The sequence below is a fragment of the Marinobacterium sp. xm-m-383 genome (genome assembly GCF_013283255.1).
Classification (GTDB): domain Bacteria; phylum Pseudomonadota; class Gammaproteobacteria; order Pseudomonadales; family Balneatricaceae; genus Marinobacterium_E.
Window position 1 is genome coordinate 1 of sequence record NZ_WBYT01000004.1, and the last position, 57,124, is coordinate 57,124.

The 57,124-nt window shown below is 49.3% G+C and carries 57 protein-coding genes (1 of these 57 cut by a window edge); 23 read left to right on the plus strand and 34 right to left on the minus strand.

Translation table 11 applies throughout. The annotated features are described in order from the left end of the window. Positions 1–279: 279 nt before the first annotated feature. Entirely contained in the window at positions 280–1,188 is a 909-nt protein-coding gene (locus tag XMM383_RS07470) for a dienelactone hydrolase family protein (RefSeq protein WP_173480022.1), read from the minus strand. 191 nt (positions 1,189–1,379) lie between these two features. Here XMM383_RS07470 and XMM383_RS07475 point away from each other — a divergent pair, with 191 nt between their 5' ends. Both XMM383_RS07475 and XMM383_RS07480 read left to right on the plus strand, forming a co-directional pair. Continuing rightward, positions 1,380–1,877: a hypothetical protein gene (locus XMM383_RS07475; protein ID WP_173488962.1), complete on the plus strand. Its 498-nt coding sequence runs from the start codon at positions 1,380–1,382 to the stop codon at positions 1,875–1,877. A gap of 35 nt (positions 1,878–1,912) precedes the next feature. Then, entirely contained in the window at positions 1,913–2,686 is a 774-nt protein-coding gene (locus XMM383_RS07480; RefSeq protein WP_173488963.1) for a sulfite exporter TauE/SafE family protein, read from the plus strand. On the opposite strand, the gene XMM383_RS07485 is transcribed toward XMM383_RS07480, so the two are convergent. From XMM383_RS07485 to ssb, 3 genes are all read right to left on the minus strand, one after another. Further along, a complete protein-coding gene (locus XMM383_RS07485; RefSeq protein WP_173480025.1) occupies positions 2,675–3,283 on the minus strand; it encodes a LysE family translocator in 609 nt (202 codons plus the stop codon). The genes XMM383_RS07480 and XMM383_RS07485 overlap by 12 nt on opposite strands. Positions 3,284–3,291: 8 nt before the next feature. After that, positions 3,292–3,918: a LysE/ArgO family amino acid transporter gene (locus XMM383_RS07490; RefSeq protein WP_173482818.1), complete on the minus strand. Its 627-nt coding sequence runs from the start codon at positions 3,916–3,918 to the stop codon at positions 3,292–3,294. A gap of 69 nt (positions 3,919–3,987) precedes the next feature. Beyond that, positions 3,988–4,503: a single-stranded DNA-binding protein gene (gene ssb, locus XMM383_RS07495; protein WP_173494929.1), complete on the minus strand. Its 516-nt coding sequence runs from the start codon at positions 4,501–4,503 to the stop codon at positions 3,988–3,990. Positions 4,504–4,644: 141 nt separating this feature from the next. Between ssb and uvrA the strand changes: the two genes are divergently transcribed. Beyond that, positions 4,645–7,467 carry an excinuclease ABC subunit UvrA gene (gene uvrA / locus XMM383_RS07500; RefSeq protein ID WP_173488964.1) on the plus strand — a complete coding sequence of 941 codons (2,823 nt, stop codon included), beginning with the start codon at positions 4,645–4,647 and terminating at the stop codon, positions 7,465–7,467. Positions 7,468–7,523: 56 nt separating this feature from the next. Here uvrA and ilvD read toward each other — a convergent pair whose 3' ends face one another. Further along, entirely contained in the window at positions 7,524–9,356 is a 1,833-nt protein-coding gene (gene ilvD, locus XMM383_RS07505; protein WP_173488965.1) for a dihydroxy-acid dehydratase, read from the minus strand. 188 nt (positions 9,357–9,544) lie between these two features. On the opposite strand from ilvD, the gene XMM383_RS07510 reads away from it, so the two are divergent. The 3 genes from XMM383_RS07510 to XMM383_RS07520 are packed head-to-tail and all read left to right on the plus strand — an operon-like array spanning position 9,545 to position 12,088. Then, complete coding sequence (locus XMM383_RS07510; protein ID WP_173480030.1) at positions 9,545–10,039, plus strand: PepSY domain-containing protein; 495 nt, start codon at positions 9,545–9,547, stop codon at positions 10,037–10,039. Continuing rightward, a complete protein-coding gene (locus XMM383_RS07515; RefSeq protein ID WP_173480031.1) occupies positions 10,036–10,716 on the plus strand; it encodes a response regulator transcription factor in 681 nt (226 codons plus the stop codon). Before XMM383_RS07510 ends, XMM383_RS07515 begins: the two co-directional genes overlap by 4 nt. After that, on the plus strand, positions 10,694–12,088 hold the full coding sequence (locus XMM383_RS07520) for an ATP-binding protein (RefSeq protein ID WP_254442888.1): 1,395 nt from the start codon (positions 10,694–10,696) through the stop codon (positions 12,086–12,088). Before XMM383_RS07515 ends, XMM383_RS07520 begins: the two co-directional genes overlap by 23 nt. Here XMM383_RS07520 and argA read toward each other — a convergent pair whose 3' ends face one another. Further along, the gene (gene argA, locus XMM383_RS07525; protein WP_173480032.1) at positions 12,089–13,426 is read right to left on the minus strand and encodes an amino-acid N-acetyltransferase; all 1,338 of its coding nucleotides are present in this window, start codon (positions 13,424–13,426) and stop codon (positions 12,089–12,091) included. Between the two features lie 2 nt (positions 13,427–13,428). After that, entirely contained in the window at positions 13,429–14,583 is a 1,155-nt protein-coding gene (gene argE, locus XMM383_RS07530; RefSeq protein WP_173480033.1) for an acetylornithine deacetylase, read from the minus strand. A gap of 119 nt (positions 14,584–14,702) precedes the next feature. Between argE and XMM383_RS07535 the strand changes: the two genes are divergently transcribed. Beyond that, positions 14,703–15,719, plus strand: a complete 1,017-nt coding sequence (locus tag XMM383_RS07535) for a CYTH domain-containing protein (protein WP_173480034.1) — start codon at positions 14,703–14,705, stop codon at positions 15,717–15,719. After that, positions 15,712–16,671, plus strand: a complete 960-nt coding sequence (locus tag XMM383_RS07540; RefSeq protein WP_173480035.1) for an asparaginase — start codon at positions 15,712–15,714, stop codon at positions 16,669–16,671. The genes XMM383_RS07535 and XMM383_RS07540 overlap by 8 nt, the downstream gene beginning before the upstream one ends. A gap of 39 nt (positions 16,672–16,710) precedes the next feature. Here XMM383_RS07540 and XMM383_RS07545 read toward each other — a convergent pair whose 3' ends face one another. From XMM383_RS07545 to XMM383_RS07560, 4 genes are all read right to left on the minus strand, one after another. Beyond that, positions 16,711–17,475: an amino acid ABC transporter ATP-binding protein gene (locus XMM383_RS07545; RefSeq protein ID WP_173480036.1), complete on the minus strand. Its 765-nt coding sequence runs from the start codon at positions 17,473–17,475 to the stop codon at positions 16,711–16,713. A 2-nt stretch (positions 17,476–17,477) separates the two neighbouring features. Continuing rightward, the gene (locus XMM383_RS07550) at positions 17,478–18,578 is read right to left on the minus strand and encodes an amino acid ABC transporter permease (RefSeq protein ID WP_173482814.1); all 1,101 of its coding nucleotides are present in this window, start codon (positions 18,576–18,578) and stop codon (positions 17,478–17,480) included. Positions 18,579–18,587: 9 nt separating this feature from the next. Continuing rightward, positions 18,588–19,808 carry an amino acid ABC transporter permease gene (locus XMM383_RS07555; protein WP_173480038.1) on the minus strand — a complete coding sequence of 407 codons (1,221 nt, stop codon included), beginning with the start codon at positions 19,806–19,808 and terminating at the stop codon, positions 18,588–18,590. 74 nt (positions 19,809–19,882) lie between these two features. Continuing rightward, the gene (locus XMM383_RS07560; RefSeq protein WP_173480039.1) at positions 19,883–20,899 is read right to left on the minus strand and encodes an amino acid ABC transporter substrate-binding protein; all 1,017 of its coding nucleotides are present in this window, start codon (positions 20,897–20,899) and stop codon (positions 19,883–19,885) included. A 335-nt stretch (positions 20,900–21,234) separates the two neighbouring features. Here XMM383_RS07560 and glnE point away from each other — a divergent pair, with 335 nt between their 5' ends. Further along, positions 21,235–24,090, plus strand: a complete 2,856-nt coding sequence (glnE, locus tag XMM383_RS07565; protein ID WP_173494930.1) for a bifunctional [glutamate--ammonia ligase]-adenylyl-L-tyrosine phosphorylase/[glutamate--ammonia-ligase] adenylyltransferase — start codon at positions 21,235–21,237, stop codon at positions 24,088–24,090. A gap of 36 nt (positions 24,091–24,126) precedes the next feature. On the opposite strand, the gene XMM383_RS07570 is transcribed toward glnE, so the two are convergent. Continuing rightward, positions 24,127–25,182 (minus strand): branched-chain amino acid aminotransferase, encoded by a 1,056-nt coding sequence (locus XMM383_RS07570; protein WP_371731502.1) that lies wholly within the window; start codon positions 25,180–25,182, stop codon positions 24,127–24,129. A gap of 111 nt (positions 25,183–25,293) precedes the next feature. On the opposite strand from XMM383_RS07570, the gene XMM383_RS07575 reads away from it, so the two are divergent. The 3 genes from XMM383_RS07575 to XMM383_RS07585 are packed head-to-tail and all read left to right on the plus strand — an operon-like array spanning position 25,294 to position 28,526. Next, positions 25,294–26,142, plus strand: coding sequence for an ELM1/GtrOC1 family putative glycosyltransferase (locus XMM383_RS07575; protein WP_173494931.1), 849 nt, complete (start codon positions 25,294–25,296; stop codon positions 26,140–26,142). Continuing rightward, on the plus strand, positions 26,133–27,422 hold the full coding sequence (gene tviB / locus XMM383_RS07580; RefSeq protein ID WP_305847190.1) for a Vi polysaccharide biosynthesis UDP-N-acetylglucosamine C-6 dehydrogenase TviB: 1,290 nt from the start codon (positions 26,133–26,135) through the stop codon (positions 27,420–27,422). The genes XMM383_RS07575 and tviB overlap by 10 nt, the downstream gene beginning before the upstream one ends. After that, positions 27,423–28,526 carry a glycosyltransferase family 4 protein gene (locus tag XMM383_RS07585; RefSeq protein ID WP_173494932.1) on the plus strand — a complete coding sequence of 368 codons (1,104 nt, stop codon included), beginning with the start codon at positions 27,423–27,425 and terminating at the stop codon, positions 28,524–28,526. Here XMM383_RS07585 and XMM383_RS07590 read toward each other — a convergent pair. Genes XMM383_RS07590 through lpxL form a run of 3 tightly spaced genes read right to left on the minus strand, consistent with a single transcriptional unit; the run spans position 28,505 to position 31,295 of the window. Then, positions 28,505–29,506 (minus strand): glycosyltransferase family 4 protein, encoded by a 1,002-nt coding sequence (locus XMM383_RS07590; protein WP_173494933.1) that lies wholly within the window; start codon positions 29,504–29,506, stop codon positions 28,505–28,507. The two genes, XMM383_RS07585 and XMM383_RS07590, sit on opposite strands and share 22 nt — an antisense overlap. A gap of 50 nt (positions 29,507–29,556) precedes the next feature. Next, positions 29,557–30,351 carry a glycosyltransferase family 2 protein gene (locus tag XMM383_RS07595; protein ID WP_173494934.1) on the minus strand — a complete coding sequence of 265 codons (795 nt, stop codon included), beginning with the start codon at positions 30,349–30,351 and terminating at the stop codon, positions 29,557–29,559. A 20-nt stretch (positions 30,352–30,371) separates the two neighbouring features. Next, complete coding sequence (gene lpxL / locus XMM383_RS07600; RefSeq protein ID WP_173494935.1) at positions 30,372–31,295, minus strand: LpxL/LpxP family Kdo(2)-lipid IV(A) lauroyl/palmitoleoyl acyltransferase; 924 nt, start codon at positions 31,293–31,295, stop codon at positions 30,372–30,374. A 123-nt stretch (positions 31,296–31,418) separates the two neighbouring features. Between lpxL and msbA the strand changes: the two genes are divergently transcribed. Together msbA and waaA are read left to right on the plus strand one after the other, a co-directional pair. Beyond that, on the plus strand, positions 31,419–33,170 hold the full coding sequence (gene msbA, locus XMM383_RS07605; protein ID WP_371740256.1) for a lipid A export permease/ATP-binding protein MsbA: 1,752 nt from the start codon (positions 31,419–31,421) through the stop codon (positions 33,168–33,170). Beyond that, positions 33,163–34,404, plus strand: a complete 1,242-nt coding sequence (gene waaA / locus XMM383_RS07610) for a lipid IV(A) 3-deoxy-D-manno-octulosonic acid transferase (protein WP_173494936.1) — start codon at positions 33,163–33,165, stop codon at positions 34,402–34,404. The genes msbA and waaA overlap by 8 nt, the downstream gene beginning before the upstream one ends. Here waaA and XMM383_RS07615 read toward each other — a convergent pair. Next, positions 34,401–35,405, minus strand: a complete 1,005-nt coding sequence (locus tag XMM383_RS07615; RefSeq protein WP_173494937.1) for an NAD-dependent epimerase — start codon at positions 35,403–35,405, stop codon at positions 34,401–34,403. The genes waaA and XMM383_RS07615 overlap by 4 nt on opposite strands. A gap of 3 nt (positions 35,406–35,408) precedes the next feature. Next, the gene (gene cyaY, locus XMM383_RS07620) at positions 35,409–35,735 is read right to left on the minus strand and encodes an iron donor protein CyaY (RefSeq protein WP_173494938.1); all 327 of its coding nucleotides are present in this window, start codon (positions 35,733–35,735) and stop codon (positions 35,409–35,411) included. A 170-nt stretch (positions 35,736–35,905) separates the two neighbouring features. On the opposite strand from cyaY, the gene XMM383_RS07625 reads away from it, so the two are divergent. From XMM383_RS07625 to XMM383_RS07650, 6 genes are read left to right on the plus strand one after another with little or no spacing between them, the layout of a single operon-like run. Next, positions 35,906–36,013: a lipoprotein gene (locus XMM383_RS07625; RefSeq protein WP_217361965.1), complete on the plus strand. Its 108-nt coding sequence runs from the start codon at positions 35,906–35,908 to the stop codon at positions 36,011–36,013. Positions 36,014–36,023: 10 nt separating this feature from the next. Continuing rightward, complete coding sequence (gene lysA, locus XMM383_RS07630) at positions 36,024–37,280, plus strand: diaminopimelate decarboxylase (protein ID WP_173494939.1); 1,257 nt, start codon at positions 36,024–36,026, stop codon at positions 37,278–37,280. Continuing rightward, a complete protein-coding gene (dapF, locus tag XMM383_RS07635; RefSeq protein ID WP_173480059.1) occupies positions 37,280–38,113 on the plus strand; it encodes a diaminopimelate epimerase in 834 nt (277 codons plus the stop codon). The genes lysA and dapF overlap by 1 nt, the downstream gene beginning before the upstream one ends. Further along, positions 38,110–38,781 carry a DUF484 family protein gene (locus tag XMM383_RS07640; protein WP_254443108.1) on the plus strand — a complete coding sequence of 224 codons (672 nt, stop codon included), beginning with the start codon at positions 38,110–38,112 and terminating at the stop codon, positions 38,779–38,781. Before dapF ends, XMM383_RS07640 begins: the two co-directional genes overlap by 4 nt. Before the next feature lies 1 nt (position 38,782). Next, positions 38,783–39,691, plus strand: a complete 909-nt coding sequence (xerC, locus tag XMM383_RS07645) for a tyrosine recombinase XerC (protein WP_173480061.1) — start codon at positions 38,783–38,785, stop codon at positions 39,689–39,691. Further along, positions 39,678–40,394, plus strand: coding sequence for an HAD family hydrolase (locus XMM383_RS07650; RefSeq protein ID WP_173494940.1), 717 nt, complete (start codon positions 39,678–39,680; stop codon positions 40,392–40,394). The genes xerC and XMM383_RS07650 overlap by 14 nt, the downstream gene beginning before the upstream one ends. Here XMM383_RS07650 and hemW read toward each other — a convergent pair. The 8 genes from hemW to XMM383_RS07690 all read right to left on the minus strand — a co-directional run bounded on the left by hemW (position 40,384) and on the right by XMM383_RS07690 (position 46,536). Then, the gene (gene hemW / locus XMM383_RS07655) at positions 40,384–41,529 is read right to left on the minus strand and encodes a radical SAM family heme chaperone HemW (RefSeq protein ID WP_173484402.1); all 1,146 of its coding nucleotides are present in this window, start codon (positions 41,527–41,529) and stop codon (positions 40,384–40,386) included. The two genes, XMM383_RS07650 and hemW, sit on opposite strands and share 11 nt — an antisense overlap. Continuing rightward, on the minus strand, positions 41,530–42,132 hold the full coding sequence (locus tag XMM383_RS07660) for an XTP/dITP diphosphatase (protein WP_173494941.1): 603 nt from the start codon (positions 42,130–42,132) through the stop codon (positions 41,530–41,532). 2 nt (positions 42,133–42,134) lie between these two features. Beyond that, positions 42,135–42,572 (minus strand): DUF4426 domain-containing protein, encoded by a 438-nt coding sequence (locus XMM383_RS07665; RefSeq protein WP_173494942.1) that lies wholly within the window; start codon positions 42,570–42,572, stop codon positions 42,135–42,137. Between the two features lie 12 nt (positions 42,573–42,584). Further along, positions 42,585–43,175, minus strand: a complete 591-nt coding sequence (metW, locus tag XMM383_RS07670; protein WP_173480066.1) for a methionine biosynthesis protein MetW — start codon at positions 43,173–43,175, stop codon at positions 42,585–42,587. Next, positions 43,165–44,331 (minus strand): homoserine O-acetyltransferase, encoded by a 1,167-nt coding sequence (locus XMM383_RS07675; RefSeq protein WP_173494943.1) that lies wholly within the window; start codon positions 44,329–44,331, stop codon positions 43,165–43,167. The genes metW and XMM383_RS07675 overlap by 11 nt, the downstream gene beginning before the upstream one ends. Positions 44,332–44,396: 65 nt before the next feature. Then, the gene (locus XMM383_RS07680; RefSeq protein ID WP_173480068.1) at positions 44,397–44,942 is read right to left on the minus strand and encodes a YggT family protein; all 546 of its coding nucleotides are present in this window, start codon (positions 44,940–44,942) and stop codon (positions 44,397–44,399) included. A gap of 60 nt (positions 44,943–45,002) precedes the next feature. After that, positions 45,003–45,827, minus strand: a complete 825-nt coding sequence (gene proC, locus XMM383_RS07685) for a pyrroline-5-carboxylate reductase (protein WP_371731489.1) — start codon at positions 45,825–45,827, stop codon at positions 45,003–45,005. A gap of 16 nt (positions 45,828–45,843) precedes the next feature. Next, positions 45,844–46,536 carry a YggS family pyridoxal phosphate-dependent enzyme gene (locus tag XMM383_RS07690; protein ID WP_173494944.1) on the minus strand — a complete coding sequence of 231 codons (693 nt, stop codon included), beginning with the start codon at positions 46,534–46,536 and terminating at the stop codon, positions 45,844–45,846. A gap of 55 nt (positions 46,537–46,591) precedes the next feature. On the opposite strand from XMM383_RS07690, the gene XMM383_RS07695 reads away from it, so the two are divergent. Continuing rightward, positions 46,592–47,626, plus strand: coding sequence for a type IV pilus twitching motility protein PilT (locus XMM383_RS07695; RefSeq protein WP_173495033.1), 1,035 nt, complete (start codon positions 46,592–46,594; stop codon positions 47,624–47,626). Positions 47,627–47,638: 12 nt separating this feature from the next. Then, a complete protein-coding gene (locus XMM383_RS07700; protein ID WP_173494945.1) occupies positions 47,639–48,772 on the plus strand; it encodes a PilT/PilU family type 4a pilus ATPase in 1,134 nt (377 codons plus the stop codon). Positions 48,773–48,834: 62 nt separating this feature from the next. Here the strand turns inward: XMM383_RS07700 and XMM383_RS07705 are convergent, their stop codons facing one another. The 9 genes from XMM383_RS07705 to metK all read right to left on the minus strand — a co-directional run bounded on the left by XMM383_RS07705 (position 48,835) and on the right by metK (position 56,695). Next, positions 48,835–50,112 carry a dihydroorotase gene (locus XMM383_RS07705; protein WP_173494946.1) on the minus strand — a complete coding sequence of 426 codons (1,278 nt, stop codon included), beginning with the start codon at positions 50,110–50,112 and terminating at the stop codon, positions 48,835–48,837. Between the two features lie 3 nt (positions 50,113–50,115). Next, the gene (locus XMM383_RS07710; RefSeq protein WP_173480073.1) at positions 50,116–51,120 is read right to left on the minus strand and encodes an aspartate carbamoyltransferase catalytic subunit; all 1,005 of its coding nucleotides are present in this window, start codon (positions 51,118–51,120) and stop codon (positions 50,116–50,118) included. A gap of 12 nt (positions 51,121–51,132) precedes the next feature. Beyond that, positions 51,133–51,645 (minus strand): bifunctional pyr operon transcriptional regulator/uracil phosphoribosyltransferase PyrR, encoded by a 513-nt coding sequence (pyrR, locus tag XMM383_RS07715; protein ID WP_173494947.1) that lies wholly within the window; start codon positions 51,643–51,645, stop codon positions 51,133–51,135. Continuing rightward, positions 51,635–52,102, minus strand: coding sequence for a Holliday junction resolvase RuvX (gene ruvX, locus XMM383_RS07720; protein WP_173484412.1), 468 nt, complete (start codon positions 52,100–52,102; stop codon positions 51,635–51,637). Before ruvX ends, pyrR begins: the two co-directional genes overlap by 11 nt. A 10-nt stretch (positions 52,103–52,112) precedes the next feature. Beyond that, on the minus strand, positions 52,113–52,676 hold the full coding sequence (locus XMM383_RS07725; protein WP_173484413.1) for a YqgE/AlgH family protein: 564 nt from the start codon (positions 52,674–52,676) through the stop codon (positions 52,113–52,115). Positions 52,677–52,741: 65 nt separating this feature from the next. Further along, positions 52,742–53,692, minus strand: coding sequence for an energy transducer TonB (locus XMM383_RS07730; protein WP_173484414.1), 951 nt, complete (start codon positions 53,690–53,692; stop codon positions 52,742–52,744). Then, on the minus strand, positions 53,689–54,642 hold the full coding sequence (gshB, locus tag XMM383_RS07735) for a glutathione synthase (RefSeq protein ID WP_173494948.1): 954 nt from the start codon (positions 54,640–54,642) through the stop codon (positions 53,689–53,691). Before gshB ends, XMM383_RS07730 begins: the two co-directional genes overlap by 4 nt. Before the next feature lie 12 nt (positions 54,643–54,654). Further along, the gene (locus XMM383_RS07740) at positions 54,655–55,386 is read right to left on the minus strand and encodes a 16S rRNA (uracil(1498)-N(3))-methyltransferase (RefSeq protein WP_173494949.1); all 732 of its coding nucleotides are present in this window, start codon (positions 55,384–55,386) and stop codon (positions 54,655–54,657) included. Between the two features lie 118 nt (positions 55,387–55,504). Next, on the minus strand, positions 55,505–56,695 hold the full coding sequence (gene metK, locus XMM383_RS07745) for a methionine adenosyltransferase (RefSeq protein WP_173484417.1): 1,191 nt from the start codon (positions 56,693–56,695) through the stop codon (positions 55,505–55,507). A 229-nt stretch (positions 56,696–56,924) separates the two neighbouring features. Between metK and tkt the strand changes: the two genes are divergently transcribed. After that, positions 56,925–57,124, plus strand: the beginning of a protein-coding gene (gene tkt / locus XMM383_RS07750; RefSeq protein ID WP_173484418.1) for a transketolase. 1,795 nt of this gene lie beyond the right edge of the window; the window shows 200 of its 1,995 coding nt (coding positions 1–200); the start codon lies at positions 56,925–56,927; its stop codon lies off the right edge, out of view.

Genomic DNA, 57,124 nt, shown 5'->3' on the forward strand with positions numbered 1-57,124 from the left:
AGGCGCTGCAAGCGTCGCGAAGCGATGACGAGCAACGCTCGGCACCTATTGTAGGTCATTGAGAGCTTCGTAAAGGATCTCTGCCAAATCCATCGCGGCCTTTGCAAGACCGCTCCAACGGTTTTAAAAAGTCTCTGCCGACGTCAATAGCGGATGACAGGCTGAAGGCCAGTCACCGTAGCTTCGTAGTGAGTTAAGCACACCAGTGACTGGCTTTAGCCTGTCATCTGCTGTCCAATTACGCGCCCAACCTTCCCGGCCTTCGCAAGACCGCTCCAACTACCCTCTCAAATGCTCTGCAAAGAACGCCAAGGTTCTCTCCCAAGCCAGCTCTGCTTCAGCTTCGCTGTAGCGTGCAGTCGAGTCGTTGTGGAAGCCGTGGTTCACTCCTGCGTAGGTGTGAGCGGTATAAGTTTTACCTAGCTTATCCAATATAGGCTGGTAGTCGACCCAGGTTCCATTCACGCGCTTATCCAGTTCTGCAAAGTGGAACTGTAATGGAGCAGTGATCTTCTCAAATCCGTCTTCAGCAGGCGTTCCATAGAAGGGAACACCGGCGTTCAAATCTGATCCTAGATCGATCGCTAGTTGATTGACTAGGTAGCCACCAAAGCAGAATCCAACCATACCCAGTTTGCCACTGCTGAACTCGTGATTCTTAATAAACTGAGCGGCTGCAATGAAGTCTGCAACGATTTTGCTTCGCTCTAACGTACGCTGCATTGCGCGGCCTTCGTCATCGTTGCCTGGGTAACCACCCAATGGATAGAGAGCATCGGGTGCAAAGGCGATATAGCCTGCTTTGGCCAGACGTCTAGCGACGTCCTCGATGTATGGATTCAAACCACGGTTCTCGTGGGCAACCAGTACGGTCGGCGCATCATTCATCTCATCGACCCCTGCTGGAACAACTAGGTATCCGCGCCCTTTTCCATGGCCTTCAGGCGACTCGAACTCTACATATCTCCCTTTGATTTCGGGATCATTGAATGAGACCTGTTCCGCCAGGGCGTAGTTTGGTGTCAGTGCTGTCGTCATTGCGCCAAGGGTTAATCCTGCAATGCCTAAAGTGCCTAAGCGCGCTAGGAAGGTGCGTCGGTCAATATCACCGTGTGCATATTCGTCGTACCAATCAAACGCGACCTGAGGAATGGTCAGCGGGGTTTGTTCTTTTTGTTGCATATCCATGGTTGCACTCCTGTGCTGATGATTTACAGATACTCTTTTGCCTATGCGTCGGTTTCTTACTACTGGAGCAAACTCTATAATGAGTCTCTTATTTATAGCTTAGGATTTTGAAATGCGCCTAATGATATTTTTATTAACGGCCCTGCTTGTGTCGGGCTGCGTGCCATTCGTTCCGTTTATCTAATTCTAATATGCCATCAGATTTCACGATTAACCGCTTCACCACCGAGTTTTCACCCTCTGAGGACAGAATTCGAATGGTGGTCGAAGAGAGTCAGCAGCAAACGATTGTCATTTGGCTAACGCGTCGTCTTTTGGTGCGCCTCATTGAGGCGATGGTTAAAGCGATTGAATCAGAGACAGTGGGGCGTCCTGAGTCGGATACTCTTCAATCATTTACTCAACACCGTGCTCAACAAGCTCAGGTCGAAGAGGCACCTGTTAAGGCGATAGAGGGCAGTTCTGAGTGGTTAATCAATCGTGTTGATCTGAATGTCTCGCATGAGCAACTGACGTTAAAGCTATTCTGTGATGAGGAGTGTGCCACTCTTGCCATGCCTCGTGTTAATGCTCGTCAGTGGCTAAATATTATGCACCGGCTATTTGAGGTCGCTGAGTGGCACTATGATAAATGGCCTAGTTGGCTTCAGCAGTCCCCCTCAGTGACTCAGCCGGCCCTGGTCCATTAAGACCGCGTCAAAATTCCATTAACAGTTTATTTACTATGCTCGCATCCATTAACGCCCTGCTACCCGATTTGCTGACCGTATCAGAATCTTGGTTTCTAATTGTGCTTTCAGGCTTTACCTCGCTGCTAACGGCAACGCTTGGCATTGGTGGCGGCGCGCTGTTGCTAGCGGTCTTGGCGCAGATAATGCCGCTTGCTGCACTGATTCCGGTGCATGGATTGGTCCAATTTGGCTCTAATTTTAATCGTGCACTGCTGACTTGGCGCCATATTGATCGTCCATTGATCGCTCAATTTATGGCGGGTGCCGTCATAGGAGCGGTGATTGCGTCGTTCATCGTCGTTCAGTTGCCCCTGACGTGGATTCAAATTGCGGTTGGCCTATTTATATTATGGATCGTTTGGGGGCCTAAACCGAAAGGGGGTGGTCTCTCTCCAAAAGGGGCAGTTGTAGCAGGTGGGTTAACCACGATTATCTCGATGTTTGTTGGAGCAACCGGCCCTTTAGTCGGAGGGCTTGTCTACCGCACTGGAGCGGATAAGCTATCGAAAGTAGCGACAATGGCCGCTGCATTGACGGGGCAACATCTATTAAAGGGTGTTGTGTTCGCGTTTGTTGGATTCTCATTTCTTGAGTGGCTGCCCCTCATCTCATTGATGATCCTATCGGGCGCAATAGGCACTTGGGTCGGACTCAACATTCTGCACAAGATCTCTTCTGATCTCTTTAATCAGCTGTTTCGACTGGTCATTACTCTGCTTGCGCTGCGATTACTGTGGCAGGGGATCGAATCGTTTTTATGGCATTAACACCAAACCAGCCGCGGCCGTTAATGCTGTTGCGGTGAAACGCGCCAACCACTTAGTGTTTGACTCATCAGCGAGTTTTTTCTGTAACCAGCGGCCACCCGATGCATAAGCAATTAACGCACCGATCTCTATCACAATAAACGTCCCGCCCATGACAGTAACCTGCTCGGCGATATTGGCTGTTGGATCCATAAATTGTGGAAAGAAGGCGGTGAAGATCAGGATCAACTTAGGGTTGGTTGAGGCGACGATCGCTTCTGATCGAGCCATCTCCCAGATTTTTGTCTCTTGTGCATCGACACTGTTCAGGTTGACCTGTGCACGGAGTGATTGCCAGGCCATGTAGAGCAAGTAAGCGGCACCGATTAGCTTCATAACAAAGAAAGCGTGTTCGCTCAGTGCAAGCAGCGCTTCTAGGCCATAAGCAAGCAGAACCAGCATCACCACCATGACGGGTAGACGCGCAAGACCGGCAACTGATGCAGCAAAGAGTGAAGTGCGTGTCCCATGTATCAGTGCTATCAGGTTATTGGGACCAGGGAAAAAGTTCATCCCGATACAGGCTGGAAGGAATATCCACCATTGAGCTTCGTTCATATCTCTCCCTATTTCCCTAAAGAGTCGGTTAACAGCAGGTAAGCTATTGTCCACATAGTAAGGGCTACGAGGCAATCTAATACGCGCCAAGCCAGTGGATTGGCAAACAGAGGTGTAAGCGCTCTCGCACCGTAGCTAATGGTTAAAAACCAGAGCAGAGAGAAACTGGATGCACCGGCTGCAAACCAATAAGTGTCTAGGCTGTCATAACGCCCTGCAATGCTGCCCAGTAGTACCACAGTATCTAGGTAGACATGGGGGTTAAGCAGGCTTAAGGCTGCGGTTGCCATCAATGCTGTAGAGAGGCTGCTAAAACCTGCGCTTTTATTAGCTTGTAGAGTGTTGCTTTTGAGTGCCGACAACCCTGCTTTGCATCCATAGAGTATCAAAAAGGCAGCACCGCCCCAGGTAACCAAGGTTAAAAATAGCTCGGAGCGATTGATTAAAGCACCCATGCCGGCGGCACCCGCAAAAATTAACAGGGTATCGATCAATGCGCAGGTGAGGGCAATCTGCCAAAAGTAGTGCTGCTTAACTCCTTGGGTTAATACAAAGGCATTTTGAGCACCAATCGCAGCGATTAAGCTCGCTCCGGTAATGGCACCTGTAATGTAAGCAGTCGGTAGCAATGTCATAGTCGGTCCAAACCAAAAGAAGCCACGGAGTTCGTGGCTTCTTGATGGCTATCCTATCTAAGCGATCGCTTAGAACGGGATGTCATCATCAAAGTCATCAAACGCAGGAGGCTGCTGTTGCGGGGCTTGTTGTTGCGGCGCCTGCTGAGGCGCTTGTTGACGCGGTGCACTTTGCTGAGGTTGTTGGTTGTAACCCATATCGCCGCCCTGCTGTTGGTAACCGCCGCCCATGTTTTCGCCACCGCCATTTCGGCCATCTAGCATCTGCATTTCGCTCGCTACGATTTCAGTAGTGTAGCGATCTTGGCCATCTTGACCCTGCCATTTACGGGTACGCAGTGCGCCTTCAACGTAGACTTTTGAACCTTTGCGAAGGTACTCACCAGCGATCTCAGCAAGGCGGTTAAAGAATACAATGCGGTGCCACTCGGTACGTTCGTTCATTTGCCCCGTGTTCTTGTCTTTCCAAGAGTCACTGGTTGCCAGTGTGATGTTGGTCACCGCACCACCGTTTGGCATGTAACGAGTCTCTGGGTCACCACCAATGTTACCCACTAGAATTACTTTATTAATACCGCGTGCCATTCTTATCTCCGCACAAAAACTTTAATCAATTTAGGTTACTTTAACAGATCAAAAGCGGCGATTCAGCCGTAATTGCAATCTACTTATCTGTCGTATTGAACTGCATGATATAGTACTCGTTTTTTCACGGCCGGAGCAGTAATGGACACAATTCTGGTACGCGGTGCGCGCACCCATAACCTTAAAGGGATCGATCTAGAGATACCCCGCGATAAGTTAGTCGTAGTCACCGGTCTATCGGGATCTGGTAAGTCCTCACTTGCCTTCGATACGCTCTATGCTGAGGGACAGCGACGTTATGTCGAGTCACTCTCTACCTACGCGCGTCAGTTCCTATCGATGATGGAAAAACCCGAGGTGGACCACATTGAAGGTCTCTCGCCGGCCATCTCTATTGAGCAGAAGTCGACCTCCCACAACCCGCGTTCAACGGTCGGTACCATTACTGAGATCTATGACTACCTGCGCCTTCTTTACGCTCGTGCGGGTGAACCGCGTTGTCCTGATCATGATCTACCTCTAAAGGCGCAAACTATCAGTCAGATGGTCGACCAAGTGTTGGCACTGCCAGAGGGGTCTAAACTGATGCTACTGGCACCTGTTGTGCAGGATCGTAAAGGCGAGCATCTGCACACTTTGAATGAGTTAAGAGCCCAAGGCTTTGTTCGAGCTCGTATTGATGGCACGGTTGTTGATTTAGATGATGTCCCGGCGCTCGATAAGAACAAGAAGCACCGTATTGATGTGGTCGTAGATCGTTTTAAAGTGCGATCTGACCTACAGCAACGTCTTGCTGAGTCGTTTGAAACCGCCATCAATCTTACCGACGGTCTGGCAACGGTTGATTGGATGGATGAGGGTGCGGGCGAAGAGATGATCTTCTCTGCGCGTTTTGCTTGTCCTAAGTGTGGGCACTCCATTCAAGAGCTAGAGCCGCGCCTCTTCTCTTTCAACAACCCACACGGCGCTTGCCCAAGCTGCGATGGTTTGGGGGTTAAGCAGTATTTTGATCCCAACAAGGTTGTTCAAGATAACACTCTGACGCTCTCTGAAGGGGCAATTCGTGGTTGGGATCGACGCACGCTTTACTATTTCCAACAGCTTAAAGCAGTTGCCGAACACTACGGCTTTGATATCGATACGCCGTTTAAGGATCTGTCTAAAAAGCATCAAGAGGTGATCCTCTATGGCAGCGGTACTGAGACAGTACCATTCCGCTACCTGAATGATCGTGGCGATATCGTCTCTAAATCACACGCTTTTGAAGGGGTTATTAATAACCTTGAGCGTCGTTATAAAGAGACTGAGTCAGACATGGTGCGTGATGACTTAGCGAAGTACATCAACATGCAGCCTTGTCCGAGTTGTTCTGGCAGTCGTCTGCGTCGTGAAGCGCGTCACGTATTCATCGATGACAAGACACTGCCAGAGCTTGTACGTTACCCCATTGGTTCAGCATTGGACTACTTCAATGGCTTGAAGCTAGAGGGAAAACAGGGCGAGATCGCAGAGAAAGTGCTGAAAGAGATCCGTGAACGACTCAGCTTCCTTGTCAATGTCGGACTTGATTACCTCTCTCTAGAGCGCAGTGCAGAGACTCTATCAGGCGGCGAAGCTCAGCGTATTCGTCTGGCCAGTCAGATTGGTGCCGGTCTAGTCGGTGTGATGTACATCCTAGATGAGCCCTCTATCGGTCTGCACCAACGCGATAATGAGCGTCTTTTGAAGACGCTTGAGCATCTACGCGACCTGGGTAATACCGTGATTGTCGTTGAGCACGACGAGGATGCGATCCGCCAAGCTGATCATATTATTGATATTGGTCCTGGTGCCGGTGTACACGGTGGCGAGGTTGTTGGTTCTGGAAGCTATGAGGATATCGTTAACAGTGAGCGCTCACTTACTGGTCAATACCTCTCCGGCAAGCGTGCCATTGAGGTGCCCAAGCAGCGCCATGAGCGTGATCCTAAGAAGTCGCTCAAACTGTTTGGGGCCTCTGGTAACAATCTGCAAAACGTCGACCTAGAGATTCCGGTTGGCCTGTTTACCTGTATCACCGGTGTATCGGGCTCTGGTAAGTCGACACTAATTAATAATACGCTCTACCCGATTGCGGCAACGGAACTGAATAACGCGACGACCTTAACGCCAGCTCCGTATAAGAAGGTGGTCGGTATGGACCACTTCGATAAGGTGATCGATATCGATCAGAGTCCAATCGGTCGTACCCCTCGTTCAAACCCTGCAACTTACACCGGTATCTTTACTCAAGTACGTGAGCTGTTTGCCGGTACCCAAGAGGCTCGTTCACGTGGCTACAAACCTGGCCGATTCAGCTTCAACGTTAAAGGCGGACGCTGTGAAGCCTGTCAAGGTGATGGTGTTATTAAGGTAGAGATGCACTTCCTACCGGATGTGTACGTGCCTTGTGATGTCTGTAAAGGGAAGCGTTACAACCGCGAAACTCTGGAAGTTCAGTACAAGGGTAAAAACATCCACGAAGTGTTGGATCAAACGGTTGAGGACGCACGAGAGTTCTTTGACGCTATCCCAGCCTTGGCTCGCCGACTACAGACTCTGATTGATGTCGGCTTGAGTTACATCCGATTAGGCCAAGCGGCAACGACCCTGTCCGGTGGTGAGGCGCAGCGCGTTAAGTTGGCCAAAGAGCTCTCTAAGCGTGATACGGGAAAAACACTCTACATTCTCGATGAGCCGACGACTGGTCTGCACTTCTATGATATTGAACAGTTGTTGACTGTTCTCAATCGTCTGCGCGATCACGGCAATACCATCGTTGTCATCGAGCACAACCTCGATGTGATTAAAACGGCGGATTGGATAGTCGACTTGGGGCCTGAAGGTGGCAGTGGCGGTGGTAGTATTGTCGCTGAAGGAACCCCTGAGCAGGTGGCTGATACTCAAGGGTCCGAGACAGGGCGTTTCCTGAAACCGATGCTCTAAAACCGACAGCTACAAAAAAGCCGGCACATCTGCCGGCTTTTTTATGTCGCTTGAGATCAGTCCAGCTGACTAAGATCGCGAACGGCACCCTTATCTGCTGCCGTAACGAGTTTCGCGTAGGCTTTTAGCGCTGCAGAGACTTTACGAGGACGCTCTTTAGCAGGCTTCCATCCCGCAGCATCTTGAGCTGCGCGACGAGTCGCTAGCTCTTCATCGCTGACAAGCACATCGATGGTGCGATTCGGAATGTCGATACGAATCATATCGCCATCTCGAACAAGACCGATGTTACCGCCACCAGCAGCTTCTGGTGAGACGTGACCGATCGATAGGCCTGAAGTACCACCCGAGAAACGACCATCAGTAAGTAGAGCACAGGCTTTACCTAGACCCTTAGACTTGATGTATGACGTTGGGTAGAGCATCTCTTGCATGCCTGGGCCACCCTTAGGGCCTTCGTAACGAACAATGACAACGTCACCCGCTTTGACCTGGTCGTTTAGGATGTGATCAACCGCTTCGTCTTGAGATTCGGTGATGTGTGCGGGTCCTTCAAACACAAGGATCGAGTCATCAACACCGGCTGTTTTCACAACACAACCATCTTGAGCTAGGTTGCCGAACAGTACCGCTAGGCCACCCTCTTGAGAGAAAGCGTGCTCTACTGAACGGATACAACCCTCGGCGCGATCCCCATCAAGAGATGGCCAGCGCGTCGATTGAGAGAAGGCTTGTTGAGTTGGAATGCCGGCAGGACCCGCTTTGTAGAACTCAACGACTTCCGGTGTTGGATTACGCATGATGTCCCATTTGTCGAGCACTTCAGCCATATCTTTACCAGCTACGCTTGGAACGTCGGTGTGTAATTTGCCGCCACGATCGAGCTCACCCAAAATGGCCATGATGCCACCCGCACGGTGTACATCTTCAATGTGGTATTTAGGTGTATTTGGCGCCACTTTACAGAGCTGTGGGACGACGCGTGAAAGACGATCGATGTCAGCCAATGTGAAGTCGATCTCTGCCTCTTGAGCAATCGCTAGAAGGTGAAGAATGGTATTGGTAGAACCGCCCATTGCGATATCCAGCGTGATCGCGTTTTCAAAGGCTTTGAATCCAACGCTACGAGGTAGAACGCGTTCGTTGTCATTCTCGTAGTAGTCCTTTGCCATCTCAACGATGCGGCGGCCTGCCTCTAGGAAGAGGTTTTCACGGTCAGCGTGGGTTGCCACGACCGTACCGTTACCTGGTAGAGCAAGACCTAAAGCTTCTGCCAAACAGTTCATCGAGTTGGCCGTAAACATACCAGAACAAGAACCACAGGTTGGACAGGCTGAGCGCTCAACGGCGTCTACTGTCTCATCGGAAGCCGTTGGATCGGCTGCCAGTACCATTGCATCGACTAGATCGAGTTTGTGCTCTGCTAGTTTTGTCTTGCCGGCTTCCATTGGGCCGCCGGTGACGAAGATAACAGGGATGTTCAGGCGCATAGAGGCCATCAACATTCCCGGTGTGATCTTGTCACAGTTAGAGATGCAGACAATGGCATCGGCACAGTGTGCGTTCACCATGTACTCCACTGAGTCGGCGATGATGTCACGGCTAGGTAGAGAGTAGAGCATACCGTCGTGGCCCATCGCGATGCCGTCATCGACGGCAATGGTGTTGAACTCTTTTGCAACACCGCCCGCACGTTCGATCTCACGTGCGACTAGCTGCCCCATGTCTTTTAGGTGAACGTGGCCGGGAACGAACTGAGTAAATGAGTTGGCTACGGCAATGATCGGTTTGTGAAAGTCATCATCTTTCATGCCAGTTGCACGCCAAAGCGCGCGGGCACCAGCCATATTGCGGCCAGCGGTGGATGTTTTTGAACGGTACTGTGGCATCGTCTTCTCTCTTTTGATTACGCCAAAAAATTATCCACTCAGTATATCAGATTGAACGAAATGATCAGCTTAAAGACTTGTTCGCAGGTTCCTTATTCTGAGTAGGGTTTTTTACCGATTCAGACTCAATTAATATGTGCTGAGTTATTCTAATAATCATTGTACTATCCTCGTGTTTGGAGGAGTGTTTGAAACACTTATTTTTGTTGATGTTGAGCCCCGTGTTTTTGGGGTTTTCTGTTGCTAGTGCCGCTGATAAAGAGGCCGTGGCCGATGCGGTTACTGCTGTTGTTGAAGCAGATGTTACTTCGCCTGAAGCCGTTGCAATTCCTGAAGGTGTCATTGATCCTGTTGTCACCCCTGAGTCGACCAGTGCCGCTGAAGTGAGTGTGGCTGATGTGCAATTGCCCTTTGATCTCAAGGCTGCAGCTGATCTGGCCATCGACACATTCGGTGGTGAAGTGGTGAAAGCGGAAGAGACACCGGACGAAGCTGGACTGCTTCTTTTCACTATCCGTATTGTTAACGAAGGGCGTGTTAAAGACGTCGTTATTGATGCAGCTAATGGTGACATTATTAAGCCTCTTGAAGAGCCGCTTGCTGCAGAAGCTGAATCGGATACGGTAACCGAGGATGTTCCTGTAAGCGAGAAAGCTCCTTTAAGTGAGGAGGCTGCACAGTGAAAATACTCGTCGTTGAGGACGATCCGGATCTACGTCGTCAGCTAGTCAGCGGTCTATCGGGTCGTGCTTATACTGTAGAAGATTGCGGTGATGGTAACGAAGCGCTCTACCAGGGCAGTGAGTTTGAATACGATCTTGCGATTGTCGATATTGGCCTACCCGGCATGTCAGGCCTTGATGTTATTCGAGGCTGGCGTAAAGCGCAGAGACAGTTTCCTATTTTGATTCTTACGGCACGCGGTGATTGGCAGGATAAGGTAGAGGGGTTAGAAGCGGGCGCTGACGATTACCTTGTTAAACCTTTTCACATGGAAGAGCTGAATGCGCGCGTGAATGCACTGCTTCGTCGTGCAGCTGGTCACGCCTCCCCGCAGATGACCTTTGGCCCCATTACTTTGGATACGGTCGCACGTGCCGTATTTGTTAATGGCTCAGAAATTAAACTGACCAGCTATGAATACCGCACATTGGAGTACCTAATGGTGCACGCCGGTAAGACAATCTCTAAAGCTGAGTTGACTGAGCATCTCTACCATCAAGATTACGATCGCGACTCCAATGTGTTGGAAGTGTTTGTTCGTCGTCTTCGTCAAAAACTGGATCCTGATCAGACCTTGCATCCGATCATGACCGTCCGAGGTCTAGGCTATCGTTTTGCTCTGGAAGCCTCTGAATAAGTTCTTTTCGGGCATCAAATGGGTGCCCGGATCTCTGCAGACTCGACTCCTTTGGGCGTCGATTGTGCTGCTCCCTATTCTGATTATTTTCGCCGGTGCAGCACTGCAGAACGCCTACGAGAGCAGTCTGTTTGCATCGGAGCGCTCCCAAGCGCAACTGCAAACCTATGGTATTTTGGGGTCCGCTGATCTGGTGGAGGGGGAGCTCGTCCTACCACGCCGCCTTCAAGAGCCGCGTTTCAGTCAGGTCCAATCTGGATTATCAGGGCTGGTGTTCGATGCTCAAGGTCTATTGCGTTGGCAGTCTGAGTCGAGTGCACTGCTCGAAGAGCAGTTTCTCATTCAGGTTTCAACCATCCAGCCGGAGCCGGGCAGTAGTCGATTTCAGCACTTAAAAGATCAAGGATTCTACCTCTACGTCTACCCACTGGTTTGGGAGATTGAAGAGAAGGAGTTTCGTTACACCATCGCGATAGTGAGTTCAGATGCGGCCGCGATGGAAGAGCTGCTAGCCTTCCAACGCCAGTTGTGGGGTTGGTTATTAGCGGTCTACTTGCTGGCTCTTTTGCTGCAGTTCTTTATTCTTCGTTGGGGTCTGAAACCCTTGGATGATCTTGCGGACGACCTCTCTATGATTGAGCAGGGTGATGCGGAGAAGCTTGAAGGTGTCTATCCCTATGAGGTGGAGCGTATTACCAAGAACTTGAACCGCCTGATCGAATCCGAGCGCTCGCAACGAGAGCGCTACCGCAACACCCTAGGCGACCTTGCACACAGTCTTAAAACACCACTGGCAGTGATTCGTGGTGCCGGAGAAGAGCAACACTCGCAATCGAGCTATAAACGCTTGGTTGAAGAGCAGAGTGATCGCATGACTCAGATTGTGCAGTATCAATTGAGCCGTGCGGTGAAGTCTAAAGAGCAGGCTATGACAGGCGCCACCAGCCTGCTGTTGTCGGTCGATCGTATTGTTAATGCACTTGGCCGGGTCTATGCCGCAAAAGAGATCGATGTCGAGCGTGAAGGGTTAAATCATTTCTTCGCGGGTGATGAACGAGATCTGATGGAGATGCTGGGTAATCTGATTGAGAACGCCTTTAAGTATTGTGATCATCAGGTTCGTCTCTCTGCGACGCAAGAGCAGCAGTGGTTAGAGATTGTTATAGAGAATGATGGCCAAGCTATCTCGACAGAGGAACATCAGGTTGTCATTGAACGAGGTGCTCGTCTCGACACCTCTCGACCTGGTCAGGGCATAGGTTTAGCCGTTGTGACGGATATTGTCAGCAGTTACAACGGGGGTATCGAAATAGCGCAGTCGGAGCTTGGCGGAGCCCAGATTAGACTCCGCCTTCCGGCTGGTGAGGAGTGATTACTCCAAGATTTTAAAGAAGACTTTTGAGTTTCTTTGAAAGTTATAGAGCGCCTGACGTTCAGTGGGTAGTGCGCTTAAATCGCGCTCTACAAAGCCTCTCTCCAAGAACCAGTGTGCGGTTCTTGTTGTCAGTACAAACAACTCTTTAAGGCCAATGGCTTTAGCTCGCTCAGTAATGTGCTCAAGCAGACTATCACCACGTTCACCACCACGATACTCATCACTGACGGCTATTCCGGCAAGCTCACCAACGCCCTCTTCATGGAAGGGGTAGAGGGCGGCACAGCCAATGATCGCATTATCTCGTTCAATGACAGAGAAGCGCTCAATTTCAGATTCGAGCAGCTCTCTAGAGCGGCGCACCAACACACCGGCCTGCTCTAGAGGGGCGATAAGATCAATCAGACCGCCGACATCATCGATGCTCGCTTCCCTGACCTGCTCATAGGAGTGGCGGCTGACCATTGTGCCGTAACCGTCTCGGGTGAACAGTTCCGTTAGCAGTGCACCATCCTCTTGGTAGCTCACTAGGTGACAACGTGGCACACCACGCTCACAAGCATCGGCCGCGGCACCAAGCAGACAAGCGATCTCGGAGTGTGGTTGAGTCGGGTCATCAATATTCGCTAAATAGTGCGAAACCAGACGTTTAGCCGTCGACGCGAGCAGTTCACTGCGTAACTCGCCTTGGCTATCACGTATACCCTGCTGTGCGCCAAACAGCACAAGTTTGTCGGCGTTCAATGCTGTCGCTACATTCACTGCGACCTCCTCAACCGATAGGTTGAAGATCTCTCCAGTCGGTGAGTAACCCAGGTTGGTCACCAGCACTATGTTCTCTAGGGCTAACTGCTGCTGAATCGCTTCACTGTCGACGCGACGCAGCTCGCCGGTTAATCCCATGTCCACGCCATCAAGAACACCCAGCGGTTTAGCCATAACAAAGTTGCCACTAACAACACGTATTTTGGCGCCGTGCATCGGTGTGTTGGCAAGGCTCATAGAGAGGCGTGCTTCAAATTCGGTTCTGACATTGGCCACGGCATCAATGACATCACCCATTAGGTCGGGTGAGGTAATACGCTGATCGTGGTGCAGTCTAACCTCTTTGCCGGCAGCTTGAAGGCGTTGATCAATTTGTGGGCGCGCACCGTGCACCAGAACGAGCTTAACACCTAAGCCATTCAGCAGCGCAATGTCATGAATAATGTTAGCAAAGTTGTCGCTGGCAACGGCTTCACCCGTCAGCATCATCACCATCGTTTTATCACGATGATGGTGGATGTAGGGTGATGAGTGCCTAAACCACTTCACATAGTTCGATGAGCTATCCATCGTTAACAGCCTTTCACACAGTATTGATTGATTAGATTATGCAACAGATCGAGGGTTGGAGCGAATTGATCCAGCGCTAAGAACTCATCTGGCTGGTGAGCCTGATCAATCGACCCAGGTCCGAGTACCAGTGTCTGCATCCCCATCTGCTGCAGGAAGGGCGCCTCTGTGCCAAATGCGACCGCTTCCGCTTTGTGTCCAGTGAGTCGTTCGACACATGCCACAAATTCGCTTTCGCTCTGTTCAAACGGAGGGATGCCGGGGAATAGTGAGCGAACACTCAGATCCACTCTGTGCTTCTGCTCTATCGGCTTGAGCCGATCGCTGATTAGGTTTCGCAGTCCATCCATCGACATGCCAGGTAGCGGGCGAAGGTCAAACTCCAACTCACACTGCCCACAGATCCGATTGGGATTATCACCACCGTGGATACAGCCCAAATTCATGGTCGGGACGTCGATTCTAAAGTTTGAGTTCTGATACTTAGACTGAAGCTCGCTGCGTATTGTGAGCAGCTCATTCATCACACCACTCATCGCCTCTAGCGCATTGGCCCCAAGCGATGGATCGGATGAGTGACCCGCTTGCCCCTCAATGCGAACCGCTTCCATCATCATGCCTTTATGCATTCTGATCGGTTTCAGGCTGGTCGGCTCGCCGATCAACGCAGCACGTGCTTTGGGTTTGCCCGCATCGACCAAGGCTCTTGCCCCAGACATCGAGGACTCCTCATCGGCTGTTGCGAGAATGATCAGCGGTGCTTGTAAGGGTGTATCTTTGTATTGCTTGGCGGCTTCAATCGCCAGTGCTAAAAAGCCTTTCATGTCACAGGTGCCCAGCCCATACAGTTTTTGATCACGCTCTTCGACTTTAAAAGGGTCTGATTTCCACAGCTCTGGATCACAGGGCACAGTATCGGTATGGCCAGAGAGAACGAGACCGCCAGGTCCTGTGCCCAAGGTTGCTATTAGATTGGCTTTGCCTGGGTTGTTGGGAACCGGCATCACCTCACATTGAAACCCTAGCGATTCACACCAGCTGTGCAGTAACTCAATGACGCCGAGGTTTGAGTGATCCCATTTCGGTGTGGTTGAGCTGATAGAGGGCACAGCTATCAGTGAACTGATCATCTCTATCGGCTTGGGTGGCATGGGCATGGTCGGCTCTCCATAAATATTTCATCTGACTTTATCCTGTTCCAGTGCGTTGGTCACTGATTCAGAGCTCAAAACTCTTGTACAATGGCTTAAACATCCGCGTTATTGAGAATGGAATCATGTCCAAAGAGCTTGAGTTAAAGTTAGGTTGCCTTCCGACTGTGGCAGCACAGGTCTGCGCACTGCCGTTTTTAAGTGACTTACCCAGTGAATCAAAGCTCCTTCTCAATCTCTACTACGATACGCCGGATGAGTCTTTGAAACGGATGAAAATGGCGCTGCGCATTCGTAAATCTGGCGATCAGTGGCTGCAGACTTTGAAAACGACTGGGATAACCGATGCATCGGGGCTCTCCACTCGTGGTGAATATGAGTGGGTGATCGATGGGCCCAATCTCAAGTTGGATCTTCTAAAGGAGTTGCTGCCCGCCGATCTCGACAGTGACAGCCTCTACCCTGTCTTTTCAACCAACTTTAAGCGCACAACTTGGCTCTATCAACGCGAACAGACGCAGATCGAGATCGCTTGTGATCAGGGTGAAGTACGAACCGGTAATCGTATTGAGCCGATCTCTGAAGTGGAGTTAGAGCTAAAACAGGGCGATGCCAGTGCTCTGTTTGATCTTGCTGAACAATTGACTCGATTGAGCCCACTGTGGATTGGTCAGCGTAGCAAGGCGCAGCGTGGCTGGGAGCTACGATTCGAGCACCCTCCTGCCCCAGAGTTGCCATCGCTTATCATGGAGCGTGGCGATTTGGCTGAGCGTGTTGAGCGCCTCTCGGCCATGACCATCTGTTGGCAGCGCTGTTATGAATTGATTCCAATCACTCTCGCACCAACGGTCATTACCACCCTCTGTTCTGCCCTGGAACAACAGATTGCACTGTTGCGACAGTTAAGTGATTTAGAAGCCTCTGCAGGGCTGCTGAAGGAGTACGAAGCACTGCTTACTCGAGTCATGCCTCTTTATGATTTGGCCTATTTCAGCGGCTCCACTCCAACCTTTTATAAGACCATTCAAGAGAGATCACGATCGATCTCTGCTGATCTTTTGAATGATCCTTCAATCGGTCAGTTAGCGCTCAGAACGGCTCACTTCATTCGTGAAACGACTCAAGGAGCGGGTGATGAATAAGGTTCTGATCATTAATACCGGTGGCACCTTTGGTATGGTGCTAGGTGAAGCCGGGCTGGCGCCCGCTGCCGATCTTGAATTACGGCTGCGAGAACAGGTACCAGAGTTGGCGCACTATTCATTTGATCTCGTCGACCTGCTTCCCCTCATCGACAGTTCCGATCTTCGTTTAAATGATTGGACGCGCATCTGCGAAACGATCCTATCTGAACAGCATCACTATGCCGGCTTTATTGTGATTCATGGCACGGATACCTTAGCGTACACCGCATCGGCGTTAAGCTTTGCGCTGCTGGGTTTGAGTCAGCCTGTTGTGGTGACGGGATCTCAGTACCCCTTAGGTGTTGAGGGCAGTGATGCGCCAACTAACCTGTTGGATTCGCTTAGCTATCTGGCCCAGCCTGATGTTGAAGGCGTTCGTGTCTGTTTTGGCGGACTTAATCTTCAGGCAAACCGCGTTCGAAAAGTGGATGCTCAGGACTATGTCGCTTTTGAGATGCCAAACGGTGAGATCTCATCTATCCATGAAGCTGCGGTTCCAGAAGTGCTGGGCTACCAAGAGGGCGCAGTCGCGACCCTTTTGATCTACCCCGGAATGTCTGCCGCTATCATGGATGGGCTTCTGACGGATGATCGCCTGCGAGCTGTTGTGTTGTTGAGCTTTGGCAGTGGCAATATTCCAACGACCAGCAGTGACTTTGGCGATGCACTAAGGCGTGCTCATGAGAAAGGTGTGCTGTTGGTCAACATGACCCAGTGTCTGAAAGGTCGAGTCATTCCAGGGGCTTATGAGACCGGAGCTTTGTTAGCAGAGTTGGGCGCATTGCCGGGCTTTGATATGACACCTGAAGCGGCCTTTGCCAAGCTGCACTATCTGTTTGCAAAAGGCTTAGACAAAAAAGCGGTTGAGGCCCAATGGCAACAACCGCTTTGTGGAGAGCTTCAGCCCTGAGAAGAGCTTTAGCCTTCATTGAGGGGTGAAGGCTCTGTATTAGTGCCCCAGAATCTGACTTAGGAAGAGTTTAGTACGCTCGTTCTGTGGATTGTTAAAGAACTCGTTGGGTTCATTCTCTTCCACAATTTGTCCTGCATCCATGAAGATGACACGGTCAGCAACTTTCTTAGCGAAGCCCATCTCGTGTGTCACACACAACATGGTCATACCCTCTTCAGCGAGCTCAACCATGACGTCGAGTACCTCTTTGATCATCTCAGGATCGAGAGCTGACGTCGGCTCATCAAACAGCATGATGTTCGGGTTCATACAGAGGGAGCGCGCAATCGCGACACGCTGCTGCTGACCACCCGATAGCTGGCCTGGGTACTTATCAGCCTGATCAGGAATCTTAACGCGCTCTAGGTACTTCATTGCGATCTCTTCAGCTTCCGCTTTTGGCTTCTTCTGAACCCAGATCGGACCGAGTGTTAGGTTTTCCAGAATGGTTAGGTGCGGGAATAGGTTGAAGTGCTGGAACACCATGCCCACGTCGCGGCGGATCTTTTCGATATTCTTAACATCTTCAATCATCTCGACACCGTCAACCACTAGAGATCCCTCTTGGAACTCCTCTAGGCGGTTGATACAGCGAATGGTGGTCGATTTGCCTGAGCCCGACGGGCCACAGATAACGATACGCTCACCTTTTTTAACACGCAGATTGATATCACGTAGTACATGGAAATTACCGTACCACTTGTTTAGGTTCTCAATAACGATGACATCTTGAGAGTCTGCTGCTGAGTTAGTTGCGGTCATGATTAGTCTCTCTTATCAGTATTCATTTGACGTTCGATGCGGCGAGCAAGCACCGACATGCTGAAACAGCTTCCCCAGAACACGAGGAAGACGAATAGGTAACCTTCAAGCGCATGGCCACCTAGCCAGTAGGAGTTAGACAGAGCTGTCTGTAGTGTTTGAACGACTTCTGGGATGCCGATGATCAACAAGAAGGTTGTGTTCTTAAACAGCATGACAAAGGTAGCCAGAATGTTCGGCATCGACACTTTGATAACCTGCGGCAAGATGATCAACAGGATCTTCTGCCAGTAGCTAAGGCCGATCGAATCTGCCGCTTCGTATTGACCCGACGGGACAGCTTGGAAACCACCACGGAACACTTCTGCCATGTAACCTGACATGAAGAAGATCAATACCAACCAGACACGAATCAACTTATCGACGTTCGTTCCTTCTGCAAAGAAGAGTGGCAGCATGACTGAGCCCATGAAGAAGAGCGACAGTACCGGAACACCACGGAAGAACTCGATAAAGATAACTGAAACGGATCGGATAAATGGCATCTCTGAGCGACGGCCCAAAGCCCACAGGAAGCTGAATGGGAAGGCGACGATAATGCTGGCGGCTGCCATAAAGACGTTGAGCGTAAATCCACCCCAAAGGTCAGTACTGACAACCTCTAGACCTAACCAACGACCATCTAGGATAGCGATACCCACAATCGGTAGTAGTAACCAAGATGTGATGGAAGCTTTCAGGCGAATCGATTTTGGTAGCGTGAATGACGCCGCAATCACCATCACTAGTAAGACTAGGGTTAGGTTGATACGCCATACCTCTTCAACAGGGTAAGTCCCATAGAAGAATTGGTAAGACCAAGCGTTAATAAAGACCCAACAAGCCCCCTCTTTGACACAGGCATCTTCTGTGGTGCCGGTGAAATTTGCCGACCAAAAAGCCCAGTCAAAGATAAGTGGTAGGTAGTAAGCCAACAGTGCAATGACTGAAAGGGTTACGACCGAGTTCGGGATCGAAGAGAAAAGGTTGTCACGCAGCCAGGCTGTAAAACCGACGGTTTTAATCGGTGCCGGGCGGGCTGCAATAGGCTGAAATTCTTTCATTATGCTCTCCTATCGGCTCACCAACGCAACCGCGCTGTTAAATCGGTTCATGAGGAACGAGATCACCATATTGACCACAAAGTAGACGATAATGGTCATAAAGATGGTCTCAATCGCTTGTCCAGTCTGGTTAAGAGCGGTGCCGACAAATACGTTGAATAGATCGGGATAACCGACCGCCGCCGCTAGCGTAGAGTTCTTCACCAGTGACTGATACTCGGAGTTAAGTAGCGGCACAATGACACGCATTGCCTGAGGCACGATGATCAATGACATGATCTTATTCTCACGCAAACCAATGCTGCGAGCCGCTTCTGTTTGACCGTGTGGAATCGATTGCACACCTGCACGCACGGCTTCGGCAATGAATGCACCAGTGTAGACCGACAGCGCAATGGCAAGCGACATCAGCTCTGGGATGACGGTAATACCACCGAAGTAGTTAAAGCCCTTTAGAGCTGGGTATTCAACGGTGAATGGAAAGCCCGTTAACGCTGCAACAATTAATGGAAATAGAATCACCATGGCGATGCTGGTCTTCAGCACAGGGAACTGTTGGCCGGTCAGCTCTTGACGTTTTTTGGCCCAGCGACGCAGTACAAAAATTCCTGCAACGGCAGCGCCTAAAGCGATCCAGACCAAAGATGATAGATCGCCGCCAATCAGTTTAGGTAGGTAGAGGCCGCGAACGTTGAGGAACACAGCTTCGCCTAAACTCAAGCTTTGGCGAGCGCCAGGCAGACTGGATAGAACGGCGAAGTACCAGAAGAACACCTGTAGCAGAAGCGGTACGTTTCGGAAGATTTCTACATAGACCAGAGCAATCTTACGAATCAACCAGTTATGCGAGAAGTGCGCCACACCAAAGATAAATCCAAGTAGCGTCGCGAAGAAGATACCGATGGCCGAGACCAAAAGGGTGTTTAAGAAACCGACAACAAATATTCGTCCGTAGGTGTCGGTCGACTCAAAGGAGATCAACGACATCAAGACATCATAGCCTGCAGCTGCGCCTAAGAAGTCGAAACCGGTTTTGATCCCCGTCGCTTCCATGTTGGCCAGCGTGTTGCCAATGATGGTGCCAAAGAAATAGAGCAACCCAGCGACCAGTGCGATCTGATAGAAGAAACCGCGGATGCGTGGGTTGTTATAAAAGGCGTTGGAGGTGGTTCCGGAGCTCGATTTACGGCTCGCTGACTTAACCTCTTCAATGGTTTTTTGTTTGAACATTGAATTAACCTAAAAATAGAGTGCTTTCACGCAGAAAGGGGCACTGTTGTGCCCCTTTTTAGATCGCTTCGGTTTTAGCGCATAGCTGGTGCGTATAGGATACCGCCATCACGCCAAGACGCGTTGATACCACGTGCTAGCTTAAGTGGTGAATCCATACCCACGTTACGCTCAAACGACTCTGAGTAGTTACCTACTTGAGTGATGATGTTGTAAGCCCAGTCAGCACTTAGACCTAGGTTAGCACCTAGTTCACCTTCAGCACCTAGTAGACGCTTGTTAGCTGGGTTGCCGTTCGCTTTCATGTCAGCTGCGTTTGCAGAAGTGACCTTCTGCTCTTCTGCTTCGATCATTGCGTTTAGAGACCACTTAACAATGTTGAACCACTGGTCATCGCCTTGACGAACTACTGGGCCTAGAGGCTCTTTAGAGATAACTTCGGGAAGAATCACTGCATTGCCTGGGTTAGCTAGACCGATACGAAGTGCCGCTAGCTGAGAACCGTCTGATGTTAGGAAGTCACAACGACCTGATTCGAAACCTTGACGAGTTTGGTCAGAGGTATCGAAAGTAACCGCTTTGTATGACATGCCGTTCTCACGGAAGTAGTCAGCGATTGCAAGCTCAGTAGAGGTACCCGCTTGGATACATGCGTTTGCACCGTCTAGCTCAGTTGCGCTTGATACGCCTAGGTCTTTCATGACCATGAATGACGCACCGTCGTAGTAGTTAGTACCAGCAAAGTTGATACCTAGTGATGTATCACGAGTGTGAGTCCAAGTCGTGTTACGAGATAGCATGTCGATTTCGCCAGACGCTAGCGCAGTGAAACGCTCTTTAGCGGTTAGCGGTTTGTATTGAACAGCTTCTGAATCGCCAAGTACTGCAGCTGCAACCGCACGACACATATCAACGTCGAGACCGCTCCATTTGCCGTTCTCATCTTTTTGAGAGAAGCCTGCAAGACCAGTAGATACACCACAAGTTAGGGTGCCACGGCTCTTAACATCGTCAAGAGTAGCTGCTTGAACTGCACCAGCAGTCATTGTTGCAGCAAGGATAGAAGCGGTTAGTAAAGCTTTCTTAGCCATTATGTAGATCCTCTTTTGAGTAGGTTGTTGTTCTTTTTCCACAGCAACTAGTGTGCCAACAATTTTCAGTGAGTCATTTTCATCGACATTCATCGTTAAAAATTGTCTGAAAGTTACGGTATAACGGGGTGTTTTGATCAAATAATCTTTAATACCCAACGCCAGCACTCTGCTTACTCTTTTAAGATTGTGTCATTCTGACTCAAAGGTCAATACTAAAGTAGGGCTTAAATTGAGCTTTTGCACAGTATTGGTGCAATTTGATTTAAGTCCTGTTCCTCTTATAACTGAACGCAGTATATTAGTCCTATTGGCAAGATTTCGGAGTGGTTTGAGTGACAGCGATATTGAATGACTACCTAGAAAAACAGCAGCAAAAGGTTTCAGCAGCAAGAGATCTGCTTGAATCAGATCACAATCGGTTGGCGGAGTTAGATCGAGTGCTATTGGGATCTGACTATGTTGCGGATCAGCTGCAGCGTCATCCCGAATTGATTGAGCAGTTAAACCTTGATGTTGGTGAGCTTCCAACAGGTGCTTTAACAGCGCAAGTGTTGGCGGCTGTTGAAGCTGTGGGGAGTGAAGAGGCACTGAGTGTTGCGCTGCGTCGCCTGCGTCGATTGGCCATGGTTAGAATTATTTGGCGCGACTTGAACCGATTGGCCGATCTAACAGAAACCACCCGGATGCTCTCCGAACTGGCCGATGCCACTACTGATGCAGCATTGAATTGGCTGCACCAAGATCTAGTCAAAGATCTGGGTGAGCCAATGGACTTAGATGGAAATTTGCAACGCATGGCCGTCATTGGAATGGGCAAATTGGGGGCACATGAGCTCAATCTCTCCTCGGATATCGACCTGATGTTTACCTTCCCCGCCAATGGCGAAACCCAAGGTGGCCGCCGTTCACTATCCAACCAAGAGTTCTTTACACGACTGGGTAAAAGATTGATTCGTGTTTTAGATGCCCCCACAGCCGAGGGCTTTGTATTCCGTGTCGATATGCGTCTGCGTCCGTTTGGATCTTCTGGTCCATTGGTTGCCAGTTTTGATGCCATGGAGCAGTACTACCAGACACAGGGGCGTGAGTGGGAGCGTTATGCGTTGATTAAAGCGCGTATCATCGCGGGTGATAAGGAAGCTGGCGCCCAGTTGATGCAGGATCTGCGCCCCTTTGTCTATCGTAAGTACATTGACTACAGCGCCTTTGAATCTTTGCGTGAAATGAAAGGGATGATTGAGCGTGAGAACCGTTTAAAGGGTCGTGAGAATAACGTTAAGTTGGGAGCCGGAGGTATTCGCGAGGTTGAGTTCATCGCTCAAGCCTTTCAGCTAATCCGCGGCGGGCGTGATACACGTTTGCAGCAACGAGAGTTGTGCAACATATTGCCACTTCTCCCAGAGGTAGTCGGCATTCCAGACGTGGTTGTGACAGAGCTAACCCATGCCTACGTCTTCCTGCGTAATGTGGAACATGCGATTCAGGCGCAAGCAGATAAGCAAACCCAAGAGCTACCAGCTGATGATCTCGGTATGCAGCGCCTTGCCTACTCCATGGGCTTTACGAGTCCAGAGGCGCTTTTAACAGAGCTAAATGAGCATCGAAGTCGAGTCTCACAGCACTTTGCAGATGTTATTGCACCAGTGGATCAGGAAGGCAATGCCGAGCAAACTGAGAGCGATGCGCATCTTACGGGCCTCTGGCATGAGGAGTTTGCAGATCAGGAGGCGCTGGCTCACTATCTGACAGAGCTGGGTTACAGCGAAACCGATCGAGCGTTGAAGGCACTGGTATCGCTGCGCCAGTTAAGAACGGTACAGGCGTTGCAAAATGTCGGGCAGGAGCGTTTGTTGGATCTGCTGCCTCGTTTGCTCCGGGATCTGTCGGGCGTGGAAAACGCAGAAGAGACTTTGGAGCGGGTTTTGCAGCTGATTCAAGCTGTAGTGCGTCGTTCAGCCTATCTTCTTCTGCTAGCCGAAAACCCCAGTGCTCGAGCGCAGTTGGTAAAGCTCTGTTCAGCCAGTCCATGGTTTGCAGAGAAGCTAGCTCATCAACCGGTCCTTCTTGATGAGCTGATTGATGCATCATCACTGTTCAATCCACCGGACGCACAAGCTTTATCCAATGAGTTACGACAGCAGTTGATGCGTATCCCAGAGGATGACATTGAGCAGTTAATGGAAGCGCTGCGTTACTTTAGAAATGCACATATTCTGCGAGTGGCTGCTGCGGATATAACTGGTGCTTTGCCTCTGATGAAAGTGAGTGATTACTTAACCTGGCTAGCAGAAGCGATTCTCCAGGCGGTTTTGGAGATCGCATGGCGAGATATGACAACCAAATATGGCACGCCGCAGCGATCGGCAGGCGTTCTATGCGATCAAGACTTTGTCATTATCGGCTTTGGTAAATTGGGTGGGATTGAGCTCTCTTATGGATCGGATCTGGATCTGGTTTTTGTGCATGATGCGCCCAGTAATTTGATGACTGCTGGGGGCAATAAAGAGATAGCCAATGACGTTTTTTTCACGCGTTTAGGTCAGCGCATCATTCATATATTGAACACCTTCACGACCTCGGGTCAGCTTTATGAGGTCGATATGCGTCTGCGACCCTCTGGCAATTCTGGACTATTGGTCAGCTCCCTGAATGCCTTTGAGGCCTATCAACTGAATGAAGCCTGGACTTGGGAGCACCAAGCACTGGTGCGTGCCCGTGTAGTGGCAGGGTCGAGTCGACTTAAAGCCGAATTTGAAGCGGTGCGTGCTAAGGTCCTTTGTAAGGATAGGGAAGCTGAATCGTTACGTGAAGAGGTGATCGCAATGCGCCAGAAGATGCGTGATCATCTTGGCACTGCAGAGGGTTCAGAAGCGTTCAATATCAAACAGGATGCTGGCGGTATTGTCGATATCGAGTTTGCGGTGCAGTACCTTGTGCTCAGATACGCTAAAGAGACAGCTGCGCTTTATGAGTTCACTGATAACGTGCGCATTATTGAGGCTCTGGCGGATGCGGGTTATTTGGATCAAACCCAGGCTGAAGTGTTAAGCGAGAGTTATAAAACTTACCGCGCATTAGGCCATCGCCAGACTCTACAAAACGCGAAGGGAGTGGTAACAAAAGATGCCCTGTCTGAGATGCGAGAGGCCGTTTCTAATATCTGGAAAGTACTGTTAGAAATACGCTAAATAAAAAGGGGCTGATGCCCCTTTTTAGTTGAAAATTTATAGGTGGGTTAACCAGCCGTGCGGGTCTTCGGCCTTACCCCACTGAATGTCATTCAGTGCACGACGAAGCTTAACGGTAGTCTCGCCGATTCCACCGTTGCCGACTTTGTACTCTTTATCTTTGTAGATCAGAGTATCTACAGGGGCTAGAACAGCTGCCGTACCCGACAAAGCCGCTTCACAACCCGGTTTTGCAGCACGTTCCAGAAGCTCATCTACTGAAAGCTGGCGCTCTTGAACATCCATGCCTAGATCACGAGCTAATGTCAGAATCGAGTCACGAGTGACACCGTGCAGGAAGCTCTCATCCAATGCTTTAGTGATGATCTGGTTGCCATCAATAAGCAGGAAGTTCGCAGCGCCGGTCTCTTGAACGTCACCACCAGGACAGAAGAGTACCTGATCCGCTTGGTATTGGGCTTTGGCATTTAAGATGGGCCCCATGGCTGCAGCGTAGTTACCACCGCTTTTGATCATGCCCATGTGTGGAGGGCAGCGCATCGCTTCATCGTCGACCAGTAGGCGAAGTGCTTTATCGCCACCTGCGAAATAATCACCTACAGGTGATAGAAGGATGTATTGACATGAGGTAACCGATGGCACCGCCGCTTTACCAATTGCAGGCTCAGTACCAATGTGTGTCGGGCGAATGTACATCGAACCCGGTGGTTCTGGTACATCTGCAGCGTACTGACGAACGATTGACTCGATCATTTGCTGCGTCTGCCCCTTATCAATCTCAGGTAAACCAAGAAGGCGGCTGCTCTGCGCAAAGCGTTCAATGTTCTTGTCCATACGGAAAATTTTGACTGAACCATCAGCATGGCGAAATGCTTTTAACCCCTCAAAGCAGGTGCTTGAGTAGTGCAGCACATGTGCGCCAGGGTGAAATGAGATGGAGTCACTAGCGACCACTTCAGTTGGGCTCCAGCTGTCGCCATCAAACCAAGTTATCGCCATCTCTGGCATAAAGAGAGAACCAAATGCTGCCATGAAAATCTTCCTAAAATTACAACTGTTCTGTTGAGTCGATACAGTGCGCCAAAATTTAATCGATCAATTGTAAGCCATAGAGGGAAAATTGGAATCGATATTTATTAAATTGAAGTGTGTTTAGGGCGGGAACTGTTTATCCTTAGGGATCTATATGCGAAAAGGTTTGTTGTGGCAGATATCTGGATCATCAGTGATGGAAAGCCCGGGCACATTAATCAGTCCCTTGGATTGGTAGAAGCGTTGCTTGAGTTTAAACCGAATCTGACATTCAAAACCCTTCCACTGAAGGGTGTCAGTAGTTCACTGTTTGCTACAGATCGCCCCAAATTGATTATCAGTGCAGGCAGAGCCACTCACTTTTGGAATTGGGCGCTCACTGTTCGCTTTGGGGCCAAAAATGTCGTACTGATGCGCCCATCGCTCCCTTACAGCTTCTTTAATTTAGCTCTGGTCCCAGAGCATGATGCGCCCCCCGCTTTTGATCGTGTAGTGACTACCAAGGGAGCAATTAATCGAATGAAGCCGTCTAAAAAACAGCCGGAAAGTCGACTGGTGCTTTTAGGTGGGCCAAGCAAGCACGTGATCTGGGATGATGCCCGCATTATTGAGCAGATCGACCAGTTAACTGAACCATCCATTGGTTTATTGAATGTAGCGACCTCTCGAAGAACTCCCAACGACCTATTACAACAACTTAGATCGAAAACGAGCATCAGATTAATTGAACCTGATTCAGTCGATAGTGATTGGTTACCCAGCACTTTAGCAACCACCGAACAGGTGATTGTCAGCTCAGACAGTGTCTCAATGGTCTATGAAGCATTAACCGCCGGGTGCACTGTTTCGCTGATACGTTTAGAATCTACGACTAATTCAAGAACGCAACAGGGCATCGACTCATTGGTTGAGCAAGGTTTAGTGGGTGCTACAGCCGATCAAAAACCGGCCAATCCAGTGTCGAATTTTCGAGAAGCAACCCGCTGCGCAGAGATTATTTTGGAGAGAGCATGGCTGTAAAACTGCCAAACTATGATGAAGCAAAAATAGCCATTATTGGGCTTGGCTATGTTGGTTTGCCGTTAGCTGTTGAGTTTGGAAAGAGTCGTTCGGTTGTTGGGTTCGATATTAACCAAGCACGTATTGATGAGTTGTCCAGTGGCAAAGATTCAACGCTTGAGGTTAGCCCAGAAGAACTGAGTGAAGCGCAGAGCCTAAGCTTTACAGCAGTTGAGGCAGACCTTAAAGATTGCTCAATCTTCATTGTAACTGTACCAACCCCTATTAATGGCCATAAACAGCCTGACCTTACCCCATTGATTAAAGCGTCTGAACTGCTTGGTCGTGTCATCACCCCAGGCTCGATTGTTATTTATGAGTCGACGGTATACCCAGGTGCTACAGAGGAAGATTGTATCCCTGTGATTGAGGCTGGCTCAGGTTTGGTTTTCAACGAAGACTTTTATGCTGGCTACAGTCCTGAACGAATTAACCCAGGCGATAAAACTCATCGACTGGTCAATATTATGAAAGTGACCTCTGGCTCCACACCTGAGGTCGCAGACTTTGTGGATCAACTCTACTCCTCTGTCATTGAGGCAGGTACTTTTAAGGCCAGCAGTATCCGTGTTGCAGAAGCTGCAAAGGTTATTGAGAACACCCAACGAGATCTTAATATTGCTCTGATTAATGAGCTTGCGATAATCTTTAACCGCTTAGGTATTGATACCGAAGAGGTTCTCAAAGCGGCAGGCACTAAGTGGAATTTCTTACCATTCCGTCCAGGGCTTGTAGGTGGACACTGTATTGGAGTGGACCCCTACTACCTGACCTATAAAGCTCAATCTGCTGGTTATATACCTGATGTCATTCTAGCAGGTCGTCGTATCAATGATGGTATGGGGGCGTTTGTTGCAGACGAGTTGGTTAAAGCGATGCTGAAGCGTCGCATTCATGTTAATGAGAGTCGCATTCTCGTTATGGGATTGGCGTTTAAAGAGAACTGCCCAGACCTTCGAAATACTCGAGTGCTCGATATTGTCTCGGTTCTAGAAACCTACGGTGTCACTGTTGATATTCATGATCCTTGGGTCGATGCTGAAGAGGCTAAACAGGAGTATGGTGTCGAGCTGGTGTCACAACCCCAGCCAGATCAATATGACGCCATCATCATCGCTGTCGCGCATAATCAGTTTAAAGAGTATGGATTAGATACCCTTAGATCTTGGGGACGTGATACTCATGTTCTTTACGATCTAAAGTACCTCTTTGAGCAGCCAGAAACGGACCTTCGTCTCTAGATGAAAGTCGTTCAAGTCTTACCTGCTCTGAATGGTGGCGGGGTAGAAAAAGGCACTTTGGAAGTTGCTAAGTACCTCGTCGATCACGGGCATGAATCAATCGTAGTTTCGGCTGGTGGCGGCATGGTTCAGCAGTTAGAAGATGAAGGCAGTCGACACATTCAGTGGGATTTAGGTAAAAAGTCTCTACTGACCTTTCGACATATCAGGGCATTTCGAAAATTCTTGAAAGGTGAGCAGCCCGACATTCTGCATCTTCGATCTCGGATGCCCGCTTGGGTCGCATGGTTTGCGTGGAACGGCCTACCAAAAACTACTAGACCTAAATTAGTAACTACAGTTCACGGACTCTATTCGGTTAGTAAGTATTCACAAATAATGTGTCGAGGAGAGGCGGTCATAGCCGTTTCTGAAACAGTGCGCGACTACATATTAAAGAATTACCCAGAGACACCAGAGAGCAATATTCATCTAATCTATCGTGGTGTTGAACCCGCAGAGTGGCCTTATGGCTATCAAGCTACCCCAGAGTGGAAACAGGCTTTTTTTACTGAGTTTCCGCAATTAGAAGGAAAGCGCCTGCTCTGCCTACCTGGGCGACTAACCCGTTTGAAAGGGCATAATGATTTCTTAGATCTAATCAGCTCTCTTGCCTCAGAATATGAAGATGTTCACGCGATCATCGTCGGCGGTGAGGACCCAAAAAGAAAAGAGTACGCCCAAGAGCTTTACCAGAGAGTGAAAGACCTTGGCCTAGAGCAGCGAGTTACCTTCACCGGAGCGAGAAGAGATATTCGAGAAATTTTTTCGATCAGCGAAATTGTCTATTCACTCTCAACGAAACCAGAGTCTTTTGGTAGAACCGTGTTAGAAGCTCTCTCCCTGGGTAAGCCCGTATTGGGTTATGATCATGGTGGAGTGGGTGAGATTTTAGCAGCCACCTTTAATGCTGGGCGAGTGACTGTTTCTGAAAGATCGGATCTCATAACCAAAACACGAACTCAGTTAAAAGATCGAGTTAATGCAGTGAAAGAACAAGCGGGTTTCACTAAACAGGCCATGCTTGAAGCCACTCACACTCTCTATAAATCCCTCATAGAGTGAAGCAGCTGCTTAAATACTTTAGGTCCGCTGAGCTCTTTATCGAACCGACACTTTGCGTTTGTTCCAAGTTTCTCTAACAGCTCATTTGAGCAAAGGGCTTCTTCTAAAGCAGTTTGAATCGCGCTTATATTACTTCCATCTACACACCAGCCAGTTCGACCATCCAAAACGGCTTCAGGTGCTCCACCAATGTTGCCAGCGATTGACGGTAAACCCGCTTTGGCAGCCTCGATATAACTAATTCCGAATCCTTCAAGAGATCGACCAAGCTGATAAGAGGGCATAATAAAGAGGCTGGCTTTATTAAGCAGAGCCCCTTTTGTTTGATCGTCTACCTTGCCATGAAAAGTCACTTTTTTAGATAGATTTAATTCAGAGATCAGTTCCCTAAGCTCCTGCTCAATTGGACCTGAGCCGGCAACATTCCAGTGAAATTCTGTTCCTTTATCTCTCAGGTTTGCCAAAGCATGTGCAGCCTCCATGAGCCCTTTGCGTCGATCCAAGCGACAGAGCGATAAAAGATTGGCATGCGCTTTTTGTGACGGTGTTTCAGTTGATTCTGGCAGCATGTATGTCGGATATACAGTAATGACTGGCTTTGTGGTTAATGCTTTTGCAAGGTTAGCCGTCATATTTGAACTGGCTACGACCAGATCGGCTCTATTTAGGAGTTTGCTAATTTTTGTTTTTTTGCTGTCGCTATCAAATAGCAACTCTTGCCCATGCGCTAACACAACGAGTTTGCCGTGATTTTTAGGTATTGCTGAAACACTTTTCCAGCTGTCACACAGAGTAAAGTCCGGTGAGAAAGCGCTTAAGTTTAAGTAACACTTTTTTAACCAAGGCCTAAAAAGCCTAGGGACATTGAATGATCTATGCTTAAAAGCAGTTGGGGAGTTGTAGGGTTTATCCGCAGCTACCAGGGTTTCATAACCTTCGTCTGAAAAATGATTTGCCAGTGATAGCATCACAGCTTCCATTCCCCCCATCCTTGGTGGAAAGGTCTGGGTACAAATTAGTAAACGCTGTTTCATTCGTACCCTTTATTTCTTTTACCTTGCTTCTCTAGGTGTACCTCAAGCATTTTTACGTCTCGTAACCACCTGCCAAAAGCCGCAACCATTGAGATAGAAAAACCATAGAGCCCGGCACGCCAGAGTCCCTTTTGTAGATAATGCTTCAAGAAATAGATGGGTATGGCAAATAAGATTCGAGCTACAACTAAAGGAAAAGGCTTAAGTTTTGCATTGTTTGCACGTGAGGAGGAGCCTTTATTAATTTTGGCGATCATATGTGCAATATTTGGGAATGAGTAGTGATATAGGGCTCCGGAAAGAGAAAAGACCTTCACGCCATTATCCAACTCAAGTTGATCCCAAGCTTTATGCTTTGGCATTGAGTAGGTCTTGCGATTATAAAGTTTGTTTCTAGGGTCTACGTTTGTTTTATGCCAAATCTCTCCATAAGGAGGAACGGTGATTAGTGGCAGGCTGAATACTTGTAATGGGTTGGGTTCGTCTTCAAAAGTTTTTTGAATCTCAATTACTAACTCATCACTAAGTAACTCATCGGCGTCAAGATCTAAAACCCAATCATGCTTACAGGCCTGCTCCCCAACCAGTTTCTGATAGCCATTTCCAAGCCAAGGTTGTGAGATAAATAGAGCACCTTTAGATTCAACGATCTCTCTAGTTCTGTCAGTTGAGCCTGAGTCTACAATCACAATATCATCAGTCAGTTTAAGGACCTGATTAAGTACATCACCAATCATTCGCTCCTCGTCTTGAGTGCGGATGTAACAGGATAGATTTTTAACTTTATTCATTAATGTCTCAGGGTAAAAAGTTAGACGGTACGTTTATAGAGAGCGCTTTTTTTGAGGCCGGGCTGGGTCTTAAAGCGTCTGTGTACCCACATATACTGTGTAGGTTCATAGCGAATGCCTTTTTCGATCTCTTGGTTTATACGAGTTGCAGAGGCAACGTCATCATCCAAGGGGAAGGGTTCTACCGGTGGATGCACTCTTAAGATGTATTGCCCATCAATTGAGCGGTGGTGTGAAAGCATGATCACAGGAGATTTGCTCATTTTTGCCAATCGAGCGGTTGCTGGGACTGTGGCTGCAGGCACTCCAAAAAAGGGTGCAAAGACAGAGTTGGTCGGGCCGAAGTCCTGATCAGGTGCGTACCAAACAATCTCATTTCTTTTAAGTGCTTTCAATACGGATCTAAAGTCAGATCGATCAATCATGGAGTCAATCGACCTTAAACGCCCCTTTGTAATGACCTTGTCCATGAGTAAGTTGTTGTGTGGACGGTACATAGTATGTAGAGGAAAAAACAGTGAGAAAAGCAGCCCGCCTAAATCCAAGGTGGAAAAGTGAGCACCCAATAGGATGACGCCTTTGCCTTTTGAGAGAGCCTCTTCTAAGTGCTCTTTGCCTTCAATAGTTACTCGACGCCGAAAGCCTTCACGAGGGCTCCACCAGGCCATTGCTGTCTCAATAATGCCGATGCCATTTTCAATGAAAACCTGTTTTACCATCTTCTTGAGCTGGATCTCATCGAGTTCTTGAAAGCAAAGTTTGAGGTTGATGTAGACGATATGCCTTCTCTTCGGTGCTAAATAAAAAAGAGCTAGGCCGAGCCATTTTCCTACAACAAGCTGAGTCTGAAAGGGTAAGGTATTAACGAGACGTAATAGCCCTAAACCTAACCATGTTGGCCAGTAAGCTGGAGAGTAGATTGAGTGGACTGTTTTATTAGGCATAAACTGTTAGTCGTTGCTGTATTACGAGTTTAATGCTGCACTGATACTCAATCAACACAGGATGCTGTTTGCTGAGGTATACTTAGCTCAAAATAGGTTCGATTAGAGCATTAAAGGATTTTTGTGAGTCAAACTCAGTCAAGTTGGCATCTTTATCATCGCTTACTAGGGTATGTAAAACCTTATTGGCATGGCTTTCTCTTTAGTTTCATTGGCTATGCGATTTATGGGGCCTCTCAGGCTGCTTCTGCAAAGTGGTTAGAGATGGTCGTTAATTCAGTTGAGTCTGGCAGATTTGATCAGCGCTACCTACTTGCAGCTATGGTCGTTGCTATTTTTGCAGGAAGAGGTCTGGGGACCTTTGTCGGCTCTTACTGTATTGCCTATATCGCCAGACAGACGATTCATGGTTTGAGAGTCGATCTTTTCAATACCTTACAAAAACTCCCCACAGCATTCTACTCTGCGAGCTCCAGTGGCCAGATCTTGGCCAAGATGACCTATAACGTTGAGCAGGTGACCGAAGCTGTGACTGACGCTGTTAAGGTCGGACTTCGAGAAGGGATGACCGTTATTGGCTTGTTTGGCTACATGCTTTACCTAAACTGGAAGCTCACTCTGATTTTTGTCGCTGCTGCACCTCTAATCGGGGTGGTCGTTATGATTGCTTCAAAGCGTATGAGAAGACAGTCACGCAAAATTCAGGAGTCGGTGGCGGACATTACTGATGCCGCATCTGAAGCCGTTAAAGGTTACCAAGTTGTTAGGGTGTTTGGCGGTTCAGAGTTTGAAAAGCAGAGGTTTTTTCAGGCGAGTGATTTGAATCGACGCCAGTTCATGAAATTGGTGGTTACCCAGTCTATTAATACCCCGATCGTTCAAGTGCTTGTTGCGATAGCTTTAGCGGCACTGATGTTCATTGCGATGCACCCAGATGTCATGTCAGGAATGAGTACAGGTGGTTTTGTAGCCTTTCTTACCGCTGCAGGCTTAATTACTAAACCCCTTCGATTGCTCACCGATGTGAATACCAAGATTCAACGCGGTATTGCCGCCTCAGAAGGTGTTTTTGCGGTAATGGATGAACCGGTTGAGGTCGACACCGGATCGATTGAGCTTGGTCGAGCGGTTGGTGATCTTAAATTCTCGGATTTAAGCTTTGCTTATCCCGGAACTCAAGATGATGCGCTGAAGCAGATTAATTTGGATATTCCTGCAGGAACGACCGTTGCGTTGGTTGGTAAGTCTGGCTCGGGTAAATCGACGCTGGTCAGTCTGTTACCGCGTTTTAATGATGGTTGGCGTGGTGAGTTGTTACTGGATGGCCAAGCGCTTGAGTCCTGTACGCTAGAGTCGCTACGTGAACAAATTGCGTTAGTTAACCAGCAAGTTGTGCTTTTTAACGGCACGATCGCTGACAATATTGCATATGGTGCGCTTGCATCATCGACTCCAGAACAGATTAAAGTGGCCGCAGAGGCTGCGCATGTCATGGAGTTTGTTGAGCGACTGCCCAAAGGTCTTGAAACTGAGATTGGCGAGGGTGGCGTGCTTCTCTCAGGTGGTCAGCGTCAGCGTATTGCGATCGCTCGCGCTATTTTGAAAAATGCACCTATCTTGATTCTTGATGAGGCAACCTCGGCACTGGATACAGAGTCGGAACGACACATCCAGGAAGCACTCGATGAGGTCGTAAAGGGGCGGACAACGCTTATCATTGCCCATCGCCTCTCCACCATTGAAAAAGCGGATCTGATCGTTGTAATGGATCAGGGGCAAATAGTGGAGCGCGGTACTCATGCAGAGCTGTTGGCTTTGGATGGGGATTATGCTCAGCTTCATCGTATGCAGTTTAGTGAGCAGCTAGATGGCTAGGCTGCTCTATTCCGCGCTTTATACACTGTTACTGCCTCTCTTCGTTTTTCGCCTGTTAGTTCGTAGCTTAAAAGCCTCTGCCTATCGACAGCGTCTGATTGAACGTTTTGGTATTCAGCAGAAAACACTAGGCAGACCGATCTGGATTCACGCGGTTTCTGTTGGTGAAACCATTGCGATTAGCCCGCTTGTTGAGAGGCTTTTAGATCAGGGTGAGTCGGTCCTTTTCACAACGACCACACCAACGGGAGCGGCACAGGTAAAACAGCGTTTTGGCGGGCGAGTCGAGCACCGTTACCTGCCATGGGATCTACCGATCTTCTTTACACTGTTTTTCGGAGCTCACTCTCCAAAATTACTGCTCATTGTTGAGACAGAGATTTGGCCGAATCTCTTGACAGCTACATCAAGTCGGAAGATTCCCATCGTTCTGGCAAATGCTCGTCTATCTGAGAAGTCATTCAAGGGATATAAGCGCTTTTCAGGGTTGACCAAGGATACGTTAAATTCAATTTCGCTTTTGCTAGCCCAACATGAGTCGGATGCAGAAAGGTTTAAGAGCTTGGGTATGCCAGAGGATCGACTGCTGGTTTCTGGTAGTATCAAATTCGATATCGATCTTCCTGAAGATCAGATTCAAATAGGTAAAGCGTGGAAAGCTGCTTTTGCCCGCAAAGTGCTAGTGGCTGCCAGTACCCATCAGGGTGAGGATAAGATTTTGTTGGATGCTTGGCGTGTCATTCCACAAGATCAGCGTCCGGTACTCATTCTCGTACCCCGCCATCCAGAGCGTTTTGACTCTGTTTATCAGTTGGCTAAAGACTATTCCGATCATGTAAGTAAGCGATCACTATCTACGGCCGATAGCAATATAGATATATGGATAGGCGACTCGTTGGGTGAAATGTTCTCTTACTACGCTGCTGCGGATCTAACCTTCGTCGGTGGAAGCTTCTCTGGTACAGGAGGGCACAACCCGCTAGAGCCGGCCGCTCTTGGTTTGCCAATTGTCATGGGGCCAAGTGATTATAACTTCCACTCGATTATCTCGACGCTGAAAAGTGAAGGTGCATTGGTGCAGGTGCAAGGCGAACAAGAATTGGCTGAGCAGATTAGGGTTTTGCTCGGCAATGATAACTACGTAATGTCTAAAGCGGGCATCAGGGTGGTAGAAAAAAATAGAGGCGCTATGGAGCGCCTCTATCAACAGGTTCAAAGTTTAATCACTAATTAACCGTAGTAGAACTTAAACCAGGCTATAAACTTCTCTACACCCTCTTCAATCGGTGTGTTGGGCTGGTATCCAGTGTCGCACATCAGAGCGGCTACATCTGCATAGGTATGCTCAACATCGCCAGGTTGTAGAGGCAGTAACTCCTTCTCGGTTGTTTTTCCTAACGCCTTCTCAATGCACTCAATGTAGTAGAGTAGCTCTACAGGCTGGCTATTGCCGATGTTGTAGATGCGCCAAGGCGCTTTTGATGTTGCTGGATCAGGATCTAAGCCAGACCACTCCGGATTGGGTTGAGCTACATTATCCAGTGTGCGCACTACGCCTTGTACGATGTCATCGATGTAGGTGAAGTCGCGGCGGTGCTTACCGTAGTTAAACACCTTCAGTGGTTTGTCTTCCGTAATCGCTTTTGCGAAAAGAATTGGCGACATATCTGGACGACCCCAAGGACCGTAGACAGTAAAGAAGCGCAGGCCAGTAGTCGGTAAGTTGTAGAGTTGACTGTAACTATGAGCCATCGCTTCGTTAGCCTTTTTGGAGGCGGCATACAGCGAAACTGGGTGGTCGACATTATTATTTTCGCTGAACGGAATGGTCTCGTTTGCACCGTATACTGAGCTTGATGATGCGTAAACCAAGTGCTCCACTTGATTGTGGCGACAACCTTCAAGAATATTTAGAAATCCAACAAGGTTGGAATCTGCATAAGCATGCGGGTTCTCAATGGAGTAACGAACACCCGCTTGCGCCGCTAAATGAACAACACGATCAAACTTCTCTTCTGCAAATAAATTAGCCAGTCCATCACGATCTGCGATGTCGAGTTTTATAAAGCGGAAGTTCGATAGGGGTTCCAATTGAGAGAGACGCGCCTCTTTCAAACTCACTTCGTAATAGTCATTAAGATTATCGATACCAATAACCTCATCACCGCGATTGCATAGCCACTGACTGACGTGAAAACCAATAAAACCGGCCGCACCTGTAACAAGTATTTTCATTAATTAGATCTCAGATAGGTCGAGCTGCTCGTCGGTTTGATCGACGAATGCAGCCATTAGATGAGTTCGTAGCAACGAGCCGTCCGAGTCTAAAACCCAAGCCTGTTGAGCTTCATCGTAGTCAAAATGCAGACCTTGTGTGCGGGTTGCTAGCCAAAGCTGCTTTACTGGAGGCTGGCGCGTTAGGATAATTTGGCTTCGGTCAGGGCACTTAATCGTCATCATCGCGCCGTTATTGTCATAGTCCAAATCGGACTCCGCATGGTCTAACAGCTCTTCGAGTGCGTTGAGGGTCTCTTCAACACGCTCTAAATAGATCGCATCACTCATTGTCTAACCTCCTGTAAACATTGATTTCATTATACTGATTTCCGCAGCTTTGTCCGTGCTAAATAGGCCTTTCGTGGTCGCCTACAAGCCTATTATCAGGGTATACTCTGGCTTTAATTTTATTGATCAAAACCCGACACATTAAGGGTTGGTCGTAATTGGAGTGGATTATGCGAATGTTCTTTGCACTGGTGTTCTGTTGTGCACTCGTTGGATGCGGTCAGAAGGGCCCATTGTCGATGCCGGGTGCTGAAACTTCGCAGCAATCAAACTCTTAAGAGAGAAAAAATGGAAAGTTTTGAATACCGCGACGGTCAACTGTTTGCGGAAGACGTCTCTGTTGCAGAGATCGCAAATGCGGTTGGCACGCCCGCCTATGTTTACTCGCGTGATGCCCTTGAGCGAGGCTATTTGGCTTATGCTGACGCGTTAGCAGGGCGCGATGCACTGGTCTGCTTTGCGGTTAAATCTAACTCCAACCTGGCTGTGTTAAATGTATTGGCTAAGTTGGGAGCAGGTTTTGATATTGTCTCTCAGGGCGAATTAGAGCGTGTGCTTTTGGCGGGTGCGGATCCTTCCAAAGTGGTCTTTTCTGGTGTTGGCAAGCAAGCTGCAGAGATCGCTCGTGCGCTAGAGGTTGGCATCCACTGTTTCAATATCGAGTCTGAATCGGAGCTGCAACGTGTTAATGCGGTCGCTGCTGAGTTAGGCAAGGTGGCCGATGTCTCATTCCGTGTGAATCCAGATGTCGATGCGGGCACTCACCCATATATCTCAACAGGCCTAAAAGAGAACAAGTTTGGCATTGCCATTGATTCTGCGCTTGAGGTTTATCAGCGAGCGGCTCAGCTTTCAAACGTTAAAGTGGTTGGCGTTGATTGCCACATCGGTTCGCAGTTGACTGAAATCGATCCCTTCCTCGATGCGCTCGATCGCCTATTAGCATTGATCGATCGATTGGCGGAAGCGGGTATCCTGATCGAACACCTCGACCTTGGCGGTGGCTTAGGGGTTTGTTACACCGACGAGACACCACCAGAGCCCAAAGATTACATCGATGCCATCATTGATCGTTTGGGTGATCGTCAGCTTAAGTTAGTGTTTGAGCCGGGCCGTTCGATCTCTGCGAACGCGGGAATTCTACTCACCAAGGTTGAGTTCCTTAAGCGTAATGAAGAGAAGAACTTTGCCATTATCGATGCGGCAATGAACGATCTGATTCGCCCGTCGTTATACAGCGCTTACCAAGAGATTATTCCAGCTCAGCTAGAGTCATCCGCGGAAGAGGCCGTTTGGGATCTTGTCGGCCCGATTTGTGAAACCGGCGACTTCCTTGGCAAAGATCGTAAGTTGGCACTGACTCCAGGTGATCTATTAGCAGTCTGCTCGGCAGGCGCATACGGCTTTGTCATGGCTTCTAACTACAACACCCGTGGCCGTGCCGCTGAGGTGATGGTGGATGATGCGCGCTTCCAAGTGGTTCGTGAGCGTGAGCAGTTTGCTGATCTTGTGCGCGGTGAATCATTACTGTCAGAGGAAGGCTGATGCTACTGCGATTCACTAAGATGCATGGCTTGGGCAATGACTTTATGGTCATTGACGCCATCTCACAACGCGTCCGTGTCAACGCGGACCTTGTGCGTCAACTTTCGGATCGCAATTTTGGTGTCGGTTTTGATCAGATGTTGTTGGTCGAACCGCCATCCGATCCGGATATGGATTTTCGTTACCGTATCTTTAATGCTGATGGCAGTGAAGTCGAGCACTGTGGCAACGGCGCTCGCTGCTTTGCGCGATTTGTTCGCGATAAAGGGTTGGTGTTGCGAGATACCATTAAGGTGCAAACAGCACGTGGTCGTGCGGTGTTGAACATTGTGGGTCGCGATCTGGTTGAAGTTGATATGGGTGCTCCAGAGTTGGATCCGGTCGAAGTGCCTACCACCTTCACAGAGAAGAGCACGACTTACTCTACCCAACTGGCTTCAGGTCAAACTGTTGAGTTTGGTGCGGTCTCCATGGGTAATCCTCATGCTGTCTTGGTCGTTGATTCCATTGAAAGCGCGCCGGTTGAGAGCTGGGGGCCAGAGCTGGAATCTCATGCTGTCTTCCCTAGTCGTGCCAATATCGGATTTATGGAAGTCATCTCCAAAAATGAGGTGAATCTTCGTGTCTATGAGCGCGGTGCAGGTGAAACTCAAGCGTGTGGTACTGGGGCTTGTGCTGCCGTCGTGTCAGGTCGTTTGCGTGGCCTTCTCGATAGCAAAGTTACCGTTCACTTACCTGGTGGTGATCTTGAGATTGAGTGGTTAGGTGAAGGGCACTCCGTCAATATGACTGGTCCCGTATGTTCGGTTTACGAAGGGCAGATCTACTTATGAGCCAACCGCTAGATGAAAACCAAGTCGCAGAGTGGCTTGCACAGAATCCCAGTTTTTTTGAGAACCATACCTGGTTACTTGAAAAGCTGACGGTACCTCATCATAGAGGTTCGGCGGTCTCCTTGGTTGAACGTCAAACCAGCATGCTGCGAGAAAAAGCCAATACACTCGAAATCCACCTGTCGGATATGATCGAAGCAGCGCGTCATAACGACGGGCAATTCGGTAAGACCAAGCGGATGGTTCTGTCACTGCTAGAGGCAGACAGCTTTGATGAAGTCAGTATTGCACTTGAAGAGAGCTTGTGTGGCGACTTCAGTGGCGATGAGGTGGAGCTAATCCTCTTCTCGGATACGGAGCTCGACGTTAACTCACTAAGAGTGTTGCCGCGCAGTCAAACGTCAATTGTTCAGCCGTTGATCGACTCATCAAGCCCGGTCTGCGGACAGTTGTCGGATCAGATGACCCGATTCTTATTCCGAAACCCTCAAAAGCCCGTTGGATCTTGCGCTGTGGTACCTCTAGTGAAGGGCGAATCTTTAGGTCTTCTGGTTATTGGCTCATACGACGCCAACTACTTCCAGTCTACGCAAGGAACGCTATTTTTGGCGTATATCGGCGAAGTTCTAAGCAGAATCCTTGCGCGTTTGATGAATATTCGAGGCTAGCATGGGTTGCTCGGATAGCGATTTAGAATTTCGCTTTACCGAGCACCTCCGTGTCGAGCGTCAGCTATCCGATAAAACAGTCTTCAACTATCAGCGCGATCTTCAGCGCTTTCGAGAGACGCTACAACTGATTGAATTCACAGGCTGGCTTGAGCTCTCTGAGCGCCCTCTGCGTTACGCGGTGGCCGAGCTGCACTCAGAGGGTCTGTCGGGCCGATCGTTGCAACGAATGCTGTCTGCACTTCGTAGCTTTTATCGATATCTGAATCAGCAATCGATCTGCGAACATAATCCCGCTCTGGCCATTAAAGCGCCGAAAGCCCCTCGCCGTCTTCCACAAACACTGAGTTCTGAGACCTTGAATGAGGTGTTAGACACGCCACAAGATGATCCCTTAAAGATTCGTGATCTAGCCATGATGGAGCTGCTCTATTCCAGTGGGCTGCGCGTATCAGAATTGGTTGGTATTAATCTAAGCGATATCGATTTAGGTTCAGGCTCCGTCATCGTTGAGGGTAAGGGTCGCAAAATGCGCCAAGTTCCAGTGGGCGGTGCGGCTCTGCAGGCCATTAAGCTTTGGCTAAAGGAGCGCTTGGCATTAGCCGACTACAATGAAGAAGCTCTGTTTGTCGGGAAGCTGGGCAAGCGTCTCTCATCCCGCAGCGTCGAGAAACGTTTGAAAGAGCTTGGTGAACAGTCGGGTGTCGCAGGCAATTTATACCCACACCGGCTGCGTCATAGTTTCGCGACTGAAATGCTCGCCGGCTCTGGTGACCTTCGTGCCGTGCAAGAGCTATTAGGTCACGCCGATATCAGTACGACTCAGATATATACGCACCTAGACTTCAAGCAACTTAAATCGATCTATCAAAACTCACACCCAAGGGCTAAACGACGTGAAAAAAATTAAGTGTGTCACCTTTGATCTCGACGATACCTTATGGGCCGTCCACCCGGTTGTGATTAAAGCGAACGATCTATTGTGGGAGTGGCTAGAACGCGAGGTTCCAGCTTACACAGAGCGATATTCACTCAGTGATCTTGCCGAAGGGTCAGCACTGCGTCGCTCTCTACTTGAGCGTTATCCAGAAATTGCACACAGCATGACAGAAACGCGTATACGTCTGCTTGAGGAGGGGATGGTCTCGGTGGGGCTTACCCAAAAAGAGGCGCAATCTAAAGCGGCCGCGGCTTTTGATCTCTTTTTGCATCATCGCCATGCGGTCGCGCCCTACGACCAGGTAATCGAAATGTTGCAGCAACTAAAAGATCAAGGGTTGCTGATTGGTGCACTGAGTAACGGTAATGCTGAGGTGGCTAAAACACCCTTAGCTCAGTGGTTCGACTTTCAATTTAATGCCGACGGGGTGGGTACTGCGAAGCCCCATCCTTTGATGTTTGAAAAGGCTTTGGAATTTGCCTCGGTCAAGGCTGATGAGGTGGTCCATGTGGGTGATCACCCGATTAATGATATTCGGGCGGCAAAAGAGATGGGAATGCATACCATTTGGGTCAACCCCGAAGGGCTGGAGTGGGCCATTGAGGTGGAGGCTGACTGGCACGCTGAGACGATCAGTGAGATACCTAAGATCGTCGCCAACCTCAATCGATAAACATCTCCAACAGATCATTCAGAAACAGCTGCCCCTCTTGGGTTGGAGCAATCCGGGCAGGGTCTTCAATTAGCATTCCACGTTGACGAGCTTTTGATAGCAGAGGTTCTATACGTTCAATCGAACATCCAGTGCTCTGCTCAAAAAGCTCTGTGGCAACGCCCGATTTCAGGCGCAAGGCATTGAGCATAAACTCAAAGGGCAGAGCCTCGGATTCTATGATCTCTCTACCTGCAACTGGGTCGATGGCATTTATGTAAGCCTTGGGTTGGCGCTGTTTATGAATACGTTCAATCAGCAGCTGACCTTGCTCCCAGCGGGAAATCTTAGCGTGTGCGCCGGCTCCAATACCTAAGTAGTCGCCGAACTGCCAGTAGTTGAGGTTGTGTTTTGATTCACCGCCTGGTCGTGCGAAGGCCGAAATCTCATATTGCTCATAGCCATGACGTTTTAGCAGTTCACTGCCCTGCTCCTGAATAGTCCATAAGGACTCCTCGATCGGTAGAGAGGGCGGTTTGGCTGCAAACTCTGTGTTAGGTTCAATCGTCAGTTGATACCAAGAGATTTGATCGGGTTCGAATGCGATAGCCTGCTCAAGATCATTCAACGCAGCGTCCGGGGTTTGACCGGGTAGTCCGTGCATCAGATCGATATTAGTCCGTTGAAACAGTTTTGTTGCTGATTGAATGGCTTTAATGGCTTCGCCGCCTGTATGAATTCGGCCAAGAGCTCTCAGTCGATCATCATCAAAGCTCTGCACGCCAATCGACAACCGATTGATGCCCGCATCTGCAAACCCTTCAAACTTCTCTTGTTCAAAAGTCCCAGGGTTTGCTTCCATAGTAATTTCAGCGTCTGGTTCTAGGCTGTAGTTTGATTTAACAGCCTCAAGTAATCTGGCGTAGCTTTCCGGTTTTAGAAGGCTAGGTGTCCCGCCACCGATGAAGATCGAATGTATGGGTCGACCAGACGTTAGGTGTTGCTCGTTTTTAAGTTCTGAAATGAGTCGGTCCAAATAGAGCGATTCAGGTATCTCATCTCTGACTTGGTGCGAATTGAAGTCACAATATGGACACTTTCGAATGCACCAAGGCACGTGCACATAGAGTGACAGCGGTGGTAGCTTGGCATCCATTTAGGCGAGGAAAGCAGCCAGCTGTTCTGTCAGCTGTGCAACGGCTTTGCCGCGATGGCTGACGGCTTTTTTCTGCTCTGGGGTGAGTTGTGCTGCTGCGCAGTCATACTCAGGTGACCAGAATATAGGATCGTAACCAAAGCCATTCTCCCCTTCAGGTGCACCAAGAATCTTACCTTCCCAGCTGCCCACAGCGATCAGTGGAGTAGGATCATTCTGGTGGCGCATACAGACCAGAACACAGCGAAATCGTGCAGAGCGCTGCTCCGCTTCAAGCTCACCAAGCTCTTGAAGAAGCTTATCTATATTCTGTTGGTCCGAGGCGCTTGGGCCTGCAAAACGAGCAGAGTAGATGCCAGGGGCTCCAGAGAGAGCATCCACCTCAAGGCCTGAGTCATCAGCAATGGCAGGTAAGCCGGTTGCAGCGCAGGCGTTGCGGGCTTTGATGATCGCGTTCTCGACAAAACTTAAACCGGTCTCTTCAGCATCTTCAACACCCAAGTCTCCCTGGGAGACGATCTCAAAATCCAAAGGGGCCAGTATCTTTGAGAACTCCTTGAGTTTGCCCTGGTTACCGCTGGCTAAAACAATCCGCTGGCTCATGCCTACTCCGTGTAGAAGGTTTGGTTGAAGCTAACCTTGATCGGAGCTTGGTTAGGGTCCGGTGTGACCTCGAGCTCGATCGTCATGCGTTCCTCTTCGCTGAAGCGGAACCCGCCAATGTAGTAGATTGCATCGCCTTCAATGATCGGTTTGAATTCGATGGTCTGAATCTGTTGAAGCAAATTACTCGCCTCGCCTTTTATATTGGCACGTACAGCCGTTTTGTCACCGTTCTGCTCACGTTTGAAAACAGCCACATTGACCAGAGCTCTCACTTTACTGCGCAGGATGCCATTTGCCGCGGCGACTTCAGGGGTCACAAAGCTTGAGTTGAAGGCGTTGTAGTGCACTTCATAACCACGCTCAATCTGTTTCTGTTCCGCATGAACGGGCAGGGCAAATAGCGAAATAAGTAATAGAACCATTAAAGAACGCATCATTAATCTCAACCTCTATCGTGTGATTCGGTAGATCGCAATTTCACCCATCATATTGGGCCAAAGCTTATGCCACCAACGCTGGCGGTGCTCATTATCGACTACGGTGCGTTCAATGATTCGGATGTTTCTCTCGATGCAGAGCGCTTCAAAATCTTTAAAGGTACAGAAGTGAATGTTGGGCGTGTCATACCAGCTGTAAGAGAGAAACTTGGAGACCGGCATCTTACCGCGAAATGCCAAGTAGAAACGCGCACGCCAGTGGGCAAAGTTAGGGAATGTGACGATCCCCTCATTACCGATACGCAACATCTCCTCTACGATCAAGTCGGGACGGTGCATGACCTGCAAAGCTTGCGTCATAACGACGCTGTCAAAGCTTGAGTCGTCTATGCTGGCAAGACCTTCATCTAAGTTCTTTTCAATGACGTTCACACCGCGAGCAATACAGTGAGTGATATTGTCATGATCGATCTCTAAACCTAAGCCATCAACCTGCTTTTGCTGGGAGAGAAAATCGAGCAGTTCACCGTCACCACAACCCATATCAAGGACGCGCGCCTCGGGTTGAATCCAGTCTGCAATGATCTCTAAATCAGCTCTCATGGGTGACTCCTAGATTGAGTTCATTGGCTACACGGTTCATGTAGGCTCTAAATACAGCCATGTAACGAGGGCTGTCGATTAAGAAGGCGTCGTGTCCGTGATCAGAGTCGATTTCTGCGTAGCTAACATCTTTATCGGCTGCGACCAGTGCATCGGTTATCTCACGCGAGCGCTCGGGAGAGAAGCGCCAATCCGTCGTAAACGAGACGACTAGAAATTTACAGCTAGCCTGGCTTAATGCCTTTGAAAGATCATCGCCATACTCCGATGCGGGATCAAAGTAATCCAGCGCTTTTGTCATTAATAGGTAGGTATTTGCATCGAACGCCGTCGAAAACTTCTCACCTTGGTATCGAAGGTAGCTTTCGACTTGGAATTGAGTATTTAAGTCGAAACTCAGCTCTCCCGTGCGCATCTCACGACCAAACTTCTCGGCCATGCCATCATCAGATAGATAGGTGATGTGGCCAATCATACGAGCCAGTGAAAGCCCTGTTTTGGGGAGGGTGTCGTGATCGTAATAGCGTCCCTCGTGGAACTGAGGGTCTTTCGAAATAGCCTGTCTAGCCACCTCATTGAACGCGATATTCTGTGCCGTTAACTTTGGTGAAGAGGCGATGATTAATGCGTGGCCCAGTCTTTCAGGGAAGTCGATTGACCACTGCATCGCCTGCATACCGCCCAAGCTGCCACCCACAATTGCTGCCCAACGTTGGATACCGAAGTAGTCTGCAAGTCGAACCTGACTGTTGACCCAGTCTCGCACGGTTACAAAAGGAAAGTCTGGTCCGTAAGGTTTTCCGGTGTTTGGATCGATGGAAGTCGGCCCTGTTGAGCCGTGACAGCCACCAAGGTTATTCAACGACACAACAAAAAAACGATTCGTGTCGATCGGCTTCCCAGGACCAATAGCACTGTCCCACCAGCCAGGGTATTTATCACTCTCTGAATGATATCCCGCAGCATGGTGGTGACCCGATAGAGCATGGCAGATCAAAACCGCATTTGAGCAATCTGCATTAAGTTGCCCGTAGGTCTCAACCATTAGATCGTATTCAGGCAGCACTCGGCCGGAAGCCAAAGAGAGAGGCTCGGCAAAGTGAATCAATTCTGGTGTAACGATACCGACGGAATCCGTTGGCAAGCTAGCCGGCATTAGGCTATCTCCTGTGCAATGCTGTATGTGAAACAGTATATAATTCTAGCAAACCACGGGTTCAGTTACATGACCAGACGAGTGATTTGAGATTGTAGAATTTGAATCACTAAAAAGATCAAAATCGGTGATAGATCCAGACCGCCGATAGGTGGAATAACCTTGCGCGCCAAAGAGAACACGGGCTCTGTGATCTGCATAATGAGCTGTGGGCCCGGGTGGTAGCTGTTTGGGGCTACCCAGGAGAGGATCACGGATCCAATAACAGCCCAAAAGTAGATGGTGAGAATGCCATCAAGCACCCCGAATAGGCCAAACAGTGCCGCACCCAGCATGTTGGGGATGTTGCCCTGTGTAAAGAAGATAATCGCGACAACAACAGCCACTTTAACTGCGAAGGCCAATACCAACGGGGAGATGTCCAAACGCCCAATTCTTGGAACCAGTTTCTGCAGTGGAGCCAAAGGAACTTGGGTAAAGCGAACCACTGATTGAGAGATCGGATTGTAGTAGTCAGCGCCACTCGCCTGCAGTAAAAAACGCAGAAGCAGAATAAATGCAAAAACTTCACCAATCGTTCGAATGATTAATGTCAGTGTATCGCCAGCCATGTTCAATCCTATAGTTCGCTTAATGATGACAAGTGTTTAAGAGTAGCTGTTTTGCAGCCATTAGTCTTTACCGAGTTGCTCACTCATCTCTGCTGCACGGTTCTTGCAGGCGGTCATTGCTCGTAACACAACCTCGCCAAGTTGATCCTGTTCGAAGCTGTTAATCGCTTGCTCAGTGGTACCGCCTGGGGAGGTGACATTTTTTCGCAACTGGGCCGGTTCAATCCCCGTTTTAGCGGCCATCTCTGCAGCCCCTTTGGCGGTTTGAATGGTCAGTTGACGTGCCGCTTCAGGACTCATGCCGAGCGCTTGTGCCGCTTCAATCATCTTCTCCATCATTAGGAAGAAGTAAGCAGGGCCTGAACCCGAAACTGCAGTTACCTGATCGATGCCCTCTTCAGTGTCACACCAGGTAGCAATACCGACCGCTTCTGCAATCGAAGAGGCTTGAGCTTTCTGCTCATCACTCACTCTAGGGTTGGCAAACAGACCGCTGGCGCCTAATTTGAGTAGAGAGGGTGTGTTCGGCATTGAACGAATCACGGCCAGCTCACCGCCGGCCCAACGTTCTAATGAGTCGCAGCTAATGCCTGCTGCCACAGAGATTAGTAGCGGTTTATGCTTTTGCAGTGTGGGTGCTAACTCAGTCAGTGTATCGCGCATCATCTGCGGCTTAACGGAGATCACAATAATTTCCGAAGCGCTAATCGCGAGATGGTTATCGGTCGTTGTATGAACGCCGCGCTCAGCAAAACTTGCCAACTTATCGAGCTGGCGACGTGAGGCCCATAGCTTGTCTACGGGGTATCCCGTTGCAATTAAGCCCTCAAGGATTGCACCGGCCATGTTGCCTGTACCAATGAATGCGATAGATGGCTGTGCCACACTCTTCTCCTAAAAATTATTTGTTGTAGTTGCGTGGGCCGAACAGAGCCGTACCAATACGAACGATGGTAGCGCCCTCTTCAATGGCGGCATCCAGATCACCCGACATGCCCATTGATAAGGTATCTAGACTGGGTATCGCCTGTTTGATCTCTTCAAACAGCGTTCTCACCTGACAAAAACGCTTTTTTTGTAGTTCAACATCCTCAGTCGCTTCTGGTATGGCCATTAAACCACGTAAGTTTATTTTGGGGAGTTCGGCAATCTGTTTGGCGAGCTCGAGCGCTTCATCTGGAAGGCAGCCAGATTTGCTCTCTTCACAGCTAATATTAACCTGCAAGCAGATGTTTAAGTCCTCGGCATAGTAAGGCCGTTGTGCTGACAGACGTTGTGCGATTTTCAGTCTATCGACACTATGGACCCAAGCAAATTGCTCTGCGATTGGCTTAGTTTTGTTGGATTGAATAGGGCCAATAAAGTGCCATTCGAGGTTAAGTGGCTCAAGAGCGGATATTTTATCCAGCGCCTCTTGCAGATAATTTTCACCGAAAGCGCGTTGCCCTAAGCGAGCCAGTTCGCTGACCTCATCCACGCTGCGGGTCTTACTGACGGCCAGTAGGCAGACCTCTTTTTCAGAACGGTTTGACTCAGCGCAGGCTTTTTCTATCTCGGATCTCACCTTTTTCAGGCTCTCTGCTATGCTAGTCATATGTGTCACTACTCATGGGGTTGATGCGGTCGTTTCCGCTAGGGTGAACTCAATTATGGATATTACCGAACTTTTAGCCTTTGCTGTACAGCAAGGAGCATCCGATCTGCACATTACAGCGGGTATGCCGCCATTGATTCGTGTTGACGGTGATGTGCGTCGCATCAAACTACCATCGATGGATCATAAACAGGTCCATGGGTTGCTGTATGACATTATGAATGACAAGCAGCGTAAAGAGTACGAAGAGAAGTTAGAAGTCGATTTCTCCTTTGAAGTGCCACAGCTGGCGCGTTTTCGTGTGAATGGTTTTGTTCAAAACCGCGGAGCGGCAGCGGTGTTCCGTACCATCCCCAGTAAAGTGCTTACTATGGATGATCTTGGTATGGGTAAGGTCTTCCAACAGCTCTCAGACCAGCCTAAAGGGTTAGTTCTAGTGACAGGCCCTACCGGTTCCGGTAAGTCGACCACACTGGCGGCGATGATCGATTACATCAATGACTCTCGATCTGAGCATATATTGACGATTGAGGATCCCATCGAATTTGTCCATGAGAGTAAAAAGTGTCTGATTAACCAGCGTGAGGTGCATCGAGATACCCGTGGATTTGATGCGGCACTGCGTTCGGCGCTGCGTGAAGACCCCGATGTCATCCTAGTGGGTGAGATGCGTGACCTAGAGACCATTCGTCTTGCGTTGACTGCAGCAGAGACTGGACACTTAGTATTCGGCACTCTGCATACCACCTCGGCAGCGAAAACCATTGACCGTATCATCGACGTCTTTCCAGCCGCAGAGAAAGATATGGTCCGGTCAATGCTCTCTGAGTCGCTGCAGGGCGTTATCTCTCAATCCCTTTTGAAGAAGACAGGGGGCGGTCGAGTCGCAGCACACGAGATCATGATTGGAACATCTGCCATACGTAACCTGATTCGTGAAGATAAAGTGGCGCAGATGTACTCAGCCATTCAGACGGGTTCTCAGGTAGGTATGAAGACCTTGGACCAGGCTCTTTTAGAGTTGGTTCAAAAAGGCTTTATCACTCCAGAGCAAGCGGCTGCTCGCGCTAAAGACCCATCGATATTTTAAGTGAGGTAACCCGTGGATTTTACACAGCTTTTAAAAGTAATGACTGAGCGCGGTGGTTCAGATCTGTTCATCACTGCTGGTGCACCTCCTTCTATCAAGGTGGATGGTACGATCAAGCCGCTGACACGTGAATCGCTCAACTCATCACAATCACGTGCACTGGTCTACAGCACCATGAGTGACAAGCAGCTGGCTGAATTTGAAGCGACCAATGAGTGTAACTTTGCACTGAGTGTGAACGGTATCGGTCGTTTTCGTGTTAGCGCCTATGTGCAACGAAACACGCCGGGAATGGTGTTGCGTTCTATAGCTAACCACATACCGACTATGGAGGAGCTCAAACTTCCTGAGGTGCTTAAAGATCTCTCGATGACTAAGCGTGGTTTGATCCTAATTGTCGGTGGTACCTCAACCGGTAAGTCGACCTCTCTGGCATCAATGATTGATTACCGTAATGAGCATGCTGCTGGGCATATCATTACGGTTGAAGACCCCATTGAGTACATTCACCATCATAAAAAGTCGATCGTGACTCAACGTGAAGTGGGGCTTGATACTGAATCCTTTGAAGTAGCACTGAAAAACACCTTACGTCAGGCACCAGATGTCATCTTGATGGGTGAAATCCGCTCAGCTGAAACCATGGCGTACGCTCTGGCATTCGCTGAGACCGGCCATCTCTGTTTGGCAACGCTTCATGCTAACAATGCGAACCAAGCTCTAGATCGAATCATCTCGTTCTTTGGCCCTGAACATCATAATCAGATCTGGATGGATCTATCGCTTAACTTGAAAGCGATTGTCGCGCAGCAACTGCTGCCCACGTCGGATGGTAAGGGACGAAGAGCGGCCATTGAAGTGCTAATCAACACGCCGCTGATTCAGGATCTGATTCGCAAAGGTGAGGTGCACGAGATTAAAGATGTCATCAAGAAATCGAGCAATCTTGGCATGCAGACCTTCGATCAGGCGTTGTTTGCGCTCTACAAAGAGGGTGTCATTACTTATGAAGTGGCACTGTCGTTTGCTGACTCGTCAAATGATCTGCGTCTGATGATCAAGCTCAGTGATGAGGGCGGTAAGCATGAGGGTGAGGATCTACCGTCATTCACCCTTCAAGATTCAGACGATACTCTGAATCACTGATTGGTCCATAAATAGGCAAAAAAAGACCCTGCACTGGCTGGGTCTTTTTAGTTTTCACACTATTAACTTAAGCGATGTACTGGCTGACCATTGAGTAGAGTCAGTGTCACACGGCCTTTCAGTTCAGTGTTGATGAACGGGGTGTTCTTACCGCGTGATTTAAGCGTCTCACTGTTGACCGTCCAGGTCGCTTCTGGATCAAAGACACACACATCTGCATCAGCCCCGACTTCGAGAGAGCCGGCCTCGATGCCTAGCACTTTCGCAGGACCCGTTGTCAATTTTTCAATTAACTGAGGTAGGGCGATTAACTGCTGCTCCACCAACATTAGGCTCAGCGGTAATAGGGTCTCAAGTCCACTAATGCCTGGTTCAGTCGCCGCGAAAGGTGCCTCTTTTGAAATAGCATCCTGAGGCTGATGATCTGAACAGATGGCATCCAGTGTGTCGGTAACTAAGCCTTGACGAAGTCCCGCACGATCCAGCTGCGAACGCAGCGGTGGGATGACATGGAATAGGCTGTTAAAACCATTAACCTCTTCATCTGTCAGAAGCAGGTTGTGAATCGCCACATCAGCGGTCACATTGAGACCTCGTTCACGGGCACTCTGAATCAAAAGAACTGACTGAGCACAGGAAAGCTGGCCGAAGTGAGCCCTTACACCGGTCTCTTCTATCAGAATCAAGCAGCGTGAAACCTCTATGGTTTCAGCAGCGGAAGGAATACCGTTCAAGCCAAGTCGAGTGGCGGTCGTGCCTTCGTGCATACAACCTTCAGCTGCTAGTGCTCGATCTTCCGCTTGAAACACTACCAACAGGTCATGTGTTGCCGCGTATTCAAGCGCTCTTAGCATCACGCGCGAGCTATCGATCGGATGACGGCCGTTAGTGAAACCGATGCAGCCTGAGCTTGCTAGCGCATGCAGTGGCGCAAGCTGTTCGCCCTGCATCGATTGTGTCAGCGCTCCTAGCGGGAGCACTCGTGCCATTCCGGCATCGGTTGCACGATCTTGTACCAGTTCGGCAACCGCTGTGCTGTCTACGACCGGTTTGGTGTTTGGTGAGGCTACCAGTGTGGTAATGCCGCCAGCAGCGGCAGCGGCTGTCTCAGATGCGATAGTACCTTTTTGTGTTAATCCTGGCTCACGCAGATGGGTACATAGATCGATGAGACCGGGGCAGACGATCTGTCCTTCAGCATTGAACTCTTCGTCAGCAGAGAAGCCCTCTGGTGCATCACCTATGGCGGCAATACGCCCTTTGACAATGTAGAGGTCATCAATTCGATCTATGTTTTGTGCAGGGTCGACAATGCGCCCGCCGGCAATTTTAATCTGCACTGTTTACTCTCCTGCCTCTAATTTTTTTGCTCTCTCAGCAACCTGGCCACTCATCGCCATCGACATAACGGCCATCCTAACGGCAATGCCGTTAGTGACCTGATTCAGTATCACCGATTTAGGTCCGTCAGCCACGGAAGACGCGATCTCAACGCCTCGGTTAATCGGCCCAGGGTGCATTACGATCGCCTCAGGGTGTGCAAAGGCGAGCTTCTCCTCTGATAGACCATAGAGTTTGAAGAACTCAGACTCGCTAGGTAGCAGAGCGGAGGTCATACGCTCTTTTTGTAAACGAAGCATGATGACAACATCGGCATCACGAAGGCCTTGTGCCATGTCGGTAAAGACTTTGACCCCAAGCATCTCGACATTACGCGGTAGCAGTGTACGAGGTGCAATCAGACGAATCTCGGGTACACCGAGAATTCTTAAGGCATGAATCTGTGATCGAGCTACGCGCGAATGAAGTATATCGCCGACGATCGCGACTTTTAGATGCTTAAATCCACCTTTATGGCGACGAATAGTCATCATATCCAGCATCGCTTGGGTCGGGTGTGCGTGACGACCGTCACCGGCATTGATGATGGCGACGTTGGGTGTGACTTGGCTGGCGATGAAGTGAGCCGCACCACTATCCGAGTGGCGAACGACAAACATATCCGAATGCATCGCTTCCAAGGTCATCAAGGTGTCTTTTAGCGTCTCCCCTTTTTTTGTGGAGCTGGTGCTGATGTTTAAATTCAGAACGTCAGCCGATAGGCGCTTAGCGGCTAGTTCAAAGGTCGACAATGTACGTGTACTGTTCTCAAAAAAGAGGTTGGCGACGGTTTTACCCCGCAGAAGCGGCACCTTTTTAACCTGCTGCTCACTCATATCAACAAAGGAGTCGGCTGTGTCTAACAGCTCTAATAGCAGTGACTCTGGCAGCCCCTCGATATCTAAAAAGTGCTTTAGCTGGCCATCTTCGGTTAGCTGCGCTTGAGTTGGGTCAGGAAAGTTAAACATCTTCGCTTCCTATTATTTGCTACGCTGACTGATGGTCAGTTCAAGGGGAGATGGGCCTGTTAGCTTAACCTGTTGATCGCTAGACAGCGTGAGGGTGCCACCAATGACATCAGCTTGAATTGGCAGTTCGCGGCGTTGTAGGTCAATCAGGGTGACCAGTGTCACAGAGGCCGGACGACCAAAATCGAACAGTTCATTGAGCGCAGCTCTGGCTGTACGACCACTCATTAACACGTCGTAGACTAGGATAATATTGCGATCTTCGGTTGCGCTTGGCAGCTTTGAAACCCCTACTTTAGGGTTCAATCCAACGCGAGTGAAATCGTCACGATAGAAGGAGATGTCCAGCACCCCCATCTCATCCTGAATCCCCAGGTGTTGGTGAAGACGTTCAGCCAACCAAATACCGCCACTATGAATGCCAATGATATAGGGGTTATCTAAGCCGCGTGTCTCGATTAACTGCTGTGAGCTTTCACACATTCTTGTTAGGAGCTGTTCAGCGTCCAAAGTTTTACTGGTCATAATAGTCCTCAAGCCTTGCATGGCTTGGTATGCGCTGTTCTTGAAGAAACCAACCTTCTAACATCAATTGAGCGGCGATACCGTCGACAGATTCTGCACCGAAATCGGCTGATCCGCCATTCTCAAGATGAATCGATTTAGCCTCTTGTGATGTTAAGCGCTCGTCAAACAGAAAGCAGGGTATTTTAGATCGTTCATGCAGGCGGTTGGCGAATTTTCTTGCTCGTCGCGCCATATCACTGATGGTGCCATCCATGTTCAATGGCAGTCCCACAACGATCGTATTTGGCTGCCATTCAGCAATCATTTTATCGACTAAACTCCAATCGGGGATACCGTCTTTTGCGGCAATTGGATTTAGAGGTTGGGCGGTGGCGGTTAATGACTGACCAAAGGCAACACCAATTCTGCGTAAGCCAAAATCGAATCCCAGTGCGCTCTCAGTTAACTCAGTCATTGGACCTTAATTATGCGTGCCCCGCCTGTGCGGAGATTAGGTTTAGGTCGACACCCAGAGTAGACGCAGCCGATGAGAGTCTAAATTCGGGTTCAACGTCGAACAGTATATCTAAATTTGCGGGTGAGCTTAACCATAGGTTTTGACTCATCTCTTCATCGAGCTGCCCCGGTCCCCAGCCTGCATAACCTAAAGCGAATAGATAGTGTTCAGGCCCCTCGCCACGCGAAATGGCCTCTAGAACATCAAGGGATGTGGTTAACGTCAGTTGCTCGGGTAGGTGTAGTGAGGATTTCCAAGCTTGCTCGCCCTGTCTGTGCAGAATAAACCCATGCTCTTCAGAGACCGGTCCACCTTGGTAAACAGGCTGATAGTTTAAGGGGGAATTCTCGGGGAGTTCGAGCTGATCGAGGATCTCATCCATAGGAATGTCATGTGGTTTATTAACCACAATTCCCATGGCACCCTCGTCATTGTGCTCACAAAGATAGATGAGGCTGTTGCTAAAGTAGTCGCTCTCCAGACTGGGCATAGACATTAAGAAGTGGTGCTTGAGTAGGTTGGCATTACTCATCTCTTTCTCCTTTAACAACGTCGAATCTTTTTACACCCTCAGTGTAAGCTGAAAATGGCTCAATATCAGTACACTTGGGTATTTTTCTCAAATTTCCAAGTGCGAATGATCTCCAGTCGGTCCAGCCGCTGGCGCATCTCATTAGGGAAGGGCTCGAAGGGTGACGCGCTCCTAACCGTCCGAACGGCGGCATCATCCAGTATTGAGTAGCCAGAACTTTTGAGGATCTCTAACTGCTTGACGCTCCCATCAGCGGCTAAAGTGACTAGCATCTGCAGACTGCCTTCAATGCCCTTGCGCCGCGCTTCGATAGGGTAGTTAAGATTCCCAATCGTTTCGATTTTCTGACGCCATCGCTCTAGATAGAGCGCATCAGCTTTGGCCAAGGTCGAAAGCGAAGTGACCCGCCCCGTGCGTGAGCGACTCTCCAGTTTTCGCTGCTCATCTTTTAAGCGCGCTTCTAAGGAGGCGATCTCTTCTGATGCTTTAAACAGAGCCGTTGAGTCGCCTGCTAACGGATTTGAGGCGGTGGTCTGAATGGAATCAGTCTGTTGATTGGCTTTAAGCAGCGCTTGGGTGTTGGCTGCTAACAGCTCATTCGTACCCGATTTAGCTTGCTGAGTTTGGTCGTTGACGCCCTCATCATTCGAAGGTGCCACGCCTGCTCCAGATTGTGCACTGATCTGTGCCGAGAGTTGATTGATCTTGTCAGACCTGAACAGCGCAGGTTCTACAACCCTCGCCTCTTGGTTCGTTTGTGAATCGCCCTGGCCTAATTGATGGTGCTGGGCCAAGTAGGCTGGATCGATAGGGGCCTGTGGATCCTGATTTATCGCAAAGGTGATCTCTAGTGTTTTGGATGATTGCTCTGTTTTCAGTGCATCAAATCCCACCAAGAGAATGATCAGTGCGTGCAGAGCCAGTGCCAAAACCAGCATAAAGCGCAGACGCTCATCGGCATCTGCACACCATGCAGCTAATCGATTGATCGGTTTTGGCGAGGCGGTTAAGTTCATTGCTGAGCGAGTTGCTCCTCAATGCAATCCATTAACTGCATGCCGATGTCCAAACCGAACTGATCATTGAGCTCGCGAATACAGGTTGGGCTGGTGACATTGATCTCGGTTAGGTAGTCACCAATTACATCCAAACCGACAAATAGTAGACCAGCTTCGCGCAGTTTTGGCCCCACCTGTGCAGCAATCCAACGATCACGTTCGCTCAGTGGGCGGCCTTCGCCTCGTCCCCCTGCGGCTAGATTACCGCGAGTCTCTCCCTGACTGGGAATGCGTGCCAGAGCATAGTCGATAGGCTCGCCATTGATCATCAATATGCGTTTATCACCCTCGACAATCTCAGGGATGTAGCGTTGCGCCATGATGGTCTCTTGGCCAAATTTGGTCAGCGTCTCTATCACCACCCCTAGGTTCAAACCATCCTCTTTGATGCGGTAGATAGAGCTGCCACCCATACCATCTAAAGGTTTAAAGATGACGTCCCCATGCTCAGCATGAAAGTCTTTTAATCGCTCCTCTGAACGACTGACCAGTACCGGCGGGCAGCATTGAGGGAAGTGTGTAGCAAATAGCTTTTCGTTGAAATCGCGCAGGCTTTGAGTGCGGTTTACGATAAGCACACCGGCGGCTTCTGCAACCGCTAAAAGATGAGTGGTATAGATAAACTCGTTGTCGAAAGGTGGGTCTTTTCGCATCAGGATGACATCGAGCTCTGTTAGCGAGAGATCCTGATAGGCTTCGCGTTCGAACCACTTGTTCGGGTTCATATCGACGCTAATCGGCGCCATGCGAGCACGAACATCCCCATCTCTTGAGTAGAGATCGGACTGCTCCATATAGAACAGCTCCCAACCTTTCTGCTGCGCTGCCCAAAGCATCGCCAAAGAGCTGTCTTTTTTGTAGTTGATGTCGTCAATAGGGTCCATGACGATGCCCAGTTTAATGCTCATCTCTCGTTCCTTTTATGAGAAGTCGCCCCAGAGGTAGTTTAGTACCGATGCCGCCGCGACGGGAGCGGTCTCTGTGCGTAATATTCGACTGCCCAGTAACCAGGGCTTAAATCCTTTTTGCAGTGCCAGCTCGACTTCGCTCTCCTCTAAACCACCCTCCGGTCCAATCAGTAGTGCCACGCTGGAGGGTCTTGGCTCATTGTTTAGTGACGTGAGTTCAAGGTGCGGATGAAGAATGAGTTTCAGCTCGGCATCACACTGATCGATCCACTCTGCCAGTGAAAGAGGGGTATTTACGCTCATTGGCTTTGCACGAAAGCTCTGTTCGCTGGCGCTGATCGCGATCTGCTGCCAGTGAGCGGATCGCTTCTCTTGGCGTTCTGCCGTCAGTTTTACTTCGGAACGATCCGTAAAAAGGGGCGTCAGACTCTGTACACCCAACTCCGTCGCCTTCTGCACGGCGTAGTCCATGCGTTCACCACGAGAGAGGCCTTGCCCAATATGAATGTCGATTGGGGACTCACGATCATTCGAGTCGGCCGCAATGATCCGTACACTGGATTCACGTTTTGCTACTTTCGTTAGCTCGGCTTGATAATCAAAGCCATCACCATTGAATAGCACAAGCTTGAATCCCTGTTTCATGCGCAGCACTTTCACTAGGTGATTGTGAGAGGCTTCAGGCAGTTCGATTTCTGTTCCTGTGCTCAGTGGTAGGTCTAGGTAGACACGGGGTATTCGCATAAAGATTCTCTTATCACTCTGCCACTGATTATGCCATGACATTTAGGGTGCGTCAGGCTGGATTTAGACACAAAAAAGGGCAGGCTTTCGCCTACCCTTAGCCACTGTTAGTTGGCGATTAGATGCCTGCAGCGGATTTTAACGCGTCTGCTTTATCGGTCTTCTCCCATGGGAAGGCGGTAAAGGTGTCATCTCCAACCGTCATCTCAAATGGGTCGCGACCAAAGTGACCGTATGCCGCAGTCTGGCGGTACATAGGGTGCAGTAGATCGAGCATGTTAGTGATCGCGTACGGGCGCAGATCAAAGGTTTCGCGAACCAGCTCAATGATCTTCTCATCAGAGATCTTGCCAGTACCGAAGGTGTTGATTGATACAGAGGTCGGTTCTGCAACACCAATCGCGTAAGAGACCTGAATCTCACAACGATCCGCAAGACCAGCTGCAACAATGTTCTTAGCCACATAGCGACCTGCGTAAGCAGCTGAACGGTCCACTTTTGATGGGTCTTTACCAGAGAACGCACCACCACCGTGACGCGCCATGCCGCCGTAGGTATCGACAATGATCTTACGACCCGTTAGACCACAGTCGCCAACCGGGCCACCGATAACGAATTTACCGGTTGGGTTGATGTGCAGTTTAGTGCCTGCATGCAGAAGATCCGCTGGCAGTACATGCTTGATGATCAGCTCTTGAACCGCTTCTTGAAGATCTTTCTGAGTAACATCTGGGTTGTGTTGAGTTGAAAGAACCACCGCATCAATCGCAACCGGTTTGCCGTTTTCGTAGCGGCAAGTTACTTGTGATTTTGCATCTGGACGCAACCAAGGCAACAGGCCTGACTTGCGGGCTTCAGCTTGGCGCTCTACAAGACGATGGGCAAAGGTAATCGGAGCAGGCATTAGAACATCGGTTTCGTTCGACGCGTAGCCGAACATCAAACCCTGGTCACCGGCGCCTTGATCTTCAGGTTTTGCACGATCAACGCCCTGAGCGATATCCACAGACTGTTTACCGATGATGTTGATCACACCACAGGTATCACCATCGTAACCGACATCTGAAGAGGTGTAGCCGATGTCATTGATCACGTCACGAACAAGATCTTCAAGATCAATCCAAGAGGTGGTGCTGATCTCACCAGAGACAATCGCAACCCCGGTTTTCACCATGGTCTCACACGCCACTCGTGCGTACTTGTCCTCTTTTAAAATCGCGTCTAAGACTGCATCAGAGATCTGATCTGCAATCTTATCTGGGTGCCCTTCTGAAACTGATTCAGAGGTGAAAATCGAATATTCGCTCATGAGTAAATCCTATGGGTTAGGTCGAGCCGCACATGCACAGCTCTCAAAATGTGGCAGCCATTGTAACCGGTTAAGAGTCGAGTTCTAAGTAAAAAGAGCTCTACTTCGATGAAACCTTTGATCATTACCCATGAAATTGAGTCATTTTAGCTAATGTCATTTGAATCTAAGTCCCGTCTGCGAGAGAATTTACCCCTCAATTTTTAATACCCCCCGCAGGAGTAGATTAATGTCATCTCGCCGTGAGTTAGCCAATGCGATCCGCGCATTGAGCATGGATGCTGTTCAGAAAGCCAAATCTGGTCACCCAGGTGCCCCAATGGGTATGGCGGATATTGCCGAAGTACTCTGGAATGAGTTCATGAAGCACAACCCAAGCAACCCTCACTGGTTTGATCGCGACCGTTTCGTACTGTCAAACGGCCACGG

Excerpts from the sequence above, each read along its gene's own strand:
- pyrR (WP_173494947.1), bottom strand. The coding sequence starts at position 51,645 with ATGACCAGTAAAACTTTGGACGCTGAACAGCTCCTAACAAGAATGTGT.
- ruvX (WP_173484412.1), bottom strand. The coding sequence starts at position 52,102 with ATGACTGAGTTAACTGAGAGCGCACTGGGATTCGATTTTGGCTTACGC.
- ssb (WP_173494929.1), bottom strand. The coding sequence starts at position 4,503 with ATGGCACGCGGTATTAATAAAGTAATTCTAGTGGGTAACATTGGTGGT.
- XMM383_RS07740 (WP_173494949.1), bottom strand. The coding sequence starts at position 55,386 with ATGCGAATACCCCGTGTCTACCTAGACCTACCACTGAGCACAGGAACA.
- XMM383_RS07710 (WP_173480073.1), bottom strand. The coding sequence starts at position 51,120 with ATGTTTAACTTTCCTGACCCAACTCAAGCGCAGCTAACCGAAGATGGC.
- XMM383_RS07480 (WP_173488963.1), top strand. The coding sequence starts at position 1,913 with ATGCTCGCATCCATTAACGCCCTGCTACCCGATTTGCTGACCGTATCA.
- XMM383_RS07675 (WP_173494943.1), bottom strand. The coding sequence starts at position 44,331 with ATGCCGGCTAGCTTGCCAACGGATTCCGTCGGTATCGTTACACCAGAA.
- dapF (WP_173480059.1), top strand. The coding sequence starts at position 37,280 with ATGCTACTGCGATTCACTAAGATGCATGGCTTGGGCAATGACTTTATG.
- tviB (WP_305847190.1), top strand. The coding sequence starts at position 26,133 with ATGGCTGTAAAACTGCCAAACTATGATGAAGCAAAAATAGCCATTATT.
- lysA (WP_173494939.1), top strand. The coding sequence starts at position 36,024 with ATGGAAAGTTTTGAATACCGCGACGGTCAACTGTTTGCGGAAGACGTC.
- XMM383_RS07640 (WP_254443108.1), top strand. The coding sequence starts at position 38,110 with ATGAGCCAACCGCTAGATGAAAACCAAGTCGCAGAGTGGCTTGCACAG.
- lpxL (WP_173494935.1), bottom strand. The coding sequence starts at position 31,295 with ATGCCTAATAAAACAGTCCACTCAATCTACTCTCCAGCTTACTGGCCA.
- XMM383_RS07690 (WP_173494944.1), bottom strand. The coding sequence starts at position 46,536 with ATGACTAGCATAGCAGAGAGCCTGAAAAAGGTGAGATCCGAGATAGAA.
- XMM383_RS07615 (WP_173494937.1), bottom strand. The coding sequence starts at position 35,405 with ATGAAAATACTTGTTACAGGTGCGGCCGGTTTTATTGGTTTTCACGTC.
- XMM383_RS07680 (WP_173480068.1), bottom strand. The coding sequence starts at position 44,942 with ATGGCTGGCGATACACTGACATTAATCATTCGAACGATTGGTGAAGTT.
- hemW (WP_173484402.1), bottom strand. The coding sequence starts at position 41,529 with ATGGATGCCAAGCTACCACCGCTGTCACTCTATGTGCACGTGCCTTGG.
- XMM383_RS07585 (WP_173494932.1), top strand. The coding sequence starts at position 27,423 with ATGAAAGTCGTTCAAGTCTTACCTGCTCTGAATGGTGGCGGGGTAGAA.
- XMM383_RS07550 (WP_173482814.1), bottom strand. The coding sequence starts at position 18,578 with ATGAAAGAATTTCAGCCTATTGCAGCCCGCCCGGCACCGATTAAAACC.
- XMM383_RS07660 (WP_173494941.1), bottom strand. The coding sequence starts at position 42,132 with ATGAGCCAGCGGATTGTTTTAGCCAGCGGTAACCAGGGCAAACTCAAG.
- XMM383_RS07625 (WP_217361965.1), top strand. The coding sequence starts at position 35,906 with ATGCGAATGTTCTTTGCACTGGTGTTCTGTTGTGCACTCGTTGGATGC.
- metW (WP_173480066.1), bottom strand. The coding sequence starts at position 43,175 with ATGAGAGCTGATTTAGAGATCATTGCAGACTGGATTCAACCCGAGGCG.
- gshB (WP_173494948.1), bottom strand. The coding sequence starts at position 54,642 with ATGAGCATTAAACTGGGCATCGTCATGGACCCTATTGACGACATCAAC.
- XMM383_RS07490 (WP_173482818.1), bottom strand. The coding sequence starts at position 3,918 with ATGACATTGCTACCGACTGCTTACATTACAGGTGCCATTACCGGAGCG.
- cyaY (WP_173494938.1), bottom strand. The coding sequence starts at position 35,735 with ATGAGTGATGCGATCTATTTAGAGCGTGTTGAAGAGACCCTCAACGCA.
- XMM383_RS07590 (WP_173494933.1), bottom strand. The coding sequence starts at position 29,506 with ATGGAAGCTGTGATGCTATCACTGGCAAATCATTTTTCAGACGAAGGT.
- XMM383_RS07470 (WP_173480022.1), bottom strand. The coding sequence starts at position 1,188 with ATGGATATGCAACAAAAAGAACAAACCCCGCTGACCATTCCTCAGGTC.
- argE (WP_173480033.1), bottom strand. The coding sequence starts at position 14,583 with ATGCCCATGCCACCCAAGCCGATAGAGATGATCAGTTCACTGATAGCT.
- ilvD (WP_173488965.1), bottom strand. The coding sequence starts at position 9,356 with ATGCCACAGTACCGTTCAAAAACATCCACCGCTGGCCGCAATATGGCT.
- XMM383_RS07540 (WP_173480035.1), top strand. The coding sequence starts at position 15,712 with ATGAATAAGGTTCTGATCATTAATACCGGTGGCACCTTTGGTATGGTG.
- XMM383_RS07725 (WP_173484413.1), bottom strand. The coding sequence starts at position 52,676 with ATGAGTAATGCCAACCTACTCAAGCACCACTTCTTAATGTCTATGCCC.
- XMM383_RS07485 (WP_173480025.1), bottom strand. The coding sequence starts at position 3,283 with ATGAACGAAGCTCAATGGTGGATATTCCTTCCAGCCTGTATCGGGATG.
- XMM383_RS07560 (WP_173480039.1), bottom strand. The coding sequence starts at position 20,899 with ATGGCTAAGAAAGCTTTACTAACCGCTTCTATCCTTGCTGCAACAATG.
- XMM383_RS07665 (WP_173494942.1), bottom strand. The coding sequence starts at position 42,572 with ATGATGCGTTCTTTAATGGTTCTATTACTTATTTCGCTATTTGCCCTG.
- XMM383_RS07535 (WP_173480034.1), top strand. The coding sequence starts at position 14,703 with ATGTCCAAAGAGCTTGAGTTAAAGTTAGGTTGCCTTCCGACTGTGGCA.
- XMM383_RS07555 (WP_173480038.1), bottom strand. The coding sequence starts at position 19,808 with ATGTTCAAACAAAAAACCATTGAAGAGGTTAAGTCAGCGAGCCGTAAA.
- waaA (WP_173494936.1), top strand. The coding sequence starts at position 33,163 with ATGGCTAGGCTGCTCTATTCCGCGCTTTATACACTGTTACTGCCTCTC.
- XMM383_RS07475 (WP_173488962.1), top strand. The coding sequence starts at position 1,380 with ATGCCATCAGATTTCACGATTAACCGCTTCACCACCGAGTTTTCACCC.
- argA (WP_173480032.1), bottom strand. The coding sequence starts at position 13,426 with ATGGATAGCTCATCGAACTATGTGAAGTGGTTTAGGCACTCATCACCC.
- XMM383_RS07595 (WP_173494934.1), bottom strand. The coding sequence starts at position 30,351 with ATGAATAAAGTTAAAAATCTATCCTGTTACATCCGCACTCAAGACGAG.
- XMM383_RS07695 (WP_173495033.1), top strand. The coding sequence starts at position 46,592 with ATGGATATTACCGAACTTTTAGCCTTTGCTGTACAGCAAGGAGCATCC.
- xerC (WP_173480061.1), top strand. The coding sequence starts at position 38,783 with ATGGGTTGCTCGGATAGCGATTTAGAATTTCGCTTTACCGAGCACCTC.
- metK (WP_173484417.1), bottom strand. The coding sequence starts at position 56,695 with ATGAGCGAATATTCGATTTTCACCTCTGAATCAGTTTCAGAAGGGCAC.
- uvrA (WP_173488964.1), top strand. The coding sequence starts at position 4,645 with ATGGACACAATTCTGGTACGCGGTGCGCGCACCCATAACCTTAAAGGG.
- XMM383_RS07545 (WP_173480036.1), bottom strand. The coding sequence starts at position 17,475 with ATGACCGCAACTAACTCAGCAGCAGACTCTCAAGATGTCATCGTTATT.
- XMM383_RS07730 (WP_173484414.1), bottom strand. The coding sequence starts at position 53,692 with ATGAACTTAACCGCCTCGCCAAAACCGATCAATCGATTAGCTGCATGG.